The sequence below is a fragment of the Streptomyces sp. YIM 130001 genome (genome assembly GCF_003574445.1).
In the GTDB taxonomy this organism is placed as follows: Bacteria; Actinomycetota; Actinomycetes; order Streptomycetales; family Streptomycetaceae; genus Streptomyces.
Window position 1 is genome coordinate 1 of the sequence record NZ_KZ984581.1, and the last position, 45,862, is coordinate 45,862.

Sequence of the window (45,862 nt, forward strand, 5' to 3'; positions counted from 1 at the left end):
CGTTTCCGGAACTCGGCGAGTTCGTTGGGCATCGCGTGACGAAACAGCGTGGCACGTATGACACTTCGATGACGGTTTTCCGCGTGCTGCGGAAGTCAGCAGATCTGCGCCGCCAGGGACACTGCCGGACCTGTCAGGCGATGCGGGGAGAGCGCTGCTTCGGCAATTGCAACGACGTGCACCGCGCGCGGCTGGAAACTAGCGGCATTGCCCCTGCCTCGCTGACGCCGATGGATGGCGCGCGCCGCCGGCCGCGCGTTCGGTCATGAGACGGCCCGCCTCGCCCAGTGGTGCGACGGGCCTTCACGACCCGGTGAGCTGCCCCATCTGTCACTCCCTGGTCGCCGCCTACGAGGGCCTGGCCGACAGGTTGCCCGGCATCGCCGCGACGAACGCGATGCTTGTCGAGCAGTCCGGGCTCAGCCGCCGCACGCTGCAGAATCACCGGCCGTCCCTCGTACACGCCGACGTCCTCGCCGCGGGCGCCGGACTGACAGGAGTGCCGCTCGCGCCCCCACCCGCCCCGTCCGGACCGCACCCGTCGTCGCGCGCATGGCTGGCCAGCCTTCCGGTCACCTGCCGCAGATGCCACCGCATCCTGCAGGAGTTGGTCGAGCTCGCCGACGGAGGCTGGAACGTACAGATCGGCATCCACGACCTGGCCGACCGACTCCACCTGAACGAGTCGACTGTGCGGAATCACCTCCGGGGCGGGCCCTCCACCCGAAGCCAGCACAGCCTCCGAGCACAGGGGTTCGTCAGGTTCAAGGCCGCCGGCCGCACCGTCATCCATGCGGAACAAAAGAAGGGACAACGCGGACCGGACATCTACTTCCTCGCAGCCGGCGGAGACCACACGGCCGGAGCCGCCGACCGGGCATCCATCGCGGGCACACCGGAGCAGGAACAACCCGCAGATGACCAGGAGTTCAAATGGGAACGGTCTACGGACGACGAAGAGTCCAGGCCGGCGCGCGCGAGCGACGACGAGCTCTTGGAGCGGCTGGTCGCGCTGCTGACCAACACGACCACCTGGTTCCGTGACGATCACCCGCAGGCACGGTGGTTCGTTCACGTGGTGGCCCATCTCGTCCGACACGGGTGGTCGGAGGAGATCCTCATGAAACGGCTGTGCCTCGTGCCCGTCACACCTACTCGCGCACGGCCGGAGAGCTGAGGCCACGTGCCCGGGCTGTACGCTGAGCGAAGCTCACGCGATGCGCAGGCTCGTGAGGTCTATATACAGGACCTGGTCAGGACTCAGCACGGGCGCGGGTTTCCTCGGTGGCAGCATCTGCATGGAGCGGATCCGATCCTGGGCGACGACCGGCGACAGCAACGATCACGTTTATGGCTTGCGGGCTTGCCGGGCACGACCCGGGGCCCGCAGAGCCATTTTCAGCTTTCGGCATCTTCCCGTTGGGCCGCAGAGTCTGGATGATCCGCGCGGTAGGCCGACGATGCCAACTCACCGTCCCTCGACAGGGAGGAGAAGAAGCTCTCTTCTGCTGTACAGGAGAGGTGTCGGCACGGCGCAGCGCTGACCTTCACCTGCTGACCAGGGCGTTCTTCAGTCCTCGCGATCGAGCTGGGCAACCTGCTGGGTAACGTAAGGCGCACCCCGTAGGGCAACGTTTTGAGCCATCTACTCAACAACGTATTAAGCAACCCCCTCGGTCTCCTCTTCCGCTGTATGCCAGCCGGGCAGAACAACGCAGCGGGCACCACCACGGCCCTCACCGGACGACCACCGCGCATCACAAGGCGGGCAGGTCGGGCAGAGCAGGCATCCGAGCGTCCCGGACCGCCGGGTCCAGTGCGGCCGGATAGACGCCAGTTCCTGCGTGCGCCTCGCCTTCATCTGTCGGCTCGACTGAGTGTGGAGTGCCGGTTGCGCTCGCCATGCATCAACGGGCAGGACGCGGTCAGCCGATGTGGGTGCGGGTGCTGGTCGTCCTTCTGTTCCTTCTGGTGTGTGCCTGGCTGGGTGCGCGGGTCTGGGCGTCAGGTGGAGGCGTCCAGTGCCTTGCCTGCTTTTGCGGCCGGCGGCCGCGAGGTTCGGGTTTGTGCGGCAGCTTGCGGGCTCTCGCGATGGCCAGCGTGCGGGTCAGTGCACGTAGGTTCGCGGTCGGTCATGGCCGATCGCCGATGGGTCGCGGTCGGACATCGGCCACCGATGGGTGCTGCAGCGTCGGTCGTTGTCCGCTGGTTGTTGGGCACGCCCCTCGACCTCGGCCGCTTTCCGTCCTCTCATTGGTCAGGGTCAGCGCCTGAAGGGTTGGGTCAGCAATTAGGCAACCTTCTGACCAGCTCATTCGGATGCTCGGGTGTGCTGTTGGGTCAGGGGTGCTGAGGAGAGTCACGACACGTCGCCGCTTGAAAGGACCGTGTCGTGACCGAGACCAACCGCGTCTTCGTGAATCTGAATGCCGAGTGGGCGTTGGTGTGCGCCGAGCCGGATCATGCCCGGCTCGTGGCCGGTTGGCTCGAAGCAGCGGGCGTGACCGTTCCGGCCGCCGCGCGGGAGTCGCTGCACGTGCTGCTCGGTCACCTGGAGCAGCACGACCGTGCGGCCAGCCGCGACGGCCGGGAGCACAGTGACCGATGGTTGGGCGCGCTGTTGGCCGTGGCCGTCGGTGAGGGCCGTGAGGCGCAGTTGGCGGCGCGGGTGGTGGTGCAGGCGATGCTGCACGGTGCGGTGCGGATGACGCGCCGGCTGCTGCGTGCGGAGCGGGACTTCGACGACGTCGCGTCGGTGGTGGTGTCGGCTCTGTATCAGGTGGTGCGCCAGTACCCGCTGCGGCGTCGGCGGAAGGTCGCAGCGAATCTGCTGTTGGAGACGTTGAATCACGCGAGCCGGGAGTTGAACGCCGATTTCGAGCCGGAGCCGCTCGGTTGGGATCCACTGCTGGGGCAGCCGGTCCACAGGGGCCGTGCTCGGTGCGTGGAGGTGCCACCGACGGCCGATGGGCCGGAGGAGGCTGCATGGCGCAGTGTCCTCGCGCAGCGGGCCGCAGCGGTCGGGCTGCCCGGGGTGGAGGCGGAGGAGCTCGCGGGCGCGCGGGGCGAGTTGATCGAGTTGCTCGTCGTCGCCGTCGCGAGTGGGGCGGTGGCGACGTCGCGGGCGCAGATGATCGCGCAGGACATTCGTGACGGCGGTCGTGAGGCTGCCGAGCGGCGCGGAGTGTCGGCGGTGGCCTGGCGGCAGCGGCGGTCGCGGACGGTGCGGCAGCTGCGCGTCGTCGCCGACCAGTGGGCGGCTGCGGCATGAGCATCCGGAGTTCTTTTGAAGTCGTCGGTCACGTTTGCCGCTGTGGCGCTCCTTGCGGTGGGTGTGCGGCGGACGGTCCGTCGCTCGCGGGCGTGGAGGGAGCGGCCACGATGACGGATACGGCAGGATCGCCGGCCAGTGTGGGACTGGGTGCCGACGAGGTGGTGTTGGTGCGGGCGCGGCGTCGGCTGCGCACGTTGGTGGTGGCGTTGGAGATGGCGCCGTTCGCCGAGACGACGCGGCAGGCGATGCAGACCTACCTCGAGGAGGACGCGGCCGCGGCGCATGCAGCGTTCGTGCGGTGGAGCGACCTTCCTCGTGGTGTGCGTGACCGGCGGGCCAGGCTGCTGCGGGAGGCCCTGTCATGAAGGGCTGGCTCGGTGGGCGCCGGCGCGCGCGGCAGAGCGATCCGGAGCTCGAGGAGCAGGGGTTCGAGGATGGGTGGGAGACCGGTGGCTGGGTGACGACGTCGACCGGCGCTGCCGCGCTCGTCACGACCGGGATGCGATGGGGCGCCTGGACGATGCTGGTCGTCGGATCGGTTGCCGGCGTGCTCGCACTGCTGCGCCCGGCTGCTTCGACTGCTGTACCGCGGGTGGCGGCGGACAAGCCGGCGGTACTCCAGACGGCGGGGCCGGCCGGATTCGCAGAGATGTATGTGACGGCGTTCCTGCAGACCGGGCAGGGCCAGGAGGCGGCGCTCGCGGCGTACTTCCCTGCCGTGCGAGATGTCGCCTTCCCGTCGGACGCCGAGGATCTGCAGCTGGAACAGGCTGCCGCAGTGCGGGTGAAAGACATCTCGCACGCGTACTGGTCGGTGACCGTCGCGATCCGCACGGCGCCCGAGAAGACGACGAAGGCCGACGCCGGAACCGGGAGTGAGGACCAGCCGGGGCTGCGGTACTTCCAGGTTCCTGTGCGCGAGGCACGGGATGGTTCGCCGGTGGCGGCAGCGCTGCCCGCTGAGGTCGCCGCCCCGGCGTCGGGTGCGGAGGCGGAGTTGGGTTACGGGGGTGCGGTCGAGGCCGTGGGGTCCAGTGAGTTGGTGCAGACGCTGCAGGCGGTGTTCGCGGCGTATCTGTCCGGACGGGGTGATGTGGCGCCGTATCTGTCGCCCGGGGTGAAGGTCGCTCCGGTCTCCCCCGCTCCGTACACCGAGGTGAAGGTGCGGCGCGTCGCGGAGGTCGGCGGCAGTGATCCGCTCGGCGAGCGTGACGCGCCTACGGACGGTGAGCGCCGGCAGTTGCTGGTGCATCTGGACGCGGCGGCCGGGGCCGGTGTGCAGCGGCCCCTGACGTACGCGGTGGAGCTGCGGGCCCGGGACGGGCGCTGGGAGATCTCTGCCCTCGGTGCTCCCCCGTCGCTCAATACAAGCGGAAACGAAGGGGTGAAGTGATGGACGTGGTGCTTGCGGCCCCGATCCTCGACGAGTGGACCGCCCTGGGCAAGGACCTCATCACCTTCTTGACGGCTGTGGTGATGGTGGTGGCGTATCTGGCGTCGGTCGCGGCGACGTATTTCACGACTCGTTCGCCGCTGAAGACCGGTGTCGCGGCGGTCGCCGGGGCGATCGTGCTCGGCATCATCGCGAGCCAGACGCTGCTGTCGAAACAGACCGAGGAACAGATCGATCAGAACAATGCCGCGCCGGTACGCGTCGTTGTCGTGGCCGACGCCCGTAGCGGCGGGGGTCCGGCATGAGTGAGGGCGAACAGTCCCCTGGTGCCGGGCCGTTGGTCGGCCGCTGTTACACGCGGGCGAAGCGCTTGCCGGTGGTCATCGGGGAATGGGGCGGCACCCCGTTGTGGGGTGGTCCGTACTCGGTGCCGCAGCTGATCACGATGGTGGTCGTCCTGGCGGTCATGCTGCTGCTGCATCCGCTGTGGGCGCACTACGGCGTCTTCAACGTGGTGCCGCTGGTGGTGGTGCCGTATGTGGTGTCGTTCTTCGTGCGGTACCTGCCGACGGGGAGCCGCAATCCGCTGGCGGTCGTGGCCAGCGTCGTGTCGCTGGTGTTCGCGCCCTCGCAGGGCCGTGTCGCGGGGCGGCAGTTGACCCATCGGCGTCGTCCGGTGTTGCTGACCGGGGCCTGCACTCTGACGTGGCAGCCGGCTCCTGCCCGCCCGGTGGGCGGGGCGCGGCCGGCGGCTGTACGTCAGCTCGCGGCCACACGGCCCGGCCGGCCGCCTGAGCCGGCGCGTGTGGCCGCCTCTGCCTCTGCCTCGGTCCCTGCCGCAGCTGCTGCGAGCGGGCGCAGGGCTGTGGCACCGGTGTGGGCGAGTCTCGCCCGCGATGTGGGCTCGGCTCGCAACAACCAGAGTTGATCTTCGTGTTTTCAGGGGTGAGTTGAGCATGCAGATTCCGGTGCGCCATCTGGCGGGCAATGTCGTGTGGACGCGGCAGGGCACGGTCTGGGCGATCTGGCGAGTGGAGAGCGAGGGGCAGGCCCATGCGTCGGCGAAGGCGCGTCTGGACCGGATGCGGGCGATGGAGAGCCTGGTCAAGCGCCTCCACGGGGAGTCGATGTGGCTGAGCTTGTGCCCGCAGGTTGACCCCTATGCGGTGGTGCGGCAGATGACCGAGGACGTTGACCTGGACGCTTCCCCGCGCTACGAGGCGCTGGCTCACCGGGTGCTGGAAGAGCTGGAGTTGCTGGAGCTGACGGCCCGCACCGACTGGCTTGCGGTGCCGCTGCCTACGACGAACTGGCGCCGCGCGGCGAAGGAGATGACGGCGGCGGCCCGCTCGGAGATGGCGCTGCAACTGGGGCTGATGCCGGCACCGGTCCGTGTCCGCGAGGAGGAACGTCGCCTCAAGCAGGCCGAGGAGCTCAGCGCCGGGTGGCCGGCGTCGGTGCGGGTGAGGGCGGCGAGCGAGGCCGAGATCCTGTGGATCTACGGGCACGCGGCGCGGCGCGGAGTCCTCGAGCCGCTGCTGCCGCAGGCGGACGGTCCCCGCGCGGTCCGTGGCCGCGGCCGCGGGGTGGCCGCACTCGAGCAAGCGGTCCTGGTCCAGGGCGGTGTGGAGACCAACCAGGCACAGGACGGAGCGGAGGCCGAGGAGGCGGATGTACCGGCATCGTTTCGGCGCCGGTGGCTGCAGGTGTCCACACCGTGGGGCACGTCCTACCAGTCGACGTTGATGCTCTCCGAGATGCCGGAGCGGTTCGTGTTCCCGGGCAGTGAGTATCTGGAGCGTCTCGACGATTTCGCGTTCCCCGTCGACTGGGTGATGCGGCTGCAGGTGACCCCGGGCAAGCAGGCCGAACGCAAGGCGCGCCGCAAGTCGCGGGATGTGGCCGGGCAGGCCGAGGAGTACGGGCAGGACGCGGCCGGGGCCCCGGCCCAAGTCGAGAAGGCACCCAGTGATCTGGCGGAGTACCGCGACCGGCTGACCGCCGGATCCAGCGAGGTCGAGGTGCGGGCCATGGTCGCGTTGTGCGTGTGGGGTGCGACCCCGGGCGAGGTGGAGTCCCGCGCCGGTGAGGTCGAGGGCTGGTTCGACGACAACGAGTACGCGCTCGCCCGTCCCGTCGGTGAGCAGGAGCGGCTGTGGCACGGGATGCTGCCCGGTGCGCGGATCCCGCCGGCGATGCTCGCCTACAGGCAATTCTTTCTCGCCCAGGACTTCGCAATGGCCGGCCCGTTCACCGGATCGGCGTGGGGTGACGAGCGCGGTCCGCTGTACGCGCTGCAGATGACGGGCGGCGGGGTACGGCCGGCCCTGGTCGATTTCGCCCGGGGGCCGCGGAAGAAGACGTCGGCGTCGGCGGCGTTCATCGGCGAGAAGGGCGGCGGCAAGTCGTTCGCGATGAAGACGGCCGGGTTCCAGACCCTCCTGACCGGGCATCGACGGCGGCGGCCGCGCTCGCGCGCCCGCCTGGTGGCCGTGGACCGGACCCGGCACGGCGAGTGGGTCGAGTTCGCGAAAGCGTGCCCCGGCACCGTGCAGACCGTCACGGTCGACACCGACGCGCAGGTGTCCTTGGACCCGCTGCGGATCCTGACTCGCCCGCGGCGCGATGGCCTGGGCCTGGACTGGGGCGCGGTGCAGCGGCGCACCGAATCGTTTTTGACGTTGTTGCTGGGTATCCGGCCTGCCGACGACATCGCCGATGCGCTGTCGGAAGCCGTCGAGCACGTGTTGGCCGCACCGGATCCGTCCATGGCCCGTTTGATCGCGGTGCTGGACGGCAACGCCGAGTGCGACGACGACGCTCGCGTGCTGGCCCGCAAGCTCCGCAAGTACGCGCGCAGCGACCTGGGCCGGATGATCTTCGAGCCGTCGTTGCCGGCACTGAACACCGACGCGGACGCAGTGGTGTTCTCCGTGGCGAACCTGAAGCTTCCATCCGAGTCGGAGCTGAAGAACAGCGAGCTGTTCACCAAGCTGTCCGCGGAGAAGCTGTTCGGTCGCGCGACGCTGTATCTGATCGCAGCGATCTGCCAGCACGTCGCGTTCGAGGACACCAGCGAGTTCTCCCTGGTGGTGCTGGACGAATGCTGGTGGCTCACCCGCAGCCCGGAGGGCAAAGACCTCACCCTGGAATTGCTGCGCGACGGCCGCAAGAACAACGCCGGACTGTTCCTCGGCTCCCACGACGCCGACGACATCGGCGACGACACCGAAGAGGGACGCATCCTGCGCGGACTGATCCCCCGCCGGCACCTGTTCCGCCAGACCAACGGCATTCTCGCCCGCCGCGGCCTGTCCTTCCTCGGCCTCGATCCGGCCGACGACGACCTGGTCGACTTGGTCACCAAGCGCCTGTCCCCCGTCCACGCCGACGACGCCGAGCAGGCCGCACGGGCCGGCGAATGCCTCGCAAGGGATCTGTTCGGCCGCATCACCCAGATCAAGATCGTGCAGCCGCCGGACCCCGAACTCGCCAAGGTCATCCACTCCGACCCCGACGACGGCGTCCAGGACGAGGCGGCATGAAGGGGCTGGGGGGCCTGGGCCGGGCCGAGAACTCCGGACGACTGCTGCGCCTGGGCCTCCTCGCGCTACTGGCCGCGGTGTGCGTGATGGTCGTGCCGATGGCCGCGCAGGCCGCGCCGGACCCGGTCCCCAGCCCGACCGCGGGCACCGCCCCGGAAGAGACCCCCGGCCCCAAGCCTGATGCCGGCAGCGGGGACGACGGTGATGCGGGTGGCGGGGACGCAGAGGCGGATGACGAGCCGACGCCCGATGCCACGCCGAACCCGAAGGACGCCACCAAGCCGCCGAAGCAGGTGGCGAAGGAGCAGAAGCAGAAAGCCGCCAAAGAGAAGGCCGACAAGCGCGCCGCGTGGGACAAGAAGGTCAAGGAGTACAAGGAGCGGCACAACGGCGGCGGCGTCCTCGGGCCGTTCACGGTCACCGACGAAGACGACGTGCCCGCGGACGCCTACCAGGTGACGGTCGACTCGGGCGGCATCACCGATCCCGAGATGAAGTTCCAGGGGATCCTCATCGAGGGCATGTTCGCCTTCACGAAATGGATGATCGCGTTCGCCTGCTGGCTGATCGCCTGGGCCCTGTCGTGGTCGCTGGCCGCGATCCTCCTCAAACCCGCCCTCACGGTGTCCGAATCCCTCTACAGCCAGGCGGTGGTGCAGCTCGGACTCCCGGCCCTGCTGATCGCGGTCTCCGGCACCGTCGTCTGCTTCCAGTTGTTCTTCGGCAGCCGCGCCCGCGGCTGGGGCGAGATCGCCGCCTCCACGCTGATCTCGGCGCTCGCCGTGACGACGTTCGCCGCCCCTCCGCAGATGCTCCTCGCCCACGACGACGGCGCCGTCGGCGAAGTCCGGGCCCTGGGCCTGACCGTGGCCGCCCTCGTCTTGGACCGTGAAGAACAGCTGCCCGGCGACGGCCAGTTCACGAAGGACGCCGCGAAGCAGCTGACCCGGCCGATGACCGACGCCCTGGTCAACGCGTTCATCGTGCAGCCGGCCATGCAGCTCTCCTACGACCAGGCGTTCAACGGCAGGTGCGCCCAGCAGTTCCGCCAGTCCCGCGTCGAGCAGGCCCTCTACGACGAGGAGTTCGACAAGAAGAAGAAGGGCATCCAGGACGCCGTCAACCAGGGCACCGTCACCGAGAAGCCCAAGTGGGCCCAGACCGTCGACAACTTCATCACCGGCAAGGTCGTCGACTGGTTCAAGGACCAGTTCGGCGATGACGTCAGCCCCAGCGAGCAGTTCGAAAAGGACTGCGTCGACGGCGACGCCGGCACCGCGAAGAAGACCAGCTGGGACAAGGTCGGCGGCGCCGCCTTCGTCACCTTCGCCGCGTTCCTCGTGGTGTGCCTGATCGTCTACCTCAGCGCCAAGTTCCTCATCAGTCAGGCCCTCATCGCGCTCGATGCCATGTTCGCCAGAGTCGCCGTCACCGCCGGCATCATGCCCGGACCGGGCCGGGCCTGGCTGTGGGAACGCGCCGTGAACGTGCTGCGCCTCCTCGCCTCGCTGGTCGCCGTGGCGGTAGGGCTGGCGGTGTTCATCATGGTCGTCACCTCCGTACTCGGAGCGAAGCCAGGCGACATCCCCGGCGGCCTGACGATCCGGTTCGTCGTCGTCGACCTGATGTGCATCGCCGCGTTCATCTTCCGCAAGAAGCTCGCCGCCCGGGGCCGGGCCTGGGCGGCCGAAGCCCGCACCCGCATGGGCAGCTCCCGCTTCGGCGGCCGCGCTCCCGCCCAGCTCGACTCCTCCGGCCCGCGCCGCTCCAAGCTCGGCGCGATCGTCGGCACCGGTCTACTGATGGGCGCGATGGCCGCCACCGGAGGCGGCTCCGCCCTCGCGATGGGCGGGTCCGCCTCCCTGCGCGGCACGGCGGGTGCCCGGCTCGCTGCCCGCGGCATCCGGCTCGGCGGCAAAGCCGCCGCGAAGTCCAGCGTCGCAACGGCGAAAGCCGTCGGGAAGGTCGGCAAGTTCGGCGTCAAGTACACCGCAGGCGCACCGGTGTCCTGGCCGCGCGCAGCCCGCCGCGCGACCACCGCCACCCGCGCGGTTCCCGGGCGGACACACGCGGCAGCCACGTCCGCCCGCGAGCGCATCTCCGATCTCCCGCACTCGCGGGTGGCCGCCTACGCGCAGGAATGGGGCACGAACGCCGGAGTCCTCCCGGCCGTCAACCGCGCCCGGCTGCGCCGCGGTCAGGCACCCGTCACCCTCCACCGGCCGCGCCCGCGGCCGCCGGCCAGCCCGCGCACGCCAGCCACGCCGCGCACCGTGCGCCCGCCGGCCACCACCGGCCCGGCACCCGTATCGCCCGCCCGCCGTCCCGCACGTCCGGTGCCCGCACCCGTACCGCAGGCACCCGCCTCCGCCGGCCAAGCACGGCTGCAACTGCGCGCGCACCGCGCCCGCATGCGCAACACCCCTGCCCCCGCCCCGAGTACACCCGCCGCGCGCCCGCTGCCCCGCACGCCCACTCCCCCGGCCGCGCGGCGCCGGCGCAGCGGAGGAAGAGGCCGGCGATGAGCATGAAGTGGATAGCAGGAGGCCTCGGTGCGGCCGCCATCGCCGGCCTCGCCACTGTGGGGCTGCTGATCGTGTCGCTGTGCGCCATGGCCAGCTCCGACGAGGAGGAACAACGCCGCCGGAACTACCAGATGAGCGAAGCCCTCAACGCCGCCGCCGGCAGCGGTGTCTCCGACAACGCCCCCGGCAAGGTCTCAGGGATCCGGAAAGTGGTGCTCTCCGCCTACAGCAAAGGCGCCGCCGGCATCGGCACGATCCGCCCCCAGTGCCGCGGGATGCGCTGGTCCGTCCTGGCCGGCATCGGCGCCGTGGAGTCGAACCACATCGGCGGCCGACGCGTGAACCGTGAAGGCGACATCACACCCCGCATCATCGGACCCCGCCTCGACGGATCCGGCGTCGGCGGCAACACCGAACCCTTCCACGACACCGACAACGGCGCCCTCGACGGCGACACCGAGTACGACCGGGCCGTCGGCCCGATGCAGTTCCTGCCCTCCACCTGGAACGGACCCAGCGGACAGGACGGCAACAACGACGCCACCAAGGACCCGCACAACGTCTTCGACGCCACCCTCGCCACCGCCTCCTACCTGTGCGGAACCGGCAAGACAAACCTCACGGACACCGGCCAGCTACGCAAAGCGATCCTCCGCTACAACAACGCCGGCTGGTACGCCGACAAGGTCCTCACCCTCATCCGCGCCTACGACAAGATGACCCCCAAGCAGGCCGGAAAGGGCACCGGCTCAGGACCCGGATCAGGGGCGGGCCGGTGGACGCTGCCGGTCAACGCCCGGACCGGGACGCCCTACCACCAAAGCGGCGCCATGTGGTCCAGCGGCTACCACACCGGCGTCGACTTCACCGCCGCCGTCGGCACCCCCGTCAAGGCCGTCGGCCCCGGCACCGTCGTCACCGCCGGCCGAGGCGGCTCGTACGGCACACAGATCGTCATCCGCCACCCCGACGGGATGTACAGCCAGTACGCCCACCTGTCCGACCTCCACGTCACCCGCGGCGACACCGTGAAGGGCGGCACGCGCATCGGACGGTCCGGCGCAACCGGCAACGTATCCGGCCCGCACCTGCACTTCGAGATCCGCAGCAAACCCGGATACGGATCCGACATCAGCCCCCTGCCCTACCTCCGCACCCACGGACTGAAAATCTGAGCATGCTTGTGGCGACGGTCTCCCACTCCCGGCAACGCAGTCCGCTTATGCCGCCACTCCTTCAATCAACGGCCTGAAGGATCGATGGGGTGATCACGTTGGCGACGGGGAGCGTCGTTGGTGTGATCGACCTGCACACTCATGTTGAGATACACCGCAAAGCCCAGCGCGAGCGCCCATCCCTCCGCTCCTGCTCCGAAGTCCGTTGGCGCCCACGGGAGTTCAGCTGCCGGAGTGACAGTCAAAAGTTGCCAATATTGCAAAGGGGCTGGCGTTTGGTGCTCTGTTTGCCTTCGTCGGCGCGCTGGGCTGGCCCTGTTGTCCAGATTCCAGCCCGCTTGGGATGTCGGTTCGCCTGGCAGTCCCATGCTCGCAGCCTTCGCCCTCGCCATCCTCGCTGGCACGACAGGCTCTGGCTATCCTGCGCCGGCGACGCTGGGTCGCCGGCGCAGGATTCCTGGACCGTCGACAGAACGCATCAAGATCCCTTCCGCTTGCTGTCACGCTTCACTCGAGACGGCGACCGGGGAGAGCGGGCTGAGTCGATCGTGGATCCTCTGGTGTCGGTGCCAGGACGGCGCGGTGGCAGCGCGGTTGATGCGGCAGGCGCAGCAGCAAGGGCCGTCCGCGTACGGAATACACGCGGACAAGTTGAGCAGCGGCGGCGCCTTCGGAATCTTCGCTGATACACGTGTAGCGACGAATGGCCCCCGCTGGACGGAGAAGGGCGGAAGGGCCTCGATCCCGGCAACACAGAATCAGGGGGCCTTCCACAAGTTCCAGCCCGCCGTATGGCGGCTGGTGGACAACGACGCCTTCTACGTCAGCAACCCTGGATTCGAGCACTGTGATGCGGCAACCGCAGCCACCTGCGAGTAGCGCAAGATCGGGTAATTACTGAATGTCACACGAGGGCCGGCCTCGCGCATCACTCGTGGCCGGTCCTCGCAGTCAGGTCAACGGCGCCCACAACGCCCGTTCTTCAGGGTCGTCCCTAGGGCCCCACTGCAGGAATCCGTTGATCAGGCCGGGCTTGGGATGGGTGGCGAGTGCTGGTGTGTCGAGCGCGTCGGCCGTGTCCTCCAGATAGACGGTCAGGGAAGGCTGCTCGGGGTCGCGGTCACCGAACCGGGTCCACCTGCACACCTCCCCACTGTCGCCGTCCAGGTAGAGTCCGTGGCTGGTGTCCGTAACTGACCACGAGGCGAAAGGGATCCAGGAGGGGCGCCACTGGGGTGGCAAGTCGTCGCTCCACTCCCGCTGGAAGCCCATGTGCACCTGATGAGCTTTGATCACGGTGTCGAGTTCCATCAAGGCCCATCGCTCCGGGAGGAACGACGCCATCGGGTGCTCCTGCACGCCCGCGTTCAGTCGCCACAACGCCTTCAGATCTGCAGGAATCCGGACGCCGAGGGTGGCTTCCAGGGACTGGATCACAGATTCCGATGTGCCGGATCTCAGGAGCGCGTAGGACGCGGGCGCCCTCTCACGCAAGGCGGACGTGAACCGCTGCCATGCCTCGACCACTCGGCCCGCCTGGAGCGCTTGCGCACGGGGATCAGGTCCGGGGTCGGGCAGCTGTAGGGTGTGCTCAATTGGCGTCTGCGAGGTCTGTACTGCCGTGATCCGAAGCTGTCCCTCGCTCAGTGCAGGTGGCCCGTATGCGTAGGTGACGATCAGTGCCGGGCAGTCCTCGAACACTTCGCCGTCGATCTCCGTCACGTACAGCGAAGGATCTCCCGCCGGGCTGCCCATCAACGGATCGTCGTCGAGTTGCCGACACAAAACCCTCAGGGCATACCTGACTCCGTCGCCCAGTTCTATGCAACGTTGCTCTATCTCCGCGGGTACCTCAACGGCCAAGGCGAGTTCTCCTCTTCACTCTCCTCCCACACCGTATGGGGCGACGGCTTTACCACTCAGCCGGAGGCGACCGTACGACGCACCATCAGAACGCCACAAGCGAAGGCCAATCGCCCGGGTTTAGTCAGCTGGGGAGCGGCTAGCTGGGGTGATGCCGGGCAGGCCGTTCCGAGCTGGGGAAACGCCGTTTCAGGGCGTTGCACGTGTGGCGGCGTTTTCCCGGCTCGCACTCCCCCAGCGCTCCCCGGACTCCCCCGAACCTCCCCGGGAAACGCGGTGAAACGGTGCTCGTGCGGGGCGCCCGACCGGGCGTCCCAAGCGCCGGCGCCAACCGCTAGCGGGCCCGTATGGCAATCAGCGTCCAGGTCCGGACATTCACTGGCACCACTGAAACCACCTGCACGCACCCTGCCGTCGCTGCTGTGTGCAGCCGGGCAGCGAACGAGAAGCTGCCGCTCCTCGGGCTCATCGATCCCTATGACGACACCGTGTTCAACTGCTCGCAGCTCAGGGCACTCATCCCGGAACTCCGCGCCTTGGCGAACGACTCAGCCGCCGACGAAGCCGAGGCAGTGCGCGGAATCCTTGCTCTGACCGCACAGGTCGAGCGGCAGCCACACCGCTACCTCGTCTTCAACGGCGACTGAGGCCCGTTCACAACAGCCCAGCCCTGGAGCTCCGTCAGCGACGGGTCACGCTGGCGTGCCAAGTGGCTTCATCGCAGCTGAGCTTGGCTCCGAGTTCGTGTGTGCGGAGGGCTCCCTCGTCCAGCCACTGGCCGGTGAGGGAGCGGAGGCGTTCGAGGGCAGGTGAGTCGGGGGCGTCCGCGATGACGAGTTCGTCGGTGGCGATGGCTGCGTGAGCCGAGCCGTCCGCGGTCCGCATACCGACTCCGATGCCGACGCCCTCGTCGTGGACCGCTTCGAGGAGGCCCCGCGGGCCGGCCGCGATGAGCCAGTTCTTGAAGTGGAAGTAGTCGTCGCTGGACACGAGCCCCTGGATGGTGTGCGGTCGGTCTCGGAGTGAGGTAAGGAGCGCGGCCGCGGTGCGCGTCTGGTCTGCTCCGAGGAGGGTGAGCTCGAACTCGTGCCGTCCCGGGTCGACTGCTCGGGAGACCGACGTGGTGGGCCGCGGGGCGACCATCGGCGTGTATCCGCCGTGGTGGACAACGACCTGCTGCGGCAGGTGGTGTTCGTCCACCGTGACATGCGCGATGGCGTAGGCGCCGGGCAGGTCGGCGATGCGTGCTCCGCTGATCAACGACCCGCCGGACTTGAGTTGTTGGAGCCACGCATCCGGGATGGCCGGCGGGGTGGTCCCGACGAGGATGCGGTCGTACGGGGCCTGAGACGGGTAGCCGCGGAGGCCGTCCGCAGTGACTGCCCTGACCCGGTAACCGTGCTCGGCGTATAGCTCCTCGGCCCGCTCGGTGAGCTTGGGGTCGATGTCCACGGTCGTGACCTGCCCCTGTGGTCCGACGATGTGGTCGATGAGGGCGGCCGAGTAGCCGGACCCGGTGCCGATCTCCAAGACGTTCGCGCCAGGGCGGAGGTCCAGCATGCGAAGGTGTCGGTGCGTGACGGCTGCCGGGGTGCACGGGCGTACGGCCTGGCCGTCGGCGCCGTGGAAGGGCTCGGCAGGAACAGCCCTGTACGCGTTCGTGACAGCGTCCTGCTGGGGTGTTGCTTCGGTCATCGGTCGGTCCTCGGTCTTCAGATGCGAAGGGTGACGTGGAAGGGGCGGTCGGGGGTTTCGGGCTCTCCGACGAGGCCGGTTTCCGCTTCGATCCAGGCGTGGGACTCGCAGGGGTCGAAGCGGCAGCCTATGCACCAGTCCACGGAACGGCCGCGCAGCGCCAGGGCGAGGAACGCCGCCAGGGAGATCTCCAGACAGGCGGCCCGACCGGGGAAGAACCGGCTGACCCAGTCGCGGGCGGCGACCGCCCTCGCCCCCTCCGCCGCAGTAGCGGGCCGGCGGGCGCATCGCTTCGCGAGGCGAGCGACGGCGAGCGTGCACCGGAGCGGCGCCGCCTGGACGAGCGCGCTGGCCACGGCGAGTGCAGCGATGGCGCCGATGCGGTCCGGCAAGGGCGGTCGTTCGGTGCGTGTGGGTACGGCCATGGGGATGCTCAACGATGCCACCGCCTTCGAGTCGGTGCGCACAACATGCGGCAGTCGACTAGCTGTTGGGAGAGGGCATGCATGTCGGCACGCACCTGTTGCGGGTCCGCGCCGAAGCTCTCGGCTACGCGGTCGGCGGCCTGGTCGACGGTGGCGCCTTCCTCCAGGTGGCGCCACCAGAGCGCGCCGGAGAGCGTGAGCGCGTACCAGCGTCCCTTGCCTCGGAGGTCGAGGAGCATGCCTGCGCGATCGGTGATCGTGGCGCGTACCGTGGCAGCAGGTCGGAAGTCAGGCATCCTGCATCGCCACCGTCGAGGTGCGCTCCCGCTGGAGCCAGAGCTCCGTGGTGATGAGGGCTTCCAGCGCTGCGAGGTTGCCGGGTACGCCGGCCGCGAGGCGTTCGAGTTCGACGCCGGCCGCGCCGCCGTCGATCCATCCTTCCGCCGCGAGTTGGCTCTCGGCGAGGAGGTGGCGCAGGAGGTCGACGTTCCTGCGCAGCCCGGTGTAGGCGTTTCCGTCGTACGCGCCTTTGGTGCGGCGGGCGAGCAGCCAGTCGGGGACCAGGCCTTTGAGGGCGGCGCCAAGGAGCGGTTTCTGGACGGTGGTTGAAGCGCGCTCGCGTACGGGGATGGCCATGGCCGCGCGTACGACGGCGTTGTCGAGGAACGGGGCGTGATGCGGCAGGCCGGCTCCGTGGGACTGGTTGCGCAGCTCCGCTTCGTATGTGCCGAACTCGTGCAGTTCGGCCCAGGCGCGGTGACGGCTCGTCTCGCTGCTGGGGATGCTGCACCCCTCGGCCGCCGACGCCGCCCGGAGCGACAGGCGCCGCCTCGCGTCCAGGGTGAGCCAGGCTGAGGCTCCCGAGGCGCGGACCCAGTGGAGGCGAGCCTGTGACTCTGGCCGTCTGCGGCCGGGCCGGGCGGCGAGGTCGTCGGCGAGGTGCTGCAGCGCATCTGCATGGGTGGTCCGCGAGAGTTGGACGGCGCCGGCGACGACGGCGTACGTCGGCAGGTGCCGGAGGCGGGCACGGGCCAGGCAGTGGTGCATGAGGTCCCACACCTTGCGTTCTCGGGCGAGATCAGCGAGGTAGAAGGGGGATGCGCTGAGCAGGGTGTCGGCGCCGGAGCCGGTCAGGTGCAGGTCGCTGCCTCGATCAGTGCAAGGGCGCTGGTAGGCCGCCCTCATCCGCCAGCGGGCCGCGTCCGGGAACGGCTGGTCGGTGGCCGGGGCGCCCAGCAACTCCGAGAAGAACAGGCCGTCGGCGTCCGATACCAACTCGTGGCGCAGGCCGGGTTGGTCTGCTGCTGCGCACAGCGCGTATTCGACGTCCTCGTTGCGGCTCGTCGTATCGGCGTGGGTGACGGCGAACACATCGGCGCCTGCGGTGCCGGTGGCCAGAAGCGCCAGTGAGGTGGAGTCCAGCCCGCCGGAGAAATCGGCCGTGATCTTCCCTGCCGCTTGTGTGCGGCTGGCGACCGCCGTGAGAAGCGCCTCGCGCAGTTCGGCCGCCGCGGTCTCGAACGGGACGGTGCGCGGCTCCTCGTACTTCTGGATTCGGTGCCGGCCGTCGCGCTGCACGAGCAGTACATGGCTACCCGGCAGGCGCCGAACGCCTTCGAAGGCCGTACTGTCACCGGCGACTTCGGGAACGGTGGGGCACACGAGTCGTGCCGTGAGGGCCTCGTAGTCCAGTGCGGCGTCGAGACGTGAAGCGAGGGCGCGGGCCGAGGTCGACCACTGGGTTCCAGCCGGTGTTTCGGCGAAGTACACCGGGCGGGTGCCGGCCACGTCCGTGATCACTGCCATGGTGTCGCCGGTGTCTGCCACCACCCAGTAGCTGCCGGGCCATTCAGTCAGCCTGGCCCAGCTGCCGGACCGTACGTGTTCCAGGCCGTCCCGCAACTGCCGGTCGTCGGCGTAGCAGTTGCCAAGCACGAACAGGCGGGTCGCGCCGTCGAAGACGACTCGGCGCCGGCCATCTACGAGTGAACCCGCGGCTTCGGGCCAGCGGCTGGGCGGTTCCGGACTGCTCAGGTGATACATGCCATCCCCTTCTCCTGGTCCGACCAGACGGGTGGGGCGCCGGAGCGGCCCCACCCGCGGTGATCGGTCCGCCTACTCGAAGTAGCGGCCCTGATCGGAGCTGTCCTCGGCGTACTTGCCGAGCGTCACCTTCGACACCGCGTCCAGCTCGATGAGTTGAGGCACCGCGTAGTCCTCCTGCGGCTGGGTGGCCGTCTCGTTCGTGGGCTGCTCGGTCATCTGCTGTTCCCTTCTCTGGTGGGTGTGATGGGCTGCCGTCGCCGGCGCGCCGCGAGGGCGGTCTGCGACGGTCATCTGCGGGCCGCTGTCCTGCACTCGACTGGGCCGAACTCGGGGCACAGCACCGCACGGCATCCGGTTCACCAGGGCTTCACCTCGGCCAGGCAGGCTGATCCGAGCTTGAACTCCGCCCAGACCACCTTGCGTTGGCCGTCGCGCTCCACGCCCCAGCCGTCCGCGCACTCGGCGACGAGGAAGAGCCCTCGGCCGGTGGCGCGGTCCGCTCCGGGGCTCTGCTGTTCGGGGAGACCCGATCCGACGTCACGCACTTCAAGCCGCAGCCGATCGTCGGCAACCGCGAGTCCTACGAGGAATCCGTCGGCCCCTGAATGCACCAGGGCGTTCGTGGCCAACTCCGATACGCAGAGTTCTACGTCGTCGATTCGGTCGGCGATGCTCCATTCGGAGAGCGTGTCCGTGGTGAACTTCCGTGCTGCTGGCACCGCGACGGGGTCATCATCGAACGCCTGTTGCCGCGGCAGGGGTTGCCGTGGCGCGTGTGCAGCCGAAGCCATGACGATCTCCGTCTCGGTGAGGAGCAACTTGGTGCTGTGGAAGTCCACGGAACCGCTCCTCGCAGGCGCGAACCAGAGCAGAATTGCCGCATGGGTGAGGCATCCCTGCCGCACACGCGGGCATGACCTGGGGTGCTTCCACTCTGAAATCAGCGTCGATCACGCGGGGAGACCGAAACCATGGCACTGAAGCGGCACGCCTTCGCCCGCCGCCGCCGTGCGGTGGGATACACGCAGGAGGGCCTGGCCGAGACGCTGAGCGTGGAGCGCTCCACCGTCTCCCGTTGGGAATCGGGCCGCGTGGCCCCCCAGCCGTACGTCCGACCTCGCCTTGCCGCCATCCTTCAGGTCTCCGCCGAGGAGTTGAGCCAGCTGCTCGCCGTGTCGACTGAAGACGCAAAGCCAGCCTCCGAGCGGACCCAGTACGCCATGCGGCACCCTTCGCGCGTGGATCTGGTCACCGTCGCTGAACTACGGGGCAGGATGCAGGACTTGGCCGATCGCTACGACCGCATGCCTTCCGCTACCTTGCTCGCTCACGCCGGCCGACACGTGAATCAGGTCGAGTTCCTCGCGGGCGAAGCGCCGGCGGGCCGGGTCCAGCGCGAGATGCGGGTGCTCCAGGCCGACGCCGCCACGTTCATGGGCCAACTCGTCTGGGACGCCTCACAACGACGGGACCACAGCACAGCCCGGACGTACTACGCACAGAGCGTGGACGTGGCCCGACACCTGCGGGACCGGACTGCGGAAGGGCACGCACTCTTACGCACCTGTTACGTCGCCCTCTACGGCGCCAACGACTACCGCGAGGGCCTCGACCTCGCCCTGCAAGCCGCCCACACGACACGGCTCACGAGCCACGTGGTCACCGGACTTGCCATGCTGCACGCGGCCGAGGCGCGCGCCTATCTCGGTGAAGGCCGCGAGTGCGAGCGGGCCCTCGCCGGTGCCGAAAAGCACCTGGAACAGGCGAGCAGTACGGACGCGGCTCATGACCTGCTGTCCCCCACACACTTCGGACGACTCGCCGGCTCGTGCTACCTGACGCTCGGCAAGTACGGCAGGGCGCAACAGCTCCTCGACGAGACCGCTACGGAGCTCCAGGACCGCCGGAAGTCCCGCGCGATCGTCGTCGGCAACCTCGCTCTGGCCTGGATTCGCCAGGGAGAGCTCGACGCAGCCCTCGCCGCGTTCAACGACGCCGTGAACGAACTGCACGGAACCCGCGGAGGTGGTGGGATGAACATCGTCTTCCGCGCCGCCCGCGAGCTTCGAACCTGGCGCAACGAGCCGGCGGTGCAGGAGGCGCAGGACCGACTGATGGCCCTGATGGAAGCGGCGTGAAGGGGACCAAGGTGCGCACACTGATTGATCAAGAGAAGCAGCGCGTTCGCGAGCGGGTCTGGGACCTACTCGACAGCGCCGACGCCGTCCACGACGCCTCAGTTCACGGCCGCATCCCGAACTTCAAGGGCTCGGACGAGGCAGCTACCCGGCTGGCCGACCTTTCCGCCTGGCATGACGCCCAGTTCATCAAGGCAGTGCCCGACAAGGCACAGCTTCCGGTGCGCGCGCGTGCTCTGAGCGGGGGGAAGACGGTGTTCATGGCCGTGCCCAAACTCGCTGACCCATGCCCGTTCTACCTGCTGGACCCGGCGGCGCTCACCGTCCCGCCGACGGAGGCCGCGTCGAGCAAGATCGCGGCGATCGTCGCCCCGAAGGTGGACGTCGATGCCCTGCGGCCCGTGGACATGGTGGTGGTCGGAAGCGTTGCAGTGAACCGGGCCGGCGTTCGTATCGGGAAGGGCGCCGGGTACTCCGACCTGGAGTTCGCCTTCCTCATGGAGGCCGGACTGATCAGTCCACAGACGGTCGTGGTCTCCACGGTCCATGCTCTCCAGGTCGTGGACGAAGAACTGCCCGCGACCGAACATGACTTCGGCGTGGACCTGATCGTCACCCCGGACGAGGTTATCTCCTGCAGCTCGCCGCATCGGCCGGCGGGGCTCGTGTGGGAACACCTGGACGCGGAGAAGATCGCGTCCATTCCGGTTCTCGCGGCACGGGCGCCCTCGGCTGGACGCTGAAGGGCGAGCAGCGACAAGAGTGCCCCGCCCACGGCACGAGGCCGTGGGCGGGGCACTGTTCGTTTACGGGGCAGCGTTCTGCCAAAGCGCTACAACGACGGCGGCCACAGCAGCCAGCGCCGCGATCGTCGGCCAGGGCCACCGGTTCGATTCGAGGCGGCGGAGGCGTTCTTCGTGGTCGTCGAGTTGTTCGTTGATGCCAGCGAGGCCGTCGAGCTTGCCCTCGATGCGGGTCACGCTCTCGCGGACACCGCGGAGCTCGCCGTACATCTCGGCGACGGTGATGGTGACGACCGGCGGGGCCTCGTCCGTCACGGGTTCCGGCCTGCGGTCGCGGTCTCGGTGAGGCCCGGTCCGTCGCTGCCGGTGCCCGTGGTGGCGATGGAAGTCGGGGCGGAGAGCAGGGCTGCGGCGCCAGCGAGGGCGAGGCCGCGTTCCCAGGGGACGTTGACGAGGTCGGTCGTGTCCAGGCCGAGTGTGGCGATGAGGGTCTGGGCGAAGGTGCGGACCGCTCGTTCGGCTGTGGCGATCCAGAAGCGTGTGGTGGTCAGGTGCGCTGCGGCCATGGGGCCTCCGTTCAGTCTGTGACGTAGAAGTCGTGCTGATCGCCGAGGACTTGCAGGGATGTGCAGCCCGGGATGCCATCCGCGGCGCTGCCCTTGAACCCGAGGTCGCGCTGCCATCTCGCATAGGCGGCGATGGTCTTGGTTCCGAAGGCCCCGTCGGCCCACTTGCCGGCGAGGAGGCCTTCGGCGAGGAGGGCGTGTTCGACTCGGAGGACCTCGTCCTTGTGCGTGGTGTGGCCCCGCGGTGCGCGAGGGTCCTTGAGAGCCGCCTCATCGAGGCGGATGCCGATGTCGGCGCCGTCGGCGGACTGCGCGAATGTGACCAGGCGGCGGGCGACCTCGAACTGGTCCACGTCCGTGGCGCGGAGGTCCTCGGTAAGGAGTCGGTGCTCGCAGTAGGAGTCGAAGGTGGCTGCTTGCTGTTCGGCCGTGGCGCCTTCGCGGCTCGTGGAGTTAGCGGTCAGGGTCCAGACGATGCCGCCCCACCAGGTCTGGCGGTCCCGCTCGATCCACACTGCGGTGCGGCCGGGGATCACGGCTTCGGTGATGCATTGTGCGGTGGCTGTGTCCGGGGTGTTCAGGGTGCCGGTGCAGGTGCCGGACTTGCCGAGGTAGTCCTCGATGGTGGCGCCGGATATCGGGAAGGCGTCGCGTACTTGGTCGGTGCGCAGGTCGCAGAACAAGGCTCGATATGCAGCAGTTACACCCCTCCACTTGGGCAGCGGGTCATCGCCAGTACGCTCCTAGATCCCGTTCAGAGCTCCATCACGTAGACGTGACACTCACGAGGAGGCAGGGCGTGCCAGCAAACTCAGTTCCCCCACCGCCGACTTACCCCCCTCGCCAAGGGCTCGGTGGTGGCGCACCCCAGTCCTCCGGCGCTCGCCCAGGACAGTCGCCCATCCGTGACCGGATCCTCTGGGTCTCCCTGTTCGTGATACCGATCGTTCTGTGGTTAGCCCAAGGCGGACTGGGGTGGATAGCTAAGAAGCTTGAGGGTCCTCCCACCCTCGCTGTGCACGGCGGGGAGGTAGGTTCATGCCCCGCGTACCTTGAATCGCCGTGGGAGGAAGTGAAGAAAGAGCCGGTAAACGAACAGCGTGAAGGCGGGGTAGCCGTCACAGAGGACGGAAGTGACCCAGCCGAACTCACTCTCACACTCCAGGCAGAAACTTCTGAGGCCATCGTCGTTACCGGCGTAGGAGTCAAGGCCCTTTCAAGCAAGCCCCTCCCTGAGTCTGGCTTCATCCTCACCGGAGGCTGCGGAGGATTGATGACGCCCCGTGTGTTCACCGTTGACCTAACCAAGTCGCCAGCGCAGGCGCGCCCTGAGAAGTCTCCCGGCAAGAAGTCAGCCGACTTTCCACTCAAAGTCTCAGACAGTGACCCTGAACAAGTCAGCCTCTTGCTGGAACCCGGAGATCGTGAGATTCGCTTCGCAGTCGAGGTGATGTGGATCGCGGGTGGTGAGAGCGGCGTTGAGGTGCTCGACAACAACGGCCTCGGATTCCGCGTAATGGGAGACGGCAACATTCCGACGACCGTGGGCGCGAATCCCCCGCGATAGGTCTCGGGGTCAAAGCGGGTACGTGTTGCCGTGGAGGCTGAGCCAGGGTGGGGTGTCCTGGACCTGCCGGTGTCCCACCGCAACAACGGGATCGTCGTATCCGCCCTACGCGTCCGCCAGGCCTTGATGAGCAGCCCGGCACGGACTGCGATCGCGGCTCAGGACCTGCGTGCCGAGATCGAGGCATTCCCAGCCAACAGGCGGGCTCTGCCCCGCGGGTAGAGCCCGCCGCATGTACCCGGTCAGCCGATCCAGTTCACGTCTCGGACTACGCGAACTCACCCACGAGGACGCGGAACCGGTGTTCGCCATCTACGGCAACGCTGCCGCTACCGAGCACCTGTCGTTCGAGCCGCGCACCCGCGACCAGGTGGAACAGATCGTGGCCCGGTCCATCGGTTCCGCCACCGAGACCACACGCACCGATTACGCACTCGCCGTCGTCGAACGAGTCACGGACACGTTGATCGGCTTCGGACGAATCGCCACCGACCCGCACCAGCAGCGTGGAGCCACCCTCGGTTTCGCGCTGCGCCCCGACATCTGGGGGCGGGCTACGGCCTCGAGACCGTACGTCTCCTCCTCGGCCTCGGATTCGAGGATCTCGAACTTCATCGCATCTGGGGCGCACGCTCCCCCCACAACGAAGCATCGGCACGAACTATGGCCTCCGCGGGAATGGTTGAGGAGGGCACGATCCGTGAGCACGTCTACAAGGCTGGCGCGTGGCGTGACTCCGTGGTCCACGCGATGCTCGACCGAGAGTGGCCGAAGCCGTAAAGGCTCCGTCACCGCACAGGCAAAGGCCGGGTCGCGAAGCCATGTCCTTGGTGCTGATGGTCGGGGTGGACGGCGACCGTGTCGATGGTGGCCAGGAAGCCGCCCCGATCACGGATCAGGACCTTGAGGGCCGTGAACTGCGCTGTGTCCGTGGCGACGTGGGAGCGTGCTCCGACGACGACACCCCGGATGATGCCTGCGGACAGTACTCCCGTTATGCCTGACCAGCCCGGGCGGTTGTCGAGGCCCACAGCGGGGTCGTCATCGAACCACGCCCCCGCGGGCATCAGCGTATTGACGCGCGCGCTGTTCCGCCTCACGTACGAGGACCGTGTCAGAGGCGCAGGTGTAGACGGCGACGGAGACGTGCCCGTGGCCGCCGGACTGGATGTTCGGCATGTCCCAATCCTGTTGCCGGTGACAGGCGTAATACAGACACGGCCCGTGACAGCGCTGGGAGTTGAGTGTCGGCTGTGCCGTCACGCCTCGTTCTGGTCACCGCCCGTCGTCGGGGTGACGGTGCCACGCGGCGTGGCAGCGGTACGCGTTACTGCTTCCCGGCTGCCAAGGTGCATGGCAGTTAAGAGTTGTGGATGAGCTTCTTGTCGGTAATTGCCGACCAGACCTTGCGAGCCAGGGTGCAGGGGCCCAGCGTGCCGTCGACGACAATGTCAGTGCCTCCGGAGCTGGTGACACCACCCCCCGGGCCATGCACGCGACAAGGGGAGGCAGTCATGCCAACTCCGAAGACCGGCAGCCCTGTTGCCGGATTGCGGAAACGGTAATGGGGGTCGCTCCTGTTCATCGTGAACCCCGACATGGACCAGGAGTTGACGCCACTGGTGGAGAACGAGTCCAACGAGGGTGGCGACATCGCCGTGCGCGCGCGGACCAACGGTGTGCGGTTCGGGCTGCCGGAGGCCCCACTCTGAGCACTCTTTGCAATAGGCCGTATACCCTGAGTTGCACGAGTTGGATTGAGAAGCGGTGTGATGGCGGTGCGTGATACGTCGCTGCTAACGAACCGGAACTTCGTGACCTACTGGTCGGGGCAGGCGGTCGCCATGGCCGGGTCCGCTGTGCTGCCGGTCGCACTGAGCCTGGTTGCGGTCGTTTCGTTGCACGCTTCGGCCATGGCGGCATCGATAGTGTCCGCGGCGTCGATGCTGCCCGGGATGCTGTTGACGCTGCCGGTCGGTGCGGTGGTGGACCGGTTGCCGAAGCGGGCCGCGATGATGTGGGCGGATCTCGGGCAGTCGATGTCGTTGTGGGCCGTGCCGGTGCTGTGGTGGACGGACCTGTTGTCGATCGCGGCGTTGTGTGTAATCGGGTTCGTGGCGACGAGTTGCGGGATCGTGTCGCAGGTCGCGCACCTGTCGCTGACGCCGTACCTCATAGCGGACCGGCAGCTTATCGACGCGAACTCCAAGCTGTCACTGGCGGACTCCGTCGCTACTACCAGTGGTCCGATTTTCGCCGGATTCCTGGTCGGCAGGCTCGGAGCCCCGTTCACGGTCGGGCTGGCCGCGCTGGGCAGCCTGTTCAGCGCCGCCACGCTGCTGCGGGTTCGGTCGAGCGAGCCGCCGCCGAGCCGGACCGGCGAACCGACGACGCTGCGGCGGGACATTGTGGAGGGGCTGCATTTCGTCCGCCGCAACGTGATCTTGCGTAGCCTGATGGTGATCAACGCGATCGACAACTTCTTCCTGTCGTGGGTGCAGGCAGTGCTCGTCGTGTACCTGGTGCGTGTGCTGCTGTGGTCCCCGGAGTCGTACGGCGTCGTGATGGGCATTGCCGCGGTTGGTGGCATCCTCGGCTCGTTGCTGGTGCGTAGGCTGCACAAGAGCCTGGGCACCGGAAGGCTCCTGTTCGCCGCGGTGGCGGTCGGCGCGCCGGCGGAGTCCATGGTCCTCTTTCTGTCGCCAGGCCACGTCGGTCAGGTACTCACCTGTCTCGCCCAGATGGCAGCCATCTTCGCGACCGTTTGCTACAACGTGACGTCCAGAACGCTACGGCAGCGGGAATCCCCGGAAGGCATGCGATCCCGGATCACGGCAGCACACCGCTGGGTCGGCGGCGGGCTACGCCCTGTCGGCGCTATTTGCGGCGGCCTGTCCACCACCGTGTTTGACGTGCGGACCGGCATCGCGATCGGCTGCGTCAGTATGGTGATCACGCCGGTCGTCGCGTGGCTGTCTCCGCTGCGCGGCACCGACCTACGCGAACCGGAGGAGAGGCGCTGGGCCGCGTGAGTTCAGTAGCTGCCGACATCCATCACCCCCGTCACGGAGCTGACCCGCCACCGCTGACAGGGTGACCGGACCAGAAGCCGATCCCCCAGCAGCAGCGGTCGGAATTTCATCGTCCAGCGCCGGAGTTCAGTGTCGCCGCACTGCAAGAAAGCCCCGCCAGTCGGTGAGGGTTCCTTCTTACGTGAGCACTGCTCTGAGAAGAAGCCGACCCAAGATCGAAGAGCTCCCGGTCCGAGATCACCCGGCTCAGAAAGGTAGTGCGCACACGTGAGGGCCGCTCGGCCGACGTCCGTGATGTTCGGTCCACCGGCGCCGCCTATGTGAACCGAATCCGGGTGCTCGCCTTGAGAATTACCGAGTTCGAAGCCGAGAACACCGCTCTGCGCGGACAACTAGCCGTAGTCCGCGCTTCCCTGCCAGGGACTGCTGATACTGGAGAAGGCGACGGCGGCGCTACACGCACTCACGGAGGCGCCGGAGCGGATCGGAAGTTTGATGCCGGCGAGGCTGTTCTGGTCGCGGTCACCTCTCCGAGCGGGGACAGGGCCCGGTTTTCGCACTCGGTCATCAGCAGCTCGGCGAGGAAAACTGCGGTAGGTCATCTGCTTCTTGATCGCCCGTAGGGATCGTTCAGTCGGTGTGTGGCCCAGGCCTGGGCCGCCCGGTGGACGCCTGCGGCCCATTCAGCGCCGTTCTCGGCGATCTCGCCCCACAAGTGGCGCATGGCGTCGGAGAACACATCGAGCGCATCCTCTGGTGCTTGCCGGTAGGCAGGGACGCGGGCGGCCCATTGCTCTGCACTGTGCGGCGTGTGCTCGCCGTCGGCGATCAGCCAGAGCGCCCACCACGCCGCGTCGAGCCACGCCGGACCACGGGTTCCCCAGGCCCAATCCACCAACAGCGCCCGGTCACCCGTGATGAGTACGTTGGTGTGGTTCAGGTCGGTGTGGACCAGCTGGTTGCCGGCAAACAGAGACTTCGTGTCGGCGGGTAGGTAGTCGCGCAGCCGGTGCCCGGCCTCTTTCAGTTCGATCCCGTGCGGGGCGTGGACCTCGGACAGGCGGGTCAGCATGTCGGTCACGTGGGCGAGGTCGGTGGAGTCCCGGTAATCGGCGTGCAGGCCGGTGACGTGGTCGAAGACCAGCACATCCCAGCCGGCCACCTCGATGCGCCACCGTAGTGCCGGTGAGATCCCTGTGACGTACGGGCTGGTGTCGGCCTCGCGTTGCTGCGTCCAGCCGCGCGGGTGTTCGGCCCGCAGGCCTTTGAGGTGAAAGGCACCCGCGCTGGTCTGGATGCGGGCGGAGATCTCGGAGTTGAAACCGCTCCCGGACTCGGTGATCTCTTCGATCGGCCCGGTGTGTGCGGTGATCGAGGAGATGACAGCGGGAGGCAGCGAATCGACGGTGTGGCGGTCAGTCGGCATGGATCAGGGCGGTCCGTCCTGGGTAGCGGGGAGCCGTGCGGCCCCGGGAGAGGGGGCCGCAAGGCCGGTCTGGAAGGTCAGTTGTAGGGGTTGTCGTCGCCGCAGCCGGGGATGGCGTCGTCGGTCAGCGACTCGATGTCCTCGATGAGGACCAGGCCCGCGGGCTCCTCGTCGAGGGTGCGGGGGCGGGGGGTGATCTCGACTGCGATGGCGGTCATGCCGGTGCTCCTTGTCCGTGTTGGCAGTAGGTGTTCAGTGGTGCCTTCGCCTCCTGGTAGGCCTTTGCGAGCGGGCGGCAGACCCGGCAGGTGCCGGAGATCTTGCAGCCCGAACAGCCACCGGTGCGAAGCATCTGGCCATCGGCGATCGACGGAAGGCGCAGCAGTCCGTCGAGGCCTTCGGCGATCAGGTCGACGGGGTTTTCGCGGCCGACCTTGCACATCGTGGCCTTGCCGTGGGGGTCGACGTGGAAGAACGTGTGTCCGGCCGGGCAGCCGCCGAAGACGGTGGACCGGTCGATGAAGTCGGGATGCTGGGCGGCCATAGGGTCGGGGCGGCCGTCGTACGTCGGGGAGATGTTGGCGTACTCGGCGGAACTCGTCGCGTACTCGGCGGCGATGGCGCGCATCGCGTCGGCCTCGTGCGCGTTGTGCCGCGTCATGATCAGCGCAAGGTCCAGAGCGGTACCCGCGTCTCGTGCTGCGGTGAGTCCGCGCATGACGCGGCGGTGCGCGCCACGGCTGCGGGTGAGCGTGTCGGCGGTCTCCTCGGTGGCCCCGTACAGGGACACGGTCACCTTGTGCGGCGGCATGTCGGTGAGCAGGTCCAGGATCGCCGGGTGGTTCAGGCGCGATCCGTTGGTGAGGATTTCCAGGAGCATGCCGTGGCGGTAGGCGTGTGCGTAGGCGACGGTGAAGTGCGGGTCGATGGTCGGCTCTCCGCCGGTGATCTGCAGCCACAGCACGCCGGCGTCGCGCAGCATGTCGATGAGGTGGAGTTTGCCGGTGCGGTCGAGGCCGTCGAAGGGGCGCTCGGGCAGGTAGCAGTGCTCGCAGTTGAAGTTGCAGCCGAGGTTGATCTCCCAGGTGGCGCGGGAGTAGTTGAGCCTGGTTCGGGGCCGGACCAGCACGGTGTCGGCGACGGTGCGGCCAGTCAGATCGAGGCCCCAGGCTGACTGGGCGGAGTCGGAGAGCCATCCAGGTACCGGTGCACCGGTGTGGGCAGCGTTGGCGAGTTCGTCGTACATGGCTGCGGGGATCTGCGCGCAACGGCGTTGCCCGGGGCGGGCGATGACGTGCTTGGTCTGTTGAGGGCTGGCGATCAGGGCATGCACAGCGGTCCTCCACGAAAACGGTTGCGGGGCTCCGCCCGGCCCCCGGCCAGGGGGACCGGCGCCGTCAAACGTGGGCCGGGCGGAGGCTTGAGGCCGGCGCGCTCCCGAGCACAACGGGCGCTTCGGGAGGGCGTCGGAGACTGGTGGGTTACAGGACTTGCCACAGGGCGAGCAGGAACGCAGACACGGTGAGGGTGGCGAGGGTGCCGGTGATGGTGTGCTCGACGAGGGCGCGCCGCCGGGCCGGTCTCACGACGTCCCTGCCTTCCGCCTGCGGCGGGTTGGGCAGACGCAGGCAGCGTGCGTGCGGGACGTGCACAGCGAGCACTCCTGGAGATGCTCGGCCGGCTCGTAGGGGACGGTGCGCTGTTCGTAGCGGCACCACATCGATGGCGGGGTTCCAGCGTGATCGTGTACATCAGGCGCGCCCTGCTCGGGTGACGCGCAGGAACGCGGTCACGAGTTCGCGGTATCCGGTGTGGCCGGTGGCGGCGGTGTGGTCCAGGGCCCACAGGTCCGGGGGGGGACTGGCCGTCGCTGGGATGCGAGCGCTGCATGCAGGTGGTGCATTCGATCTCCCGGACGGGGCCGGAGGCGCCGGGGGTGCGGTCGGGGCGCAGCGTGTACGGCTCGTGGCGGATCACTGTGCGGCTCATCCGAAGTGCTCCGCTCCGAGGCGCAGTTCGGGAAGCACGCGGTACAGGGCGCTGCGCCCACGGTCGCGTGCGCATCGCTCGTGCGCATATACCGAGCGGTCAGGGCCCGACTGGGAACGGACCAGCGCGACGCACACGTCTGCATCGGGCTCGGCGCAGTAGGCGCAGATGCGCCGTTCTCGGTTCGCTAACTCCATGACGCACGCACCCCGAATCGTCGGTCTCCGGCTGTGCAACCAGAGTGACGCCACGGAGAGTGCGCAATGCTCACAGATTTGTGAGCGCTGTGAGTGCGGCTACAAGCCGACCCATGCGGCCATGTGCGAGAGCGTGTCGGGAGTGCGGCGCGCCATGTAGACGAGTCCGCTGATCGTCTCCCGTGCCGACGGGTGATAGCGGGTCTGTTCCGGGGCGGCGCGGCGGGCTTCGACGAGGTGTTTCAGTGCCTGTTCGCTGTGCCCGGTCTCCATCTCGGTGCGGGACCGGTCCAGGAGATAGTGCGCGCGCCTGGAAGTGGCCAGCGACACAGGGACGTTGATCTTTCGGGCCTGTGTGAGGGCGTCGTCGTAGTGCCGCATTTCCACCGCGGCCGACATGCGGTGAAGGGCCACGTTCGTGGGCCCGAAGCTGAGCCAGTGCACGTCAGGGGCGTCGGTGGTTTCGGCGATCGCGGAGGCCGCGGCGATGTGTTCGTCCACCGCCGTGGGCCGGTCCGCTCGGGCGGCGATCACCGAGGCCCCCAGGTGGAGTTGCCCGGCGACGGCGCGGGCTTCCCGAGATGTTTTGGCCTGCCCCACCGCGTGTTGGCCGGCTGCAACGAGCCTCTGGCCGATGGTGTATTCGCCCTCACGGAAGTAGACGAGGGCGCGCATGTACTGGCGGACAGCGGCGATGCACGGGTCGGAGGCCCGCTCGGCTGCCCAGTTCATGCGGTCCAGGGCGACGGCGGACAGGTCGTAGTAGCCGAGCTTCACGCTGATGTCGTGCGCGGTGCGGTAGGCGGATGCCAGAGCGCGCCACAGTTCCGCTGACGGAGTGGTCCAGGCGGAGGTGGTGAGTTCCGCGATCGTGCCGGGCAGTGCGGTGGCCGCGTTGCGCAGGTTGGTAGCGCGCACCTCCGCACAGAGCCGGTCGGTTTCGGCAATCAGTTGCGCGGCGGGACGAGTGATCAAGTCGGTGTCTGCGCCGAGGTCGTACAGGTCCAGGGCTTCACGGATCGGGCGGACGAGTGCGGCAAGCCGGTCCTGTTGGAGTTCCGTCACGTAGGGCTGTCCCGTCAGTGCAGTGACGTCGATCTGTAGGGCGCGGGAGACAGCCGCGACGAAGTCGGGCGTAGCGGGGCGGGCGCCGCACTCGACTTGGTTGAGGAGGCTGTACGAGTACGGGATACGGTCCGCTAGTTCGCGCTGGGTGAGGCGGGCCAGTTTTCGTTGTTCCTTGATGCGGGCGCCCGTGTGGTCGTCGTCCAGTCTTGACATACTGGTCTCCGTTCCTGACTTGTCATCTGGAACGGTACCCGCGTCCGCCTCCGATTCCCCTGGGATTGGGGGCGGACGTATGTGATCGGATGGCTTGCATGACGACGCTGTATCTCTTCGCCAGTGCGGCCCCTCCGGTGTTCGACATCGCGCGGGTGATCGAGGACGCGCAGGCGCGCGGCGTAGATGTGTGCCTCGGGCTGACGCCGACGGCCGCCGAGTGGCTGGCCGACAGCCTCGACGACCTCGCGGACCTGACCGGGCATCCGGTGCGCTCCCGCTACAAGCAGCCCGGCTCCCCCGACGTGTGGCCGCCGGCGGACGTCATCGCCTTCGCACCGCTCACGTTCAACAGTGCCAACAGCTGGGCTCTCGGGCTGACGTCGTCGTTCGTCGTGGGCGTGGTCGCCGAGGGTGTGGGCAAGGGGATCCCGATGGTGGCCATGCCCTGCGTCAATGCGGCCTATGCGCGGCATGTGCAGTGGGAGCGCAGTCTTGCGGAGCTGCGCGGCATGGGCGTGCGCGTGCTGTACGGCGACGGCGGCTTTCAGCCGAACTCACCCGGCGAAAAGCGCCCGTTCCCGTGGACCGTCCTACTGGACACTGCAGTGGAACGCGCCTGAGGGCTCCGCCTCTGATGCAGGCGACACCCCCGCGTCGGGTGACCGTGTCGGCGTTCGCGACACCGTGGGGGCGAGGCGGTAGGGAGTCGGTGCCGGTCGCGATGATCCGCGGCGCCATGGAAGCCGTCGGGCGTGCTGGCTCTCTGCGTGGCACAGCATCCAGATCCGGTGTCGTACCGGCTCGTCGGGATTTGTTTCCGAAGGGCTGTCACGTTCCGCCGTTCCGTGGTCCTTGCGGTAGGTGAATGGCGGCATCCGGCCGCCCGGCCCGAGGGATCGGCCATGGGGGCGCGTGCTACGTATCCGGCGGAGCGCAGTCAGCGGGATGCTGCCGTGGAGGTACTGATCAGCTTGTGTGGGTGGCTCGTTGCGGCCGTGTTCGTGGTGGGGTGCGTGCCCGGCTGGTGGTGGGGTGGGGATTTGGCGCGTCTGCCGGTGATAGGGGAGTCGGCGTCCGCGGCCGCGTCGGAGCGGCGAGGGTGGCCGTGGGTGCCGGTGTTGACGATGGTGTGCGGCGGTCTGCTGGTTCGCAGGGTGTGGCTCGCGGTGGCTGACGGGGTGCGGGGGGTGGATCCGCGCGGCCGGTATCAGCGCCGTAGTCCGCGGATCCCTGCCGGGGACTGCTGATGCTGGAGCAGGTGACGGCGGCGCTGCAGGCACTCGCGGAGGTGCCGGAGCGGTTCGGCATCGTGGTGGCGGCGTCGGCCGGGTGGCTGATCGGCGGAGCCGTGCTGGTCGCGGTCGGTGGGACGGCGGTGTGGGTGTGGTGGCGGCGCCGGGCACGGGCGGCGTTGGCACACCGCGCGGTCGTGGACTTCATCCCGGCCGGGACATTCGATCCGTCGGCGGAAGCGATCGACCGGCAGGCTGCACGGATCGCGCGGGTCCCGGAGGCTGCCGGATGGTTGCCGCGTCGCGCCTCGGGGGTGCGCATCCGGCTGGTCTGTACGGACAGCAGGCTCGCCTACCAGCTGGAAGCGCCGGAGCGGGCTGCGGCTCTGCTGCGGCTGCCGTCCTTCGCCGAGGTCGACATCGCGGACGCCGGCACGACGGGCCCTCAGCGCGCTCAGCGGATCCGGTTCGAGCAGGTCCCGCCGCTGCCTTCCGCAGACCCGGCCGTCGAGGGCGATACCGAGGAACTCAACGTTGTGAAGGAAGCCCAGACGTGACCACTCTCATCGATCTGACCAAGCACTCTCCCGAATCCACTGTGCAGGCGGCGGACGGGGACGTGCATCTGGCCCCGGCAGCGGGGCCCGGGACGGAGCGGAGCGCCACCTGCGCGGAGCCGTTGCCGGGTGAGCGGTATGTGGCGCGAGCCGAGTTGGTGCTCGCTCGGCCTGATCACCGGCGGCTGACGGCCGCTGGCCTGGATCCGGACCCGCTGCACGTGATGGCCGCAGCGTGCGCGCAGGTGGACAGTGGCAGCGGTGAGCAGGCGGAACTGGTCGTCGACCTGGTGCCGGTGTCCGGGCGGCGGGTAGCCAGGTGGCGGCGCCGGCTGATGCGGCGGGCGCAAGCGCGCGGCCCGTCCGCGTACGGGGAGCAGGTTCGCGGGGGTGCTCAGGGCGGGAGCATGTGGTCGCAGGTATGGGACGGCCTGAACGGGGGTGGGGCGCGGGGCGGTTCGGGGCAGCGGGCGCCGCGGCAGCGTGATCTGGCCGAGGGGATCGGCAAGTTCTTGCCCTCGGAGGACACTGCGGTGTTCGCGGTGCAGGTCCTGATCCGGGTGACGGCGACACATCCCGGGCGGGCGCAGGCGCGGCTGCATCAGGTGATGTCGGTGCTGGATGCGTTCAAGGGCGAGAACTGGTGGCGGCCGGTCGGGCCGCGGCGGACTGGGTGGCGGCCGTACAGCAGTGTGTGGTGGCGACGCTCCCGGTTCGAACGGCGGTTTTGGAGCGGGGAGTTCGCCCCGGCGAAGCGGCAGTGGGTGACCGCTCGGGAGATCGCCGCGCTGTTGAAGCCGCCGACGGTGCACTGCCCGGCAACGAATGTGGTGCGCACGGGTGGTGTGGTGCCGCCGGCTCCGCCGCAGTTGCCGGAGTGGACGGGGCAGCGGGGGATGGTGCCGTGCGGTCTGGTGACGCTGGCGGACGGCACCGTGCGGCTCGGTGCCGTTCCGAAGGCTGATGTGCTGTTCGGGGCGTCGCTGGGCAAGTCGGGTTTCGGTAAGTCGGAGCTGGCTTTGGTGCAGGCGCTCGCGTTGGCGTATGGCGGGGACGGGGTGTGGTTCCTCGACCCGCACGGCGCGGCCGTGCTGCGGGCCTTGCCGTATCTGACGCATCCCGCGGTCGCCGACCGGGTGCTGCTGGTTGACGTGGGGGCGAAGAACCCGTCGGACCGGATCATGTCGTGGAACCCGCTGGATATGGAGGGCCGCGACGTGGCGGAGGTCCAGGACGTGATCGGCGCGGTTGTCGGCGGGCTCGCGTCCGCGCAGGGATGGGGAGACCGGGCTCCGCGCGCGCGGTCGATCCTCTCCCATGCCGTGCAGGTACTGGCCCACCTAGCGCTCGAGATGTGCAGGCGTGGCCGGCCGGACCTGCAGCCGACCCTGTTCTCGATCACGAGGCTCCTCAACGACGAGCAGTGGCGCGAGGAGGTCCTGGCGCTGCTGCCGCGCAAGCTGCGGAAGTTCTGGATCACGACGTTCCCGAAGTACGAGGGCGGCGCGGTGCCAGTGGTGACCCAGACCCTCGAGCAGTTGGAGACCTCGGACTCGCTGCGCGCGTTCCTCGGCCAGCCGCGCTCCACCTACAAGGTGCGACGGGCCATGGACGAGAAGAAGATCGTGCTGCTGCGGGCCTCGGGGACCGGCGGCGCCGATCAGCTGATCACGTCGCTGCTTTTGTTCGACCTGTTCCTCGCCGGACTGTCCCGCGAAGGGATCCCGCAGGAGCAGCTCGCCCCGTTCTGGCCGTTCGCGGACGAGCTCACCGCGATCGACGGAGCCTCCCGCGGCTACCTCGCCAAGGTCCTCGAGCAGCTCCGCAAGTACGAGATCCACTTGATGGGGATGACGCAGATGGTGATGCGCCTGTCCGAGGAGACACGGCAGGCCCTGATGCAGAACCAGTCCCTGCTGTCGGCGGCGGCCGCGGACAGCGACGAGGCCGCGTTCGTCGCGAAACGCATGGACACGATCACGCCCCGGACGATCGAGAAGCAGGGCAAATACCGGTACGTGATGACCGCGACGCTACACGGCCAGCCCACCGACCCGTTCCGGGTCCTCGGTGTGCCCGTGCACGACGTGTACGCCGACTACCACCATCCCGAACAGGTTCCCGAACTCCTCGCCGCGATGAACCAAGGCTCCCAACGCCGCTCCGTCTCCGAGGCGTTGCTCGCCCTGGACGGCAACGACACCACCCTGCCCGGGCACGACGACATGATCCTCGCCGAGCTTTCCGGGGCTGGCCACCGCCGGGCCGCGGCCACGCAGGCCACGACCCGCACCCCCACCGCCGACGCATCAGCTCTCCCGCGAATCGAGGTCGGATAGTGACCACCGCAACGCCGCCCATGCCCGCTGCTGTCTCGCCGGCCCTGTCGACGCTCGCCCAACAGGCCCTGCCCGTGCTCTACCAGCACCGGCTCGTCGCCACCTCCCAACTCCACCGGCTCCTCACTCCGCACACCCGCAGGGCGGTGTATCTGCGCCGGCAACTCTCGATCCTGCGCAGCCTGGGGCTCGCGGCTTCCACCGAGCGGCGCGGTGCACGTTCCGGCCCGACGCTGGGGCGTAGTGAGCTCCTGTGGTACGTCACCCCGCGCGGCGCTGAAGTCGTCGAGCATGACGGGCAGATCACCCCGCGGGCCTACCGCATCAGTCCCGAGGCCGCGGCCTCGCAGCTGCAGGAGCACACCCGCTCGTGCGTGGAGACGGGCCTGCTGTTCACGGAGTGGGCGCGGCATCTCGGCGACGAGTGCGGGCCGCTGGACTGGGAGCCTGAACTCGCCCACCGCATGCGGGACGGAGACAGCCGGCTCGGCGACGACGCGTTCCTCATTCCGGACGGGGTGCTCCACTACACCCACACCACACCCGACGGGGCACGCAAACTGCTGACGTTCTTCCTCGAGGTCGACCGGTCCACCATGCACGTCGCTCGCCTCGGCAAGAAGCTGTCCGCATACGCGCGGTACGCCACCTACACGCCCGCGCCGGCCGGTCCCGGCCGACGCGCCAACTCAAGCCCCGGGCGGGAGGCTTGGCGGGATCGGTACGCGAAGTTCCCGCGGATGCTGTTCATCCTGACCGGCGCGTCCGCGAGTAGCCTCGCGCGCCGTATCGACGACTTGCGCGCCCTCGCGGATGCGGACCCTCGCCTGCACCGGGCCGGCATCGCCGCCGGGGCCACCACCCTCGACCAACTCCACCAGCACGGCCCCTTCGCCCCCATCGTGACGCCCCTGCTCGGCTCCCCCGGTCCCTGCGATGTTCTCCTCAGCCCCGAGCCGACCTCCCCGGATCCGTCCACGACCACTAGGGCCAACGTCCCGCCCGCGCCCACATCTCGGCTCGCGAGCCAGGAGACGCGGGCGACCACTTCGTGAGCCGCGCGCTAACGCGATGCAGCTCGTAGCCGCAGCCTGCGGCAGAGCGTGCCGGGACAGCGCCGGTCATGCGAACGCCCCGCCTCGGCGATCCACCGGGCGGGGCGTATCTCGTGTTCAGTGGTGGCAGATGTGCTGCGTTGGCCGGCGGTCAGTGACAGCGGGCAGCCGGGATTCCCCCAGGGACGGCCAGTTCTGGCGTCCCACTGACGGCCAGGTGCGTTCCCCAGCCGCGGTCAGAAGCACGCTCCGTGACGCCGAGGATCCGATCACGGCGGAACGGCAGGTACAGTCCGTTATTCGAACAGAGGGCGGTTCGCACGGCTCCAGGCCAGTCGTCGGCCGAGTTCCTCCAGCAGACCTTCGCGGACCCAGGTGGCCTGGGGCTCATGCCCCTGAGATGCCAGTCTGCGCACGAGGTCGATGGTTGCCTGTTGGCTGTCGATCACGGCATCCACGACTCGGGCGGTTGTGGTGAGGCCGTAGGCCGTGCAGAACCGCTCGAGACGCCGGCGTCGGTCGGGTGGCTCCGGATAGCGCAGCCAGCGCAGGCACTCGGCGTCGTCCCGAAACGGAGCGACGTATTGCAGGGCGTAGGCCACATCGTGCATCGGCGGCGCCGGCCGGGCGAAATCCCAGTCGATGATCCCGACCGGGCGGTTGACCTGCCAGACCACGTTCCATGGACCGAAGTCGCCGTGGCAGATCACCTCGCCTTCACCGGGTGCAGTGGCGCCGTCGGCCCAGACCGCATCGTCGGGCGGCGAGAAGCCCGCGGTCGCATCGTGGTAGTTGCGCAACAGCCGGGCGAAGGCGGACAGGCCCTGGTCGTCCACCACCTTGGCCCAACTCTGCGGCTCGGACTCACCATTGATGAAGGTAAGCACCTCCCGGCCCTGCTCATCGAACCCCAGCGGCCGCGGTGCGTAGGGAAAGCCCACTGCATCTAGATGCCTGAGGAAGGCGTGGACTGTCCGTGTCCAGGGCTGGGCAGGCCGCCGAACGGTGTCCCCGACCCGTAACACCTCCCGGTGGGGCTGATCCTGCAACGCATCCTCGCCCGCCATCCTCGGGACGCTACCGCCTCGCAGTGGCCTCAGCACCCCCATTACAGGCAGTCACGAATCGGCAGGCAAATGCCTCCTCTCCAGTGGCTGCCGCTGGGGAATCCCAACTGGCTACCGACAGGCGTACGTCGAGTTCTTGCCCGTACGGACGTCGGACGCCCATTCCCTGGCTCTGAGTCCTCCTCCGGAGGGAATTCCCGCAGGCTTGCCCAGGTGTCGAGCGGTGCTGATGCCAAGGTCCTGCGGTTGCCGTCAGCTACGCCTCGACGGTCTCGGCCTCAGTCACTTTGTTGCTGGTCATCGATGCATCTTCCATGATCGAAAGACACATCAAACGAACGTTTTAAAGTACCGACACCGGCAGGTCCACCGTGATCTCTCCCCCGCCGCCGGAGAGGCGCCGGTCGATCCGCCTGCCCGGTCTCGCTGTCCCTCCTCGAACCGCGCCGCGCGAACGGTGATCAGGCGCCTTGCCCCGGTGCTACCGAGGCAAGGCGCACAACCCTCACTGGCCGGTTGTGCTAGCGCTTCGAGGGAGCTCTCGAACGTTCTTGGATGAGTTGAGGCAGGCCCCGTCGTCATCCGCTGACTCGATCTGCACCTGGCCCTTTGACAGGTCGGCTCGTGGAAAGTCGAACGCGTAGCAACGGGCGATACTCTTGTCCGCTGACGCGAACAGGGGCATGGGGTCGGTGTAGCGGCCTCTGAACCGGGCGACCACACGAGTCCGTTCGTCACTCTCGTGCACCTGGAACAGACGACTTTCTGGACTCGTGGACGACTCCAGGATGTCCCGGAGCTGTTGTGCGCCTGCGGGCCACGTGTCTACCCGGTCCACGACAGCGTCCGCGTAGCGTCTAGCGTCCGTGCGGGTTGCCTCAACGGCAGAGTTCTCGCGGCTGCTGCGCTGGATGCCCATGATGACGAAGATGGCTACTACGGCTACGACGACGGCGCACAGGAGCGCGGCGAGAGCTTTCGCCCACGTCGCGCTCCTGCCCCTGGCTGGATCTGTTGTCACGAAGGTCTACAGCTTTCCGACGGCACGGCGGAACGCCGCTGCGTAGGCGGACGTACCAGCGTTGTTCGGGTGGTAGCTTTCGCGGCTGACGCACCAACTCCCGCCGGGCTCGCAGCGGAAGTCGCCGTCACCTGCCGGTGCTTTCACGATCTTGTTTACCCCTTCTTGGTCGTCGCAGGCACGCTTGCCCTCGAAGTCCGCGTTCGGAGACTCGAAAGTCACCGGTAGACCGTCGCCTTTGAGTGTGGCGACCAGATCCTTCTGCTTGGTCTCCAAGTAGCGGGCGTGGGCGTTGATCCGACTCATTCCTCCTCCACCGACTCCGCTCACACAGGTGACGGCATCAGCGTTGAACAGCTCTGGGTAGCCCATCAGGACTATCTTGGCGTTGCTGGCCTCAAAGTTGACCGCTCGCAGCACATCTTCGATATCCGAGATGATGCTGTCGATATCGCCCCGCACGTCGTCGTCGGACGGGCACCCTGTCGTGGCGCACATACGGATGACGTCCGCGAACTTGGCGTCGTTGCCGCCGGCGGTGAGGGTGACCAGTGTGGTGGCGTCGGTGAGTACCCCGGAGTCGACCTGGGTCATTTCGCGGAAGTTGCCGTCGTAGCCCCATTCTTTCGGGCCGCCGCTCATCTGCCAGGTCCTGGCACCGGAGCAGGACACGTCTTGGTAGTCGACCGACGCGGAGTGGGCGTCGGCGAGTTCGCCGAGGGTGGCTGACTGACCGGGCAGGGTGGTTTTGCGGGCCCACGAGTTCTTGCTGCGGCGGCAGGCGTTCCATCGGTCGTTGCCGAAGTCGTCGTCTGTTTCCTTGAGGTAGCTGCCCGCGCCCTCGCCGGAGGTGTAGGAGTCACCGAGGACGGCGACCATGTGCTGTGGCTTTTTGGGCAGCGGCTGGAAGGCCACGGCGTCGAAGGCGACATCGTCGTCGCCGGTTCCGTCGTCCGTCTGTGTTGCCAGGCGTACCCGGGGTGTGCCGTCCATCTTGTACGTGCCCAGGTTGACCCAGTTGTTGGCCTGTCGCTTCTGGTTGATGTAGCGGGTTTCGGTGAAGCTGCCGCTGCCGGTGTCGATCTCGTATTTGGCCTGCTGGGTGTGGGCTCCGTGGTCCGGGAGGTGGACCATGACGCGCATCCAGTCGGTGCGGGCGGTGCTGAGTTTCCAGGTGGCGGTGAAGTTCAGCCGCTGGCCCTTGGCGTCGTTCTGGCGTGAGTGGCCGAAGTAGAAGTGACCACCGAATCCGGCGCCGAGCTGGTGCAGGTCCACCTTGGACGGCCAGCGCGTTCCCTGTGAGGGGTGGCCTCCGGTTTCGCCGTCACCGAAGTCGACGGTGAACGTGCCCTTGTTGGCCCAGGAGTTGTTGCAGCCGGCCCTGACCGGTGGCGTGCCGCCGGGCAGGTCGTCGATGATCAAGGCGTTCGAGGGCAGGCCGGTGGTGGTGCATTGCGGCGGGTAGGCGGTGCCGTCGGCTTCCTCGGGGTAGCTGTCGTCGAAGCGGACGAACTCGTTTCCGCAGGAGTAGTCGCAGTCGTCCTTCCACTCGGCCGGGAGATGCCACCAGCACGTGAAGTCGCTTCGGGTGCATGGCCCCGCGCCGGGTTCGTTCTCCGCGCCATCGCTGATCTTGCCGGGGTCGCATCCGTTGCCTGCGGTGCAGAAGGTGTCCTCCGGCGGCTTGGCCTTGGCGCGGTTCTGCTTGGCGCTGCCGTCGGCGGTGGCGTCACCTCCTGTGCCGTTCCACCAGGCTGCGCGGAACGCGGGCACCAGCTTGCCGGGAGCCTCGAGGAACGACGGCGGGTGCGCGGCGAAGCCGATGACCTTCTCCTGGTAAGGCCAGTCCTGCGGGTGCGCGGCGTCGGAGGGGCGTTCGTTGCCGAGTGCGTCTTCCATGAAGGGGGTGCGGCTGGCGTCCCATTCGGGGTTGGCGGGGTTGTTGGCCCAGCCCACACCCCAGGGGCTGCCGTCGCCCTTATTGGCGTAGAACCCGGAGTTGTAGGCCCACAGGGCGAACGTCCAGTTCTCCAGTCGGTTCGGGTTGCCGTCGTTGATCTGCAGTCCGGCCTTGCGGGTCTCGTTCCACTTGGAGCTGAGGATCTGCAGGCCGGCGGCGAGGTTGGCGGTGTAGTCCAGGGCGACCGCGCGCTGCTTGTCGTAGGGCCATGCTGCGCCGCCGTGGCCGTCTTCCCTGCCGGCCATGCGCATGTGGTCGGTGACCTGGCTGATGCCGTAGCCGCAGTCCGCCTCGGCCCAGTCGATGTCCCAGTCGTTGCTCGGCTCGCCGTCGTAGTAGTCGATGCCGTAGTAGTTGCCGATCAGGGGATTGCCGGTGACGCCGGGCACGGCGGAGCGGGCTGCCTGCCACATGTTGGATTCCTGGGTGGTGATGCCGAGCATCACCTGTGCCGGTATCCGGCCGCCGCCTTCAAGTGACGGGCGGGGGAAAAGCGTCTGCGGCTGATACGCCGGCATGCCGAGGTTCTTCCAGTTCGCGGAGCGGCTGATGTGCTTGTTCAGGCCGCCGATGATCGCCTGGTTGACGGCCCATTCGACCTGGCGCGGCTTGGGCTGGATCGCCTGGTTGCGGGGATCGTTGCGGGGAACGGAGCAGACCCGTTCTGATTCGACGATCTCGTTGCGGCCTGCGGCACGTGCACCGGGGCGGGAGTTCGGAGGCGTTCCGGAGCTGGACTTGGGTGCTGCGAGTGCGGGAGTACGGTCCCGGCTCTGGCTGATGTTGTTGCTCGGGCGCCGGGTGGGGTCCACGGTGAAGGCGGTCTTCTTGCCGCTGCTCCGCACGGTCATGTCGATGTTGACCGGTCGCGCAAGGTCCGCGTCCTTCGCGTTGATCAGCGCGCCCTGGCCGTCGGTCCATGCTGTCTCGGTCAGCACGGCCTCACCAAGGGTGGAGACCCTGGCGCCCTTGGGCGTCTTGGGGAGCATCTGTACCGTCTTGGGAAGCGCTCTGGTGACTGGAGCGGCCTTGCCTGTCACGTATACGGTGTCGGCATTTCGGGTCAGGCCCGTTTCGGCCAGAGGCCCTTCGGCCAACAGCGCGGGGCGGGTCTTCTCGGCGTCCGGCGCGGTGATCTGACGAGCCGTGAGGCGCTTGGCCTGTGTCTGCCTTGCCGTCTTCCGCTCACGGGCTGACGCGCCCTTGCCCGGCGCAGGTTTCTTGTCGAGGAAGACCACACCACCGTCCGCGTCCGGAGCGAGCCGGTAAGGCACCGCATCCGTGGTGGCCAGCGTGGTCTTGTTGCCGCCTGCGTCGACCTTCACGATCTGGGCGCCGGCTGCACCGATGGTCGTTCCGTCCTTGGTGACTACCGTCGAGGTGACCTGTCCCTTGGTCTCCACCGGCTTGCTGAGCTTGCCCGTTGCCGCGTCCACTCGCACCAGTCGGGTGGCAGCTTTGTCCTCACCCCCCGACTGGGTCAGCACAGTGTCTTCCCCGACACCGCACCCGGGGTTGTAGTACGACAGGGAGGCCCGCAACGGCAGCTTGGTGACCTTGCCGCTGCTGAGTTCGACGATTGCGGTGAATGCACCTCGGGCCATCAGATCAGGCTTGTTGGTGAACGTACGGGGCGCGTAGACCACGACGGCCCGCTCGCCCGACCCCGTCACACAGGCGTTCCCGATCCACGCGTCCGCGTCAAACCCCGGCTCCGAGAGCGACGCCGCGGTACGCCAGGTGTAGCCGTTCTTCTGGGACGCGGTGAGTAGGTGAAAGCCACGGGCATCGCTGGTCGTCGCCCAAGCAAGGTCCCTGGACGCCTTGTAGTCACTTCCCAGCAGGGCGGACCGCTCGCCGGCGGGTACTTCGGCCAGCTCTTTCTTGTCCGCCTTGTGTACCGACGGTGATCTGCCCACCGCATCATCGGCCCAGGCCGTCGCCTGCACCAGACTCCCCAGCAGGGCTCCCGCGACGATCGCCGTCACGGACGTCCGTATACGTCTTCGGATCCTCAAAGCTCTCCTCAACTCGACAGGTCTGCAGCGTTACTGGCAGCACGAAGTACGGCCCCGCCGATGAGGCGGGGCCGTTTCGCGCTTGGTTACCGGGGGGCTCTGGCTGCGGATGCTTTGGCGACCGCAGCCTTGTTGTCCTTCTTCAGGACGTCGAGTTCCGACTGGTGCTTCTTGATCGCAGCCTGCTGGAGAGGGACTTCCGCGTCGTACCAGGTCTTCTCCACGTCGTGCCGGTCCCGGCACTCGACGTCAGCCTTGGCCGTTGCGATCTCCAGATCCGTCACCCGGGACGGGTCGTTGAAACGGGGGTCGTCACTGGCTTCCATCGGCTTCTTGTACGAGAAGCCTTTGTCCCCCATGCACGTAGCCCACTTCTCGAACACGCTGACCACCGCGGGCTCCTGCATCGAAGCCGCGTAGGCATTGCCGCTGATCTGCTGGGCGAGGTCGTCCTCGGCGATGGCCGGCACTTCACCATCGGTCTGGGCCACGCAGTTCTTCAACTGCCCTTCGTCAGCACCGGACTCGTCGACGGCACCGGCCTCCATGGCAGCGTCGTACGCCTCCTGCTCGGCGGCGTCGGGGTGGTAGCCGCGTTTGGCGACCTGACCGGCGTCATGGACACCGTAGCGCCAGTCCGTCAGCGTCTTGCCGCCCAGGTCCGGCAGATCCAGCGCCGGGGCCCACTCCGCGAAGCCGGCCTTCTCCATGCAGGCATCGATCAGCGTGTCCCTCGCACCGGCGATCAACCGGGTGTTCGCCTTCGACGGCACGTACGCCTCGATCGGCAACCGCCACGTCGCCGGGTCGTCCGGATCACCCATATGTGCCTTCGCGACTCCGCCGCTGCCGGCTACCGACTGCCGCTGTTCGGCCCCGCGTGATGGGCCGTCGGCGCTCGCCGTCACGAGCACCACGGCCCCCACGGCCGCGGCGGCCACCATCGGCACAGCCACCTTGACGAGCGTTCCCCGAGAACTCACTTCGCCGCCCCCTCCTTCACTGCTGCCTGGCTCCCGTCCACGTGGATCACGTCCACCGGAACGAGGCGTTGTCGTTGTAGACCTTCGTGAATCGGGCGATGTGCTGGTACGGCGCCATGGAGTTCTGCGCGCCCTTGTACCCACTGTTGTAGTAGACGCGGGCCGTGTACTTGTAGTGGTCGTTGTCGCCGGACGCGGCGTTGTTCTTGATCTTCTGCGCGGAGCCGGGCCAGGGATTACTGGCTCCGAAGACGCAGAACTTCAAGGAGTACGTGCCGGGGTTGCTTCCTCCTGGCCGCACCGCGTTGAAGTCGTACACGCTGTAGCCGATGTTCCTGTACGAGCCCCCCATGCCCGAGTTGTAGAAAATGTGGAACTTGAACTTCGACTTTGACTTCGACCTGCAGACTTCCACGCTGTGCACATTCGCGTCATCGCCACTTCCCGCCTGGGCGCTGGGCGCCGCAACGAGAGAAAGCGATACGGCAGCTACCGCCCCCAGGGCTACCGCCAACGGTCTTCGCATGTGTCTCCGTCCATCACGTATCGCGTCGAACGGAGAGGGCCTCGCTCGGCGCCCGTAAGAGTGCGCCCCCATGCAGTTGCGGCCCCCTCCGCGCTGATCGAAGCGAGAATAGAACAAAGTCGATCACATAGGGCAACAAAGGGGGAACCCGTCGTGATGTGGCCGGTTCACGCGCCTCGGGAGCCGCCGCCTCAGCGACACGAAACCACCCTTCAGGCCTGGACCAACGATTGTGTGGTTCCCGTGACGAACGTGAAGGGTGTGCGCACCCCTGCCCCAGCATTGGCCGAAACGTTTCTTCGCAGTGGCGGTCGAAAACTGACGAGCTGACGACCCACAGGCCGTCGATCTTCTTCGGCAGCGCACGGTCTCCGAGTAGCAACCCGAGGAAGCAGTCCCCTTGCTCATGAGTGCTCGCCCCCGCACACCTACTCCCGGCCACTGGTCCACGGCTCTTGACCGGCCGCGATCTCAGCTCCGCTGTATTTCCTCGCCCATCGTCCAGTCAGGGCCAGGGACATCCGCCTCCTTGCAGGCTTCCTGTCCCCTGGTTCAGTGACCGTTCCACCTGGAACACGGCAACCCTCACGGGCGTTGACCCCGGATCTTGGGCACCGGAGAGACGTGGATCGTGATGGTCGGCGACTTCTCTACCGCCCCACCACCACGGCAGCCTCGCCAACTCTGGCTGTCGTGCGAACGCCCCGCCTCGGTTGTGTCTACCGGGGCGGGGCGTACCTCGTGGCCAGTGGGCGCGGACGTGATGCTGGCTCCTGCGGGCGACCGGCAACAGCGGTGGGGCAGGCACGGATCAGGCGGTGAGGCCGATCCGTGTCGAGTCCGCCCCCTGTGGCCGCTTGTGCCGCATTCTCCGCCCGCGGTCGGCCAGGGCGCAGCACTGTTCCTCGATGTGCAGTGTCATGCGTCTTCGGTGCCAGGGGTCATGCGGCGGGCGATGACGACTCTGGCCGTACGTGTAGCTGTCCATTCAGTCCGGACTTCGAGTCGTCCCAACTGGGCGTACGTCGAGTTCTTTCCCGTGCGGACGTCGGACGCCCACTCCCTGGCCTCCGCGTCCTCCTCCGGCGGGAATTCCCGCAGGCTTACCCAGGTGGCGAGCGGTGCTGATTCCAAGGTCTTCCGGCTGTCGTCAGCTACGCCTCGAGGATCCTGGACGGCCGGCTCGAGCACGGCCTGCGCATCCAGGCGCTCAGTCGCGTCCCGAAGGATGTCGGCATGGCGGCCCAACTTCCCGTCCTTGGCGATCCTCAGTGCGTCTGTGACGGTCACAGGAACGAAGGACATCGTGCTCGACGGGTCCAGCCAGTCCGCGGACAGTGCGTCGTGCAGAACAAACTGCTCGCTGGCGGGGAGGTAGACGAAGACCAGGCCCCCGCGTTCAGCAGCCAGCCAAACGTCGTCGTCACCGTCTCGAACCAACAGCAGTGAATATTCAGTCACGGCGAAACACTCCTTCTCTTCACACAACGTACGGTCTCTTCCACGCGGCGCCGTATTCGGAGGCGCTCAGCGGTTCTTGACTTCAAGTGGCACTCCCCCCAACTCGCCTGCCTGCTGGATCCCGGCCGGCGCACGCAACGTGGCAGAGCGCGCCACCATCCGCTCGTTCGCGGCAACACGGTCGGCGATCGGTGTCGCAAGGTCCCGGGACACCTCGTAGTCGATGTGGTTCTTGTCCTTGACCGCCATGGACTGCTCGGAGTGGGCCTGTATCTCCACGGTCTCCCCTGAGGGGTGACGGGCAAGAAAGTGCAGGCCCTTGTATGTCGCACCCTCCGTGTAGGAGTGATCTGCCTCGACCATGGTCCAGCCGAGCTTTCGCAGGCTGCTGGCCATCTCCCTCGCGTCCGAGAAGACGGTGTCGGTGTTTCGGCTCACGATCGTGTAGCGCACGACGTCGGTCATGCTGTTCAGGTGTTCCTGGGGCGAGCGGTTCGGATTCTTCTGGTAGCGGGTCGCAACCTTCCTCGCCAGCGAGCCGGCCGACTTCATTCGGAAAGCCAACCCCTCGGGCCGTGCACCGGCAGGTATCGCCTCCAACACGTCGCTGGTGATCTCTGGCTCCGACGCACGGACGGCGACGACGCGGGAGGTGACGGCGACTGCCCGTCTCTCTCCTCGGTCACACCGGCGGCGTGCCCTTACCTCGTGTCGTAGGCCACTGAGGGCACCCTTTTCGCTCCAGAGCTGACAGCGCCTT

The 45,862-nt window shown here is 68.1% G+C and carries 42 protein-coding genes and 1 pseudogene; 21 read left to right on the top strand and 22 right to left on the bottom strand.

What is annotated here, in order from left to right; all coding sequences use genetic code 11:
* The 10 genes from DSC45_RS36180 to DSC45_RS36865 form a co-directional block, all read left to right on the top strand.
* A partial coding sequence (locus DSC45_RS36180) for a hypothetical protein (RefSeq protein WP_205571499.1) occupies nucleotides 1-269 on the top strand: 269 nt, incomplete at its 5' end.
* The gene (locus tag DSC45_RS34715; protein WP_162929434.1) at nucleotides 266-1,177 is read left to right on the top strand and encodes a helix-turn-helix domain-containing protein; all 912 of its coding nucleotides are present in this window, start codon (nucleotides 266-268) and stop codon (nucleotides 1,175-1,177) included. The genes DSC45_RS36180 and DSC45_RS34715, both read left to right, overlap by 4 nt.
* Before the next feature lie 1,215 nt (nucleotides 1,178-2,392).
* Complete coding sequence (locus tag DSC45_RS34720; protein WP_119296038.1) at nucleotides 2,393-3,271, top strand: hypothetical protein; 879 nt, start codon at nucleotides 2,393-2,395, stop codon at nucleotides 3,269-3,271.
* A 110-nt stretch (nucleotides 3,272-3,381) separates the two neighbouring features.
* Entirely contained in the window at nucleotides 3,382-3,639 is a 258-nt protein-coding gene (locus DSC45_RS34725; RefSeq protein ID WP_162929435.1) for a hypothetical protein, read from the top strand.
* Nucleotides 3,636-4,667: a conjugal transfer protein gene (locus DSC45_RS34730; protein WP_119296040.1), complete on the top strand. Its 1,032-nt coding sequence runs from the start codon at nucleotides 3,636-3,638 to the stop codon at nucleotides 4,665-4,667. Before DSC45_RS34725 ends, DSC45_RS34730 begins: the two co-directional genes overlap by 4 nt.
* Complete coding sequence (locus tag DSC45_RS34735; protein WP_119296041.1) at nucleotides 4,667-4,972, top strand: hypothetical protein; 306 nt, start codon at nucleotides 4,667-4,669, stop codon at nucleotides 4,970-4,972. The genes DSC45_RS34730 and DSC45_RS34735 overlap by 1 nt, the downstream gene beginning before the upstream one ends.
* Nucleotides 4,969-5,595: a hypothetical protein gene (locus tag DSC45_RS35985; RefSeq protein ID WP_162929436.1), complete on the top strand. Its 627-nt coding sequence runs from the start codon at nucleotides 4,969-4,971 to the stop codon at nucleotides 5,593-5,595. Before DSC45_RS34735 ends, DSC45_RS35985 begins: the two co-directional genes overlap by 4 nt.
* 28 nt (nucleotides 5,596-5,623) lie before the next feature.
* Nucleotides 5,624-8,212, top strand: coding sequence for an ATP-binding protein (locus DSC45_RS34745; RefSeq protein WP_119296043.1), 2,589 nt, complete (start codon nucleotides 5,624-5,626; stop codon nucleotides 8,210-8,212).
* Nucleotides 8,209-10,737: a hypothetical protein gene (locus DSC45_RS34750; protein ID WP_119296044.1), complete on the top strand. Its 2,529-nt coding sequence runs from the start codon at nucleotides 8,209-8,211 to the stop codon at nucleotides 10,735-10,737. The genes DSC45_RS34745 and DSC45_RS34750 overlap by 4 nt, the downstream gene beginning before the upstream one ends.
* Entirely contained in the window at nucleotides 10,734-11,912 is a 1,179-nt protein-coding gene (locus DSC45_RS36865; RefSeq protein WP_162929437.1) for a peptidoglycan DD-metalloendopeptidase family protein, read from the top strand. Before DSC45_RS34750 ends, DSC45_RS36865 begins: the two co-directional genes overlap by 4 nt.
* Nucleotides 11,913-12,863: 951 nt before the next feature.
* Here DSC45_RS36865 and DSC45_RS34760 read toward each other — a convergent pair.
* The gene (locus tag DSC45_RS34760; protein ID WP_119296045.1) at nucleotides 12,864-13,775 is read right to left on the bottom strand and encodes an SMI1/KNR4 family protein; all 912 of its coding nucleotides are present in this window, start codon (nucleotides 13,773-13,775) and stop codon (nucleotides 12,864-12,866) included.
* A 422-nt stretch (nucleotides 13,776-14,197) separates the two neighbouring features.
* Between DSC45_RS34760 and DSC45_RS34765 the strand changes: the two genes are divergently transcribed.
* Nucleotides 14,198-14,422 carry a hypothetical protein gene (locus DSC45_RS34765; protein ID WP_119296046.1) on the top strand — a complete coding sequence of 75 codons (225 nt, stop codon included), beginning with the start codon at nucleotides 14,198-14,200 and terminating at the stop codon, nucleotides 14,420-14,422.
* Between the two features lie 34 nt (nucleotides 14,423-14,456).
* On the opposite strand, the gene DSC45_RS34770 is transcribed toward DSC45_RS34765, so the two are convergent.
* The 6 genes from DSC45_RS34770 to DSC45_RS34795 form a co-directional block, all read right to left on the bottom strand.
* Nucleotides 14,457-15,470 carry a protein-L-isoaspartate O-methyltransferase family protein gene (locus DSC45_RS34770; protein WP_119296047.1) on the bottom strand — a complete coding sequence of 338 codons (1,014 nt, stop codon included), beginning with the start codon at nucleotides 15,468-15,470 and terminating at the stop codon, nucleotides 14,457-14,459.
* A gap of 17 nt (nucleotides 15,471-15,487) precedes the next feature.
* Complete coding sequence (locus DSC45_RS34775) at nucleotides 15,488-15,895, bottom strand: lasso peptide biosynthesis B2 protein (protein ID WP_119296048.1); 408 nt, start codon at nucleotides 15,893-15,895, stop codon at nucleotides 15,488-15,490.
* An 8-nt stretch (nucleotides 15,896-15,903) separates the two neighbouring features.
* The gene (locus DSC45_RS34780) at nucleotides 15,904-16,191 is read right to left on the bottom strand and encodes a PqqD family protein (RefSeq protein WP_119296049.1); all 288 of its coding nucleotides are present in this window, start codon (nucleotides 16,189-16,191) and stop codon (nucleotides 15,904-15,906) included.
* Nucleotides 16,184-17,938: an albusnodin/ikarugamycin family macrolactam cyclase gene (locus DSC45_RS34785; RefSeq protein WP_119296050.1), complete on the bottom strand. Its 1,755-nt coding sequence runs from the start codon at nucleotides 17,936-17,938 to the stop codon at nucleotides 16,184-16,186. Before DSC45_RS34785 ends, DSC45_RS34780 begins: the two co-directional genes overlap by 8 nt.
* 72 nt (nucleotides 17,939-18,010) lie before the next feature.
* Nucleotides 18,011-18,157, bottom strand: a complete 147-nt coding sequence (locus DSC45_RS34790; RefSeq protein WP_119296051.1) for a putative RiPP precursor — start codon at nucleotides 18,155-18,157, stop codon at nucleotides 18,011-18,013.
* Nucleotides 18,158-18,297: 140 nt separating this feature from the next.
* Nucleotides 18,298-18,780 carry an ATP-binding protein gene (locus DSC45_RS34795; protein ID WP_240435020.1) on the bottom strand — a complete coding sequence of 161 codons (483 nt, stop codon included), beginning with the start codon at nucleotides 18,778-18,780 and terminating at the stop codon, nucleotides 18,298-18,300.
* 132 nt (nucleotides 18,781-18,912) lie between these two features.
* Here DSC45_RS34795 and DSC45_RS34800 point away from each other — a divergent pair, with 132 nt between their 5' ends.
* Nucleotides 18,913-20,079, top strand: a complete 1,167-nt coding sequence (locus DSC45_RS34800; protein ID WP_119296052.1) for a helix-turn-helix domain-containing protein — start codon at nucleotides 18,913-18,915, stop codon at nucleotides 20,077-20,079.
* On the top strand, nucleotides 20,076-20,822 hold the full coding sequence (locus DSC45_RS34805) for a 5-formyltetrahydrofolate cyclo-ligase (RefSeq protein WP_240435021.1): 747 nt from the start codon (nucleotides 20,076-20,078) through the stop codon (nucleotides 20,820-20,822). Before DSC45_RS34800 ends, DSC45_RS34805 begins: the two co-directional genes overlap by 4 nt.
* Nucleotides 20,823-20,885: 63 nt before the next feature.
* Here the strand turns inward: DSC45_RS34805 and DSC45_RS34810 are convergent, their stop codons facing one another.
* The 3 genes from DSC45_RS34810 to DSC45_RS34820 are packed head-to-tail and all read right to left on the bottom strand — an operon-like array spanning nucleotide 20,886 to nucleotide 22,071.
* Nucleotides 20,886-21,137, bottom strand: coding sequence for a hypothetical protein (locus DSC45_RS34810; protein ID WP_240435022.1), 252 nt, complete (start codon nucleotides 21,135-21,137; stop codon nucleotides 20,886-20,888).
* Nucleotides 21,134-21,388 carry a holin gene (locus DSC45_RS34815; protein ID WP_119296053.1) on the bottom strand — a complete coding sequence of 85 codons (255 nt, stop codon included), beginning with the start codon at nucleotides 21,386-21,388 and terminating at the stop codon, nucleotides 21,134-21,136. Before DSC45_RS34815 ends, DSC45_RS34810 begins: the two co-directional genes overlap by 4 nt.
* A gap of 11 nt (nucleotides 21,389-21,399) precedes the next feature.
* Complete coding sequence (locus DSC45_RS34820; RefSeq protein WP_119296054.1) at nucleotides 21,400-22,071, bottom strand: peptidoglycan-binding protein; 672 nt, start codon at nucleotides 22,069-22,071, stop codon at nucleotides 21,400-21,402.
* 251 nt (nucleotides 22,072-22,322) lie between these two features.
* Here DSC45_RS34820 and DSC45_RS35990 point away from each other — a divergent pair, with 251 nt between their 5' ends.
* Together DSC45_RS35990 and DSC45_RS34830 are read left to right on the top strand one after the other, a co-directional pair.
* The gene (locus DSC45_RS35990; RefSeq protein WP_162929438.1) at nucleotides 22,323-22,955 is read left to right on the top strand and encodes a hypothetical protein; all 633 of its coding nucleotides are present in this window, start codon (nucleotides 22,323-22,325) and stop codon (nucleotides 22,953-22,955) included.
* Nucleotides 22,956-23,187: 232 nt separating this feature from the next.
* Nucleotides 23,188-23,735: pseudogene (locus tag DSC45_RS34830) on the top strand (GNAT family protein).
* Nucleotides 23,736-23,743: 8 nt separating this feature from the next.
* Here the strand turns inward: DSC45_RS34830 and DSC45_RS34835 are convergent.
* Nucleotides 23,744-24,055 (bottom strand): hypothetical protein, encoded by a 312-nt coding sequence (locus tag DSC45_RS34835; protein ID WP_162929439.1) that lies wholly within the window; start codon nucleotides 24,053-24,055, stop codon nucleotides 23,744-23,746.
* A 486-nt stretch (nucleotides 24,056-24,541) separates the two neighbouring features.
* On the opposite strand from DSC45_RS34835, the gene DSC45_RS36870 reads away from it, so the two are divergent.
* Both DSC45_RS36870 and DSC45_RS34840 read left to right on the top strand, forming a co-directional pair.
* Entirely contained in the window at nucleotides 24,542-24,667 is a 126-nt protein-coding gene (locus DSC45_RS36870) for a hypothetical protein (RefSeq protein WP_276145490.1), read from the top strand.
* Nucleotides 24,668-24,727: 60 nt separating this feature from the next.
* Complete coding sequence (locus tag DSC45_RS34840; protein ID WP_162929440.1) at nucleotides 24,728-25,987, top strand: MFS transporter; 1,260 nt, start codon at nucleotides 24,728-24,730, stop codon at nucleotides 25,985-25,987.
* A 598-nt stretch (nucleotides 25,988-26,585) separates the two neighbouring features.
* On the opposite strand, the gene DSC45_RS34845 is transcribed toward DSC45_RS34840, so the two are convergent.
* The 5 genes from DSC45_RS34845 to DSC45_RS34855 form a co-directional block, all read right to left on the bottom strand.
* Nucleotides 26,586-27,413 carry a phosphotransferase family protein gene (locus tag DSC45_RS34845; protein ID WP_119296058.1) on the bottom strand — a complete coding sequence of 276 codons (828 nt, stop codon included), beginning with the start codon at nucleotides 27,411-27,413 and terminating at the stop codon, nucleotides 26,586-26,588.
* A gap of 77 nt (nucleotides 27,414-27,490) precedes the next feature.
* Nucleotides 27,491-27,631, bottom strand: coding sequence for a hypothetical protein (locus tag DSC45_RS35995; protein WP_162929441.1), 141 nt, complete (start codon nucleotides 27,629-27,631; stop codon nucleotides 27,491-27,493).
* A complete protein-coding gene (locus DSC45_RS34850) occupies nucleotides 27,628-28,746 on the bottom strand; it encodes a radical SAM protein (protein WP_119296059.1) in 1,119 nt (372 codons plus the stop codon). The genes DSC45_RS35995 and DSC45_RS34850 overlap by 4 nt, the downstream gene beginning before the upstream one ends.
* A 148-nt stretch (nucleotides 28,747-28,894) precedes the next feature.
* The gene (locus tag DSC45_RS36000; protein WP_162929442.1) at nucleotides 28,895-29,065 is read right to left on the bottom strand and encodes a hypothetical protein; all 171 of its coding nucleotides are present in this window, start codon (nucleotides 29,063-29,065) and stop codon (nucleotides 28,895-28,897) included.
* Nucleotides 29,066-29,698: 633 nt separating this feature from the next.
* The gene (locus tag DSC45_RS34855) at nucleotides 29,699-30,880 is read right to left on the bottom strand and encodes a helix-turn-helix domain-containing protein (protein WP_119296060.1); all 1,182 of its coding nucleotides are present in this window, start codon (nucleotides 30,878-30,880) and stop codon (nucleotides 29,699-29,701) included.
* 98 nt (nucleotides 30,881-30,978) lie between these two features.
* On the opposite strand from DSC45_RS34855, the gene DSC45_RS34860 reads away from it, so the two are divergent.
* The 4 genes from DSC45_RS34860 (at nucleotide 30,979) to DSC45_RS34880 (ending at nucleotide 36,066) form a co-directional block, all read left to right on the top strand.
* Nucleotides 30,979-31,503 (top strand): flavoprotein, encoded by a 525-nt coding sequence (locus tag DSC45_RS34860; protein ID WP_119296061.1) that lies wholly within the window; start codon nucleotides 30,979-30,981, stop codon nucleotides 31,501-31,503.
* A 626-nt stretch (nucleotides 31,504-32,129) separates the two neighbouring features.
* Entirely contained in the window at nucleotides 32,130-32,672 is a 543-nt protein-coding gene (locus tag DSC45_RS34870; RefSeq protein WP_119296063.1) for a hypothetical protein, read from the top strand.
* Nucleotides 32,669-35,011 carry a type IV secretory system conjugative DNA transfer family protein gene (locus DSC45_RS34875; RefSeq protein WP_119296064.1) on the top strand — a complete coding sequence of 781 codons (2,343 nt, stop codon included), beginning with the start codon at nucleotides 32,669-32,671 and terminating at the stop codon, nucleotides 35,009-35,011. The genes DSC45_RS34870 and DSC45_RS34875 overlap by 4 nt, the downstream gene beginning before the upstream one ends.
* A complete protein-coding gene (locus DSC45_RS34880) occupies nucleotides 35,011-36,066 on the top strand; it encodes a replication-relaxation family protein (protein ID WP_240435023.1) in 1,056 nt (351 codons plus the stop codon). Before DSC45_RS34875 ends, DSC45_RS34880 begins: the two co-directional genes overlap by 1 nt.
* 296 nt (nucleotides 36,067-36,362) lie before the next feature.
* Here the strand turns inward: DSC45_RS34880 and DSC45_RS34885 are convergent, their stop codons facing one another.
* From DSC45_RS34885 to DSC45_RS34915, 6 genes are all read right to left on the bottom strand, one after another.
* Nucleotides 36,363-37,133 carry an aminoglycoside phosphotransferase family protein gene (locus DSC45_RS34885; protein WP_119296076.1) on the bottom strand — a complete coding sequence of 257 codons (771 nt, stop codon included), beginning with the start codon at nucleotides 37,131-37,133 and terminating at the stop codon, nucleotides 36,363-36,365.
* A 1,027-nt stretch (nucleotides 37,134-38,160) separates the two neighbouring features.
* Nucleotides 38,161-42,102 carry a golvesin C-terminal-like domain-containing protein gene (locus DSC45_RS34895; protein ID WP_240435024.1) on the bottom strand — a complete coding sequence of 1,314 codons (3,942 nt, stop codon included), beginning with the start codon at nucleotides 42,100-42,102 and terminating at the stop codon, nucleotides 38,161-38,163.
* Between the two features lie 116 nt (nucleotides 42,103-42,218).
* Nucleotides 42,219-43,115, bottom strand: a complete 897-nt coding sequence (locus DSC45_RS34900) for a hypothetical protein (protein ID WP_162929443.1) — start codon at nucleotides 43,113-43,115, stop codon at nucleotides 42,219-42,221.
* A 46-nt stretch (nucleotides 43,116-43,161) separates the two neighbouring features.
* On the bottom strand, nucleotides 43,162-43,467 hold the full coding sequence (locus DSC45_RS36720) for a hypothetical protein (RefSeq protein ID WP_240435025.1): 306 nt from the start codon (nucleotides 43,465-43,467) through the stop codon (nucleotides 43,162-43,164).
* 1,092 nt (nucleotides 43,468-44,559) lie between these two features.
* Nucleotides 44,560-45,102: a hypothetical protein gene (locus DSC45_RS34910; protein WP_119296070.1), complete on the bottom strand. Its 543-nt coding sequence runs from the start codon at nucleotides 45,100-45,102 to the stop codon at nucleotides 44,560-44,562.
* Nucleotides 45,103-45,168: 66 nt separating this feature from the next.
* Nucleotides 45,169-45,862 (bottom strand): hypothetical protein (locus DSC45_RS34915; RefSeq protein WP_205571500.1); only part of this gene is annotated, 694 nt, incomplete at its 5' end.

What these genes read in the sequence shown, in the direction of transcription:
- DSC45_RS34715 (WP_162929434.1), top strand. Translation starts at nt 266, where the DNA reads ATGAGACGGCCCGCCTCGCCCAGTGGTGCGACGGGCCTTCACGACCCG.
- DSC45_RS34725 (WP_162929435.1), top strand. Translation starts at nt 3,382, where the DNA reads ATGACGGATACGGCAGGATCGCCGGCCAGTGTGGGACTGGGTGCCGAC.
- DSC45_RS34730 (WP_119296040.1), top strand. Translation starts at nt 3,636, where the DNA reads ATGAAGGGCTGGCTCGGTGGGCGCCGGCGCGCGCGGCAGAGCGATCCG.
- DSC45_RS34735 (WP_119296041.1), top strand. Translation starts at nt 4,667, where the DNA reads ATGGACGTGGTGCTTGCGGCCCCGATCCTCGACGAGTGGACCGCCCTG.
- DSC45_RS35985 (WP_162929436.1), top strand. Translation starts at nt 4,969, where the DNA reads ATGAGTGAGGGCGAACAGTCCCCTGGTGCCGGGCCGTTGGTCGGCCGC.
- DSC45_RS34745 (WP_119296043.1), top strand. Translation starts at nt 5,624, where the DNA reads ATGCAGATTCCGGTGCGCCATCTGGCGGGCAATGTCGTGTGGACGCGG.
- DSC45_RS34750 (WP_119296044.1), top strand. Translation starts at nt 8,209, where the DNA reads ATGAAGGGGCTGGGGGGCCTGGGCCGGGCCGAGAACTCCGGACGACTG.
- DSC45_RS36865 (WP_162929437.1), top strand. Translation starts at nt 10,734, where the DNA reads ATGAGCATGAAGTGGATAGCAGGAGGCCTCGGTGCGGCCGCCATCGCC.
- DSC45_RS34770 (WP_119296047.1), bottom strand. Translation starts at nt 15,470, where the DNA reads ATGACCGAAGCAACACCCCAGCAGGACGCTGTCACGAACGCGTACAGG.
- DSC45_RS34775 (WP_119296048.1), bottom strand. Translation starts at nt 15,895, where the DNA reads ATGGCCGTACCCACACGCACCGAACGACCGCCCTTGCCGGACCGCATC.
- DSC45_RS34780 (WP_119296049.1), bottom strand. Translation starts at nt 16,191, where the DNA reads ATGCCTGACTTCCGACCTGCTGCCACGGTACGCGCCACGATCACCGAT.
- DSC45_RS34785 (WP_119296050.1), bottom strand. Translation starts at nt 17,938, where the DNA reads ATGTATCACCTGAGCAGTCCGGAACCGCCCAGCCGCTGGCCCGAAGCC.
- DSC45_RS34790 (WP_119296051.1), bottom strand. Translation starts at nt 18,157, where the DNA reads ATGACCGAGCAGCCCACGAACGAGACGGCCACCCAGCCGCAGGAGGAC.
- DSC45_RS34800 (WP_119296052.1), top strand. Translation starts at nt 18,913, where the DNA reads ATGGCACTGAAGCGGCACGCCTTCGCCCGCCGCCGCCGTGCGGTGGGA.
- DSC45_RS34815 (WP_119296053.1), bottom strand. Translation starts at nt 21,388, where the DNA reads ATGGCCGCAGCGCACCTGACCACCACACGCTTCTGGATCGCCACAGCC.
- DSC45_RS34840 (WP_162929440.1), top strand. Translation starts at nt 24,728, where the DNA reads ATGGCGGTGCGTGATACGTCGCTGCTAACGAACCGGAACTTCGTGACC.
- DSC45_RS34845 (WP_119296058.1), bottom strand. Translation starts at nt 27,413, where the DNA reads ATGCCGACTGACCGCCACACCGTCGATTCGCTGCCTCCCGCTGTCATC.
- DSC45_RS35995 (WP_162929441.1), bottom strand. Translation starts at nt 27,631, where the DNA reads ATGACCGCCATCGCAGTCGAGATCACCCCCCGCCCCCGCACCCTCGAC.
- DSC45_RS34855 (WP_119296060.1), bottom strand. Translation starts at nt 30,880, where the DNA reads ATGTCAAGACTGGACGACGACCACACGGGCGCCCGCATCAAGGAACAA.
- DSC45_RS34860 (WP_119296061.1), top strand. Translation starts at nt 30,979, where the DNA reads ATGACGACGCTGTATCTCTTCGCCAGTGCGGCCCCTCCGGTGTTCGAC.
- DSC45_RS34870 (WP_119296063.1), top strand. Translation starts at nt 32,130, where the DNA reads ATGCTGGAGCAGGTGACGGCGGCGCTGCAGGCACTCGCGGAGGTGCCG.
- DSC45_RS34885 (WP_119296076.1), bottom strand. Translation starts at nt 37,133, where the DNA reads ATGGCGGGCGAGGATGCGTTGCAGGATCAGCCCCACCGGGAGGTGTTA.
- DSC45_RS36720 (WP_240435025.1), bottom strand. Translation starts at nt 43,467, where the DNA reads ATGGGGGGCTCGTACAGGAACATCGGCTACAGCGTGTACGACTTCAAC.